Raw genomic sequence first — 54457 nt, forward strand, 5'->3', positions numbered from 1 at the left:
TCATTTTAAGGTCATCAATGATAGTTTGGGACCTGGGGTTGGTAATGAATTACTGAAAATCATCGCCGAGCGACTGAGCATCTGCGTACGCGGCAGCGATACCGTTGCCCGTTTGGGCGGCGATGAATTTGCCCTGATCCTGACTGAGCAAAGCGAAGAAGGCAGCAATATTGACGCGCCACTTGTGGGCAATAGCAACGATTTCTTTTATCCGCACCTGACAGAAATTTTGCAACGGATATTAATTGCTGTTTCAAGAATAATCCTGCTGGCAGACCAGGAATTGCAGGTTACTTGCAGCATAGGCGTTAGCCAATATCCTAAAGATGGCGACAATGCAGACTTGCTGCTGATGAATGCGAATGCCGCATTAAGCAGCGCCAAACAATTGGGCCGCAATAACTATCAGTTTTATACATCCGATCTGAGTACCCGGCTGAGCGAAAAGCTGACCATGCAAGGCAGGCTCAGACTGGCACTGGAAAGGGAAGAATTCATTTTGCATTATCAGCCACAGGTTGATTTGCGCACAGGCCGGGTGGTGGGTCTGGAAGCCCTGGTACGCTGGAACCAGCCAGAAATCGGCATGATTCCACCTGGCAGTTTCATCAGCCTGGCAGAAGAAACCGGCCTGATCATTCCTATCGGCGCATGGGTCATACGCACCGCCTGTATCCAGTGCAAGGCTTGGCAAGATGAAGGATGTGGCACCTACAGGATTGCTGTCAATCTGTCAGTACGCCAGTTCGGCCAGCCCGACCTGCTGACTTTTATTGCTGAAGTATTAGCAGAAACTGGCCTGGCCCCAGAATGCCTGGAGATAGAGTTGACTGAAAGCCTGGTCATGACCGATGTGGAACGCTCCATCGATATCTTGCGCGGACTCAAAGCCCTCGGCGTGCAGTTGTCGATTGATGATTTTGGAACTGGTTATTCCAGCCTGTCTTATTTGAAGCGCTTCCCTATTGACGTATTGAAGATAGACCAGACCTTTGTACGCGACATAGAAAAATCGGATGATGCGGCCATCGTCAAGGCCATCATTTCCATGGCGCATAGCCTGGGCATGCACGTTATCGCCGAAGGTGTGGAAACCGAAGCACAATGCGAATTTTTGCGCTTCCATCTGTGCGATGAAATTCAGGGCTATCTGTTTTCCAAAGGCTTGCCAAAGGATGAAATAGAACTGTTGTTGCGTGAAAAACGGCAACTTCCTGACCGGCTCTTGCATTTTTCCAGTCATGTCCGCACCCTTCTACTGGTCGACGATGATGAGAGCATCCTGGCGGCACTCAGGCGCGTGTTACGTAATGAACAATGCATCATCCTGACGGCAAGCAGCGGACAGGCCGGGCTAGATATACTCGCCGGACAAAAGGTTGACGTCATCATCTCGGACCACCGCATGCCAGGCATGACAGGTGTCGAATTTTTGTATAAAGTGACGCAAAAATATCCGGAAACGATCAGACTCATCCTGTCCGGCAATGCGGACTTGCAATCCATGATAAATGCCATCAATGAAGGCACAATTTACCGCTTCATGAACAAGCCATGGGATGATTTTCAGTTACGCTGGCATCTGAGCGAAGCATTCAGGCACAAGGAACTGCTGGACGAAAACAGACGTCTTAATCTGGAGATACAGACCAGCAACCTGGCTATCGCCAAAGAAAATCGTAAAGTTATAGACGCCGTACCAGTCAAAACGCAAACAAGCAGACCCTGATCCGGATGGCAGAGAAACAGGAGAACAGGGGACAGGGAAATAGAGGAATCGATGAAACTATCCACCACATTCATTTGCAGCTTACTTTTCACCTGGACAGGATTATGCGTTGCCGCACCAGCAGACGCTGCGCGCCCGATGATAGTCGTGAATGAAGAAGATGTAAAACGTGATGAACCACCACCCCACGGTGCCATAGGTATGTCTACTGCTTATCGCATCAGTGACGCGGCACCAGCGCCGCGCAGCATGGAATTCAGGAAACGCATCCTGCATCCCAAGGCAGAAATTGGCTTGCACCGCATAGACCACGACGAAGTTTATTACGTACTCTCTGGTGAAGGTATAGTCCATTCTGACGGCATGACCCAGACCCTGAAACCAGGCATGGCTGCGTATTTATACAAGGGTGCCACGGTTGGTATCAAACAAACCGGGACACAGCCACTGAGTTTGATCGTCAGTTATCCCACAGTTGCGCATTGATAATAACGTATTAATACAGGCAATCAATTGCGAAGGACGATGCTGTCGACATCACCATGGCACCGCCCTTCGTTCACGTATCAAGAAAAATTAACCAGATTCAAGATCGCCAGTGCGCCACCGGGGAATTGCAACTGCCGGCCTTCGTGCACGCCGCCCAGATCGATGGGCGCAAAGCCCAGACTTGTGGCCAAATCAGCAACGACCTTTTTTGCATCTGCATCTTGCCCCGCGAGGAACAATACGCGGCGACCGCCGTCAGCTTGCGGGTCTGCCTCCAGCACGTTGGCGATAAGATGATTGAAGGCCTTGACCACGCGGGCACCTGGAGCAAGGTCAGCCACCACTTCACTGGAAGCGCGACCTCCGAGGTCGACAGCCTGGTATGAAGGCACTTCAACAGCATTGTTGGCATCGATCAGGATGCGACCATTCCATGGCCCCACATCCTTCAGCGCTGCAGGCAGACGATCCCAATTGACTGCAACAAATACCACATCAGCCTGGGCCGCTTCTTTTACACTCACAGCCGTGATGTGCGGACCAAGTTCATTGGTCAGGGCGAGCAAGGATTGTGGTCCACGGCTATTAGCGATAGATGCAGGGATACCGTTACGGGCAAGTTTGCGAGCGATAGCTGAACCGATGGCACCTGCGCCGATGATTGCGATTTTCATGATGCTTCCTTTAAAGTAGTTAAAACTGAGTTAAACCTGAGTTGAATAAGTTGTCTTGCTGGGTAGTACTTTAAGCGCTTCCAGCTTTTAGCAGTAGTAGTAATCTGATAGAATCATTTTCAAGCATTCGTTGAAAGTGAATTCATGGAAACCCTGGCCAATCTGGAGTCTTTCGTACGCAGTGCCGAAACCGGCAGTTTTTCGGCAGCGGCGCGTAGGCTGGCTCTGACACCTGCGGCAATTAGCCGCAACGTCGCGCAACTGGAGCGCAATCTGGGCGTAAAATTGTTCCAGCGCAGTACACGTGGCCTGACCCTGAGTGAAGCGGGTGAGCGTTTCCTGCAATCAGTGCGTGGTAGTCTGGATGGAATACAAGGGGCTATTGCGGACATTACAGTGAATGCGGGACAGCCTGCAGGGGTACTCAAGTTGAATGCGGCACCGGGACTGGGGATGGATTATCTATTACCCTTGATGCCCGCTTTCCTTGAGCGCTATCCGGCAGTGACGCCTGACTGGTTCTTTGATAACCGCCCGCTGGACTTGATCTCAGGTGGATTTGATGTGGCCTTTGGCGGTGGTTTCGACCTGCCGCCTGGCATGGTGGCGCGCGAGTTGGCGCGAATACATTTAATTGCGGTAGCCTCACCTTCTTTCATGCAGGGGAAACGTCGTCCCAAAGACCCATCCGGGCTAATCGATCTGCCGGGCATAGTGATGCGTTCACCACTGAATAACCGCATACGCACAAGACTCATGCGCAACAGGGAAGGCACCGAACTGGCAGCGCTACAAAACCCTGTCATGCTGGTCAACGATCCGGAAGCACTTTGCCACGCTACCCTGCTAGGACTTGGCGTCAGTCTGGTAGCACTGCCACATGCCGCAGCCCATCTGGAAAGTGGCGCGCTGGAACGATTACTACCCGACTGGTATTGCGACGTTGGATCGATTTCGCTGTATTTCGCCAGTCAGAAACTGCTACCCGCCAAAACACGCGCATTCGTCGATTTCGTCACGCATGCTTTCCGCGCACAGCAAATGCCACAGATACTGCATGCGCACAACAAGTCGGGCAAACGCAAGGCCTGACCAAGAGCAAACACCAAGCAAACACTGACACCAGGTTGCTATCTTGCCGTGCTGTGCTCCGCTTCGTACGTTATGCAATACGATGTATTCCGGAACATATCGTCGCCGGCATCTTGATCAATCACCCAGATCAATCAAGCCCGCCAGCGGCACACCCTGAGGTACCTGGTACATGCTGATCACCCATGCCTGGCCAGGATGTTGGGCAAACTGATTGAGCATCTTCATTACAAAACTGATCGATGTCTTATCCAATGCGGCAAAAGGATCGTCAAGAAGATTGATGGTGGTGCCGGCAGCAAAGGCTGCCGCCAGCCAGACTTTGCGCTTGCTGCCGGTCGATAACATGAACAACTGCTTATTGACATGCGGGGTCAGTGCCAGGCCTTCGATGAGGTTTTCCAGCAAGGTCTCGTCAAACAGCGGGTACTGCTGATGCAGGTAAGAAAAATATTCCAGCACCGTCATCTGGTCGTAGGCCTCGGTCGCCGGATCTACCCAAAAGACCTGGCTACGGTAGGCATCAGGCTGCGCATGCAGGCTAATGCCCTGTATCTGCAATTGCCCCTTCTGTGCAGGTAAAACCCCGGCCAGTAATTGCAGCAGACTGCTCTTGCCACGGCCATCACCGCCATATATCAGGGTAAGGCCTGCAGTTATTTCGCCTGACCAGTTGCTGAACAAGGCTTTCCCAGGGTAGGCAAAACTCAGTTCCGTCACTTGTAAAAGAATAGGTTTTTTTATCATTATGTGGATGCGGGATAGTCGCCTATCCCTATGCATGAGTAATCACTGCATGATATTGAAAGCCGGGCATTTTTACTGTTACGCTTTGTGACGCGCCGGCCTGAGGTCAGGGCTTCAGCAGACTGGTTTTCGTGCATGCAGTCGTACCAGGCACATGACGCACAGTAGTGAAAACAGTGCTGCGCTCAAGAGGGTGAGTTGATAGTTATGGCCGGACAGATCCAGTGCCGGCCCCTGTATGCTGCTTCCCAGGATCACGGCGAGCGTGACCATGACGTCTTTGCTTGAGTTGTAGCGCACAAATTGTGCGCTGGGAAACAGCGCCATGGGCATCGATGCTGCCGCCGTGTAATAAGCACCAGAGACAACCACATGGGCGACATAAAAAATGCGGAAATTCTGTTCACCATCCATCCACAGATAACCGGTGGCCGCCACCATGAAATACAAACTCATCATGATGGCCGAAATCAGGATGGCACCGTAACGGTCAACCAGCCATCCTATGCCGAATGCAAGGAAGATCGACACCCCATACGAATAGGCAGTCAATGTCCCCAGAGTTGCCTTGGAAATGCCCAGCGTACTTGCATAAAACTGGTAAAAAGTATGAAAGGGGCTGAAGGTCATACTGGCCAGCATGAATGCAGCAACTGCCCACAAGAAAAAAGGATGAGAAAAACATTCCAGTATGTGCGCACGAGGCATGGCAAACGATACGCGTTTTGCATTGCTGTCCGACCCCGCTTCGTCCGGGTAGGAACCTTCTTTTACCATCACACACATCAGCAATACCGAGCCGCCGAAGACCAGGCCAACGGTGAGCAATATCTCACGTAAATAATTTTCAGTCAGGGCAAATACAAAGCTATTGAATGCGATACCTACACTCAGACCGACGATACGAAAACCTGCATAAAATCTGCCAAGAAAACGGTGTGGCATGACATCGTTCACCAAACCGGTGAACAGGGCGAAGGTGGTAATCGCCGTGCACTCGAAGATGGTCCAGAACACACAGAAATACGCCAGATTACAGATACGAACGCCGGGCGACAGGCTGGCAAGCTGCTCATGCGTCCATCGCCCCATCTCGGAAGACAATGCCAGTCCGATCACGGCAGCCGCACCAACCGGCGCGATAACCATCAGGAATGGACGCCGCCGGCCCCAGCGTGTGCGCAGACGGTCAGAATGGTAGCCTATCAACGGCAACAACAACAGGCTAAGCACCGCTGGCACTGTCGAGATCAGTAATGATGTGGTGGTGTCAGAGGCTGCGTTCAACCGCAGGAATTCCAGCCCGCTGGGCAGGGCAGAACGTTCACGCATCGCAATGCCCAGCTCTCCTACCAACAGCCACAAGATGGCGGCGAACAAGCCGAAAGTCGTATAGTGCAAAGTACCGACGCTATAACGCGGGCTGTTCTGGACGGTGGGTCTATCCACCGCGGTCAGATCCAGATGGGCACTGTCACGCATGCTGGTCTATGCTCATGTCTGTGCGCACTTAAGGCACCGACTGCGCTGATTTCTTCAGCGGCGCGGTGGAATTTCTGATGACGATGTCCACAGGAAACGCGATCTTTGCAGCTTTGATTTCCCTGCCCTGGATAATTTCCACCACCTCACTGACCGCACGGTTGGCCATCTCAATGAAGGGTTGACGCATAGTCGTCAAGGTCGGGAATACATAGCTTGCCGTTGGAATATCGTCAAAGCCGATCACTGACACATCATCCGGAACCTTCAGTCCCTTGCTGCTGATGGCATCAATGGCGCCAAATGCCATTTCATCATTCGCGCAAAATATGGCGGTCGGCGGAACCGCGAGTGACAGCAAGGTTTCGGTCGCCGAATACCCGCCGGATTGCATGAATTGCCCCTGCACGATCAACGCCGGATCGACAGACAGGCCGGCTGCCAGCATCGCATCCACATAGCCTTTTTCGCGCTCGGCGCTTTGACCGGTGCCTGCGGTCCCGGCGACGAAACCGATACGCCGGTGTCCCAAGCCCAGCAAATGCTCGACGGCCATGCGTGCACCGTTACGGTTCTCGGCAACCACGATAGGCATATTCATTTGCCTGGCATCGAAATTGACCAGCACACAGGGGAAGCCCTGTTTGTCTATCAGGTCCAGGTAGCCATCGCTGGCGTTTGGCAGCAGCAGCAAGAGACCATCGCATAACTTGCTCAGCATATTGCTGGTTTCAATGCGGCCAGGACGATCAAACCTTTCCGCATTAAACACGATCAAATCAAAACCCTTGCGGCGGGCCTCCTGGGTGATGGCCTTGATGATTTCATGCAGCACCAAAGAACCATAGTTGTTCACAAAGACGCCGATCAGGTTGCTTTTGTCACCGCGCATGCGACGCGCCAGCATGTCGGGCGTGTAATTAAGCTGTGCTGCGGCTTCCATGATACGTGCGCGGGCTTCTTCTGATACATAGCCAACACCGCGAATTGCTCGTGAAGCGGTGATCGGCGACACCCCGGCAATCTTGGCCACTTCACTTAACTTGCTTACTTTGCGCATTTATCTTCCAAAAATTATAGAGATCAATATCCCTTGCCGGTTTCACACCAGCAGAACGAACAGAATTGTCCCGCAAGCGGCAAAACCGGGCCAGCATTTTCGCGCACGACGCGATGAAAATTTCACTCTGCACAACTAAATAAACTAAAAACCCGCGATTTCCAACAACAATCAAATACTTGACTATTGTTGGTTTGATTTTCTGCATGTGGTAACGATACCACATCACTTCACCTTATTTTGAATATTTTTTATCATTTAAAATCAATGACTTACTATTCCTCTCCATTCAGCAGGCATTTAGTTTTGTGGATTGGCAATTGATGTGGTAACGTAACCATGTCGATCAACCCGGTGGCAATACTAGCCCGTTGATTGACTGCAAGCGATTACTGAAACACTTAAGGCAGTACGGAATACAAGTCGCCGAATAAGCGTCCCCGTGCTGTATTTACATCATGCAGCCTTTAAGAACCTGTTTACGATCTTACTGCGCGTGCGTGATCGGGGCTCATGCGCTGCTCAAAATGCTCATGTACTGGTGTACATTCCGCTTTTTGCGCTGCGTTTTTGTTACCCTGACCCCGCTGACGCACGCTCGCTACAGATCGTAAACACGTTCTAAGACTGTCTGTAATTCAACGGAGACCATTGTGAAAAAGAAAATTTTAGCCACCGTGCTACCACTCGCCCTGGCGGCATTTTATGGAGCTGAAGCTGCCGCGCAGGAAGCAGCTGCCGCCGATACCAAGGCCAACCAGGCAAAAAATGAGGTGCCAGCCCAGCCCACAGAAACGGAAACCGTGGTCGTGACCGGATTTCGCTCCAGCCTGCAAAAAGCACTCAACCTGAAAGCCAAGGCGATCGGCACGCGTGACTCCATCGTGGCCGAAGATATCGGCAAGTTCCCGGAAGCAAACGTGGCAGAATCGCTGCAACGCGTCCCCGGTGTCATCCTGAACCGCGACGAGAGTTCTGGCGAAGGTCAGCGTATCTCCATTCGCGGCTTGCCGACTGAATACTCCGTCACTACTCTCAACGGCGCGCCCGTCAACACTACGTCGACCAGCACCATAGGCACTGCCGCGCGCGGTTTCAATTACGATGTGTTTGCATCCGAACTGTTCGGGCGGGTTGATTTCTACAAATCGCCACTGGCGGAACTCACCGAAGGTGGTCTTGGCGGTGTGGTTGACCTGCAGACACCACGGCCTTTCGATAGCCCCAAGCAGACCATCCGTTATAGCGTATCGGGCTCCTATAACACCATGTCCAAGCATGTGGACCCGACCGGCTTTGGCCTGTATTCCAATACCTGGGGTAACTGGGGCTTCCTGATCGGCGGTTCACATTCTGCCGCTGTCAACAACCGTTCTGGTTTTGAAGCAACCGGTGGTTACAACAGTTCATTTTATGGCAGTCAATCACCTACCAAGGGTTTCTTCGCCATCGCGCTTGACTATGATGACCCGCGTGCCAATCTCAGCGGCTATTCACGTTCCGATGTCGACAATGCTTACCTGCCACGCATTTACCGCTTCTATGGTTCGCGCAATGAACGTACGCGTGATGGCCTGGTTTCATCACTCCAGTTCAAAAACGGCGGCCTGAACCTGAGCCTGGATACCATGTATTCGCAACTGAAAAACCAGCGTGATGAAATCACATTCGGTCTGCTGATACGCAACAGCCTTACCAACAACCGTTCTGCTGCCGCCGGCCAGACCGGTCATACCGGTCTGGTGCCAATGAATATCAAGATTGACCCGGCAACCAATCTGATGACCGGCACCTTTGGCAACACGGTACTCAGTAATGGCGTGACCTACAGCAATGACGAAACCACCTTTGGCTATACCGCATTGAATGGTTCGTGGGACGCCAGCAAAGACCTGGTGTTGAGCGGCCAGCTCAGTTTCAACGACAGCAAGGCCCTCAGTTATCAGGATACCTTGAGCGGTAATATGTATGGCATCGACTCTACTATCGGTTATGGGGCGGATCATGTGTATCCATCGATGTCTTCACCAAGCAGCTATGTCGACCCGAATAATTACGCCGGCTTCGGTATCGGCACCAGCCTGACCCGTGAAACCGACAAGGGTAAGCAGGCACGCGTCGCCGCAGACTGGGATTATGGTCTGCCGGGCGACTGGAAAGGCCATCTGAAGGCAGGGCTGACCCTTGTGGAAACCACAAAAGGCGTCAACAAACGCAACGGCACCGCAGCTGCCACCAGTCAGTTGAACGCGCTGGGTATTGCCAGCCTGCGCAGCGGCATGAGCCCTAACCTGCCGGTGGACAATCTCGACATCGGTGCGGGCTGGCCACAAGCCTGGTCCAGCTTCAGCCGTGCTTACACCTACGGTAACTTCAATCCGCTGGCCTATAACTCGGAAGCCAGCTTCACTCCGGCGCAAAGTTTCACGGCAAAGGAAAAAGTCTCGACTGCGTATGTTCAGTCCGACTTCAAAGGTCAGGTCATGGAGCATGAACTGCGTATCAATGCGGGTGTACGTTATTCAACCACCGACACCAACATCGATAATTTCAAGAAGACCGGCGCGGGGGGTGCGTATCTGCCAAATACCGAAAACGGTTCGTACAGCAATGTCCTGCCAGCCGTCAGCGCCGCTTTGGACCTGACCGACAGCCTGATGTGGCGTGCGTCCTACGGCAAAACCATCAGCCGCGCATCGCTGTCCATCATTGCCGCGCAGACTGTCATTCCTAACCCGTTCGACAATACGGCAACCGCCGGCAATCCTAACCTGCTGCCACAAAAATCGAATAACCTCGACACCAGTCTGGAATGGTATTTCCAGCCGGGTGGCCTGCTGTCGGTCGCCATGTTCAAGAAAGACCTGTCCGATGCAACGGTCGCCAGCACCACCAACACCACCTTCGGTGCCTTGGGCTTGCCGGATACTTCACTCGGCGCGATTTTCCAGAACTCCCAGGGTAAAGTCGATCCTAACCTGCCTATGGTATTGCGCAGTTACACCAACGCCGGCCAGCAAACACTCAAGGGTTTCGAAATCGCTTACCAGCAGGCATTCAACTTCCTGCCCGATCCTTACAAGGGCTTTGGCGCATTGGCCAGCTACACCCACATCAATCCGTTTAACAGCGCCAAGTGGATCACCAATGCCGGCAAGGAAATCGAAGTCAACTCCGTACCCAAATATGCCTACAGTGTCACTGGCTATTACGAAAGAGGGCCACTGGCATTGCGGCTGTCCTACAACTACAAGGGCAGATCACTGCATGGTGACAATCCGACCAATACGGGTAATGATCTGATCCGCTGGCGCGCTGCCCGTGGCTATATGGACGCCAACATCAGCTACAAGCTGAGCGAATCGTTCGAGCTGCGGATTGATGCACTCAATCTGTCCAATACACTGGCCTATGACTACTTCGAAGACGCCACTGGCCGCTACGGCGATGGACAGAAAACGCGCATGGATTATGCAAAGTACGATGGCCGTACCATCAAGATAGGCATACGCGGGAAAATATAAACATCCTGGCTTTTCGCTGACTTCATCGCTGACTTCATCGCTGATTTTTTTCGATGACATCAGCGAACCGTGGCGCAAGGCGGACAAGCCTGATTTCTGTCCGCCGCCACCTGCCAGCTTCACCAAAGATCACGACGAAAGATCACCACCCATGACGAGACGTTTATATTTGCAGGCAGCGATGATAGGTCTGGCGCTGATGGCCAGTGCCTGCAATACGGCCCCGGTCAGCCAGTCAATAAGTCAGCCACCCATGCAGCTTGGCACCACCAGGGCAGAGGTGATGACTGCCCTGAATCTGGCCAATAGCTACTGGCAGCGCACTAACCCACCTGCGCAATCGCCATTCTGGGATATCGCCACCTATCACACCGGCAACATGGAAGCCTATGCATTGACGGGTAATCCTGCCTACCATGCTTATTCGACCGCCTGGGCCGAGCATAACCGCTGGCGCTCTGCCAATTCAGATGTCAAGGCCAGTTGGAAATACAGCTATGGCGAAACTGATGAACATGTGATGTTTGGCGACTGGCAAGTCAGTTACCAGACTTACATAGACCTTTACAATCTGGACGCCAACAAAGATCCGCGCAAGATAGCCCGTGCACGCGAAGTCATGGAATACCAGATGAGTACGCCAAACAATGATTACTGGTGGTGGGTCGATGGCCTGTACATGGTCATGCCGGTCATGACCAAGCTGTATAAAGTCACAGGTGACCAGCGTTACCTGGACAAGCTCCATGAATATTTTCTGTTTGCCGACCAGTTGATGTTCGACCAGGAAAGCAATCTGTATTACCGCGACGCCAAATATCTCTACCCCAAACACAAAAGCGCCAATGGCGGCAAGGATTTCTGGGCACGGGGTGACGGCTGGGTATTTGCCGGCCTGGCCAAAGTGCTGACCGACCTGCCTGCCAGTCATCCCAGCCATGCCCTGTTCGTGCGACGCTTCCAGGGTATGGCCAAAGCCTTGAAATCCATACAGCAGGAAGAAGGTTACTGGACCCGCAGCCTGCTCGACCCTGGCCAGGCCCCGGGCCGGGAAACCAGTGGCACCGCATTCTTCACCTATGGATACCTGTGGGGCATGAACCATGGTTACCTTGATAAAGCAGAATACACGCCGGTGGTCACGAAGAGCTGGAACTACCTGAGCAAAATCGCACTGCAACCAAGCGGTAAGATAGGCTATGTGCAGCCCATCGGTGAACGTGCCATACCAGGACAGACCATAGATCAGAATTCATCCACATCCTTCGGAGTCGGCGCTTTCCTGTTGGCAGCGGCGGAAATGCTCAGGTTTATTGATCATTAGCGCCCATGCATGCCAATCCGGCCCCCTATGGCATGCCGTAGTGGTATCGTTTATGTCGTCCAGGTTTGTATCTCCTGTCCTGGACGTTTCACCAAAGGTGCTGTAATGGCTGCCTTTGTTTTTATCCAGAGGCGACGGCGTACCGACGCTGATCGTCTCCAAGTAACTTTACGCAAATCATGACCACATACCATCCGCGCAGACGTATCATCCAGGGTGCAGCAGCAGCCGTCGGCAGCATGCTCTTTCCACTTGCCGGCAAGGTGCAGGCGGCAGAATCATCGCGTTTCCAGATAGGCCAGAACGATTTTTTACTGGATGGCAAGCGTTTGCAGATTCGTTGTGGCGAACTGCATTTTGCCCGTGTGCCGCGAGAATACTGGCAACACCGTCTGCAAGCCATCAAAGCAATGGGTTTGAACACCGTGTGCGCCTATCTGTTCTGGAACTATCACGAATGGCGGGAAGGACAATACGACTGGAGCGCCCAGCGTGATGCCGTTGAGTTCTGCCGTATCGCCCAGCAGGAAGGCTTGTGGGTGATCTTGCGCCCCGGTCCCTATGCCTGTGCCGAATGGGAAATGGGTGGCTTGCCGTGGTGGCTGCTGAAGCACCCCAAAGACAATTTCCTGCGCACGCGTGACGATGCCTATGTACAACCGGCACGCCGCTGGATGCACGAAGTCGGCCGGGTGCTGGCACCGATGCAGATTACCCAGGGTGGTCCGATTTTGATGGTGCAGGTAGAAAACGAATATGGTTTCTTTGGGGAAGATCTGGAATACATGCGGGTGATGCGCCAGGCTTTGCTGGACGCCAAATTTGACGTGCCACTGTTCCAATGCAATCCGACCAATGCAGTCGCCAAATCACATATCCCCGAGTTGTTTTCAGTCGCCAACTTTGGCAGTCAACCTCTGGCTGGCTTCAAGGCGCTGGCTTCAGTACAGCAAGGTCCGCTGATGTGCGGGGAATTTTATTCCGGCTGGTTCGATACCTGGGGCGCGCCACACCGCCGTGGCGATGCCAGCAAAGCAGTCGCCGATATCCAGACCATGCTGAAAGCGAATGGCTCTTTCAGCCTGTATATGGCGCACGGTGGTACCACCTTTGGTTTATGGGGTGGTTGCGACCGCCCCTTCCGCCCGGATACCAGCAGCTATGACTATGATGCACCGATCGGCGAGGCAGGATGGACTGGCGACAAGTTCAAGGCCTATCGCGATGGCATCCTGCCCTTCCTGACAGAAGGCGAAAGCTTGCCGCCAGTACCGCCGCGCATGCCAGTGATCGAGATCGCCGCCTTTGCGCTAAAAGAATCGGCCAGCGTGTTTGCCAACCTGCCGCCACGCGTCATCCAGACGGCATCACCGCAACCGATAGAGCACTACGACATCAGCCGTGGCCTGGTGGCATACCGCGTGACACTGCCCGCCGGCCCGGCCGGAGTATTGGAGGCAGCCAAAGTACGTGATCTGGCCTGGGTCTATGTGGATGGCAAGCAGGTCGGTACCATGGATACCCGTCACAATCGTTTTCGGGTTGAACTGGCAGTACGCAGCAAGCCTGTCACAGTTGACATTTTGCTGTACACCATCGCCCGGGTAAATTTCGGCGTGGAAATCCACGACAGGAAAGGCTTGCACGGCCCGGTCAGTTTCAAACCCAAAAATGGCCAGCCACAGGCACTGGAAAATTGGGAAATCCGTGCTATCGATTTCGATGCCGATGGCAAACTGCCGCCACTGGCCTGGAAGCCGGGGCGTCCACAAGGACCAGCCAGCCCGGCATTCTGGCGCGGCAGTTTTGATATCAGTTCCAGCGGTGACACCTTCCTCGACATGTCGAGCTGGGGTCAGGGTGTGGTATGGATCAATGGCCGTTGCCTTGGTCGTTACTGGAGTATAGGGCCAACCCAGACCATGTACCTGCCAGGCCCCTGGATCAAACCTGGCCGCAACGAAGTGGTGGTACTCGACCTGACCGGACCACAAAGCGCACGCATGGCAGGGCTGAGCATGCCCATCCTCGACCAACTGCATCCGGAACGCGACCTGCCGCGCCCACCAAATAATGCAAGGCCCAAACTGGATGGCCTGACACCCGCGTATGAAGGGCAATTCCAACCCGGCAGCGCGACGCAAGACGTTCGTTTCGACAAGCCGGTACGCGGGCGTCAGTTGTGCCTGGAATCGCTGGACGCCTTCGACGGCAAACAGTTTGCATCGGTAGCAGAACTTGCCTTGCTGGGTGCTGATGGCAAAACAATTAACCAGTCAGGCTGGACCATCGCCTATGTCAGCAGCGAAGAAGCAAACAAGGAAGACGGCTCGGCCTTGAATGCCATCAATGGACAGATCACCGATCACTGGCATTCCGCCTACAGCGGCAAACCACCATTCGGTGCCCACCCGCACAGGCTGATTCTCGACCTGGGGAAACAAGTCGAGGTGGCGGGAATACGCTATACGCCACGCCAGGGTGCCGACGGTGTCACCGGGCGCATCAAGCGGTATCGCGTGTATGTCGCTGACAGCCTGGTCAGCCAGGAATAAACTGAATAAATTAAATAAGCAGAACCATTACAAGAGGAAGACATGGAGCGACGACATTTCATGCGGGCAGTGGTAGCAGGCACGACCGTTAGCGGTTTGCTGGGTGCCAGCGCGCAGGTGCAAGCAAGAGCTGCCACTTTACCGGACCATGGTAACGACCGTGCCTACATGACAGGGCTATTGCAGAAAATGGCAGAGCCAGTGTTGTCGGCCATGGCAAAAGGCGAATTGCAAAAGAAGTTTCAGTTAGAGCTTAGCCCGACCTGGGATGGCCGTGACAAGCAGGTCGCCTACCTGGAATGCTTTGGTCGCCTGGTTGCTGGCGCGGCCCCCTGGCTGGCCCTGCCAGAAGACAATACCCCAGAAGGGCTCACACGCAAGCGCCTGCAACAAATGGCCTTGCAAAGCTATACGCATTCAGTAGACCCGAAAAGCCCGGATTACCTTTTATGGAAAGGCCATGGGCAGGCACTGGTGGATTCAGCCTATTTCACCAATGCCCTGATGCGTGCGCCAAAAGCATTGTGGGAGCCGCTGGACAGCATCACCAAGCAGCGCATCATCAGCGAGATCAAAGGACTGCGCCGGATAGAGCCACCCTACATCAACTGGATGCTGTTTGCAGCGATGAACGAAGCCTGGCTGATGTCGATAGGTGAAGAATACGACCCCATGCGCATGAACGTCGCCATCCGTAAAATCAATGAATGGTATATAGGCGATGGCTGGATCAAAGATGGCGAAGCTTTTCACTTCGATTATTACAATTCATTTGTGATGTACCCCATGCTGTACGAAGTGCTGGAAGTATTGGTCAAGTTCAAAGGCCCGTTCTGGAACGCCAAGCCGGCAGACTTGCAGGCGCAAGCCCTGAAACGCATGCAGCGTTATAGCGAACACCTGGAACGTTTCATATCACCTGAAGGAACATACCCGCCCATAGGCCGTTCGCTGACCTACAGGACAGCCGCATTCCAGCCGCTGGGGCTATTGGCCTGGCGCAAGCAATTGCCAACCAGCCTGCCAGAGGGCCAGGTGCGCGCCGCCATGCAGGCCGTGCACAAGGCGATCTGGACCGAACCCAGCAATTTCACCAGCGACGGTTTCCTGACCATAGGCTTTGTCGGCCATCAGCCAGAACTGGGCGACTGGTATTCCAACAACGGTAGCATGTATCTGGCATCGGAGGGATTTCTTGCACTGGGCCTGCCAGAAAGCGATTCTTACTGGACCACCCCGCCGCTGGACTGGACGCAAAAGAAAGCCTTTGGTGGACACAAGTTTCCCAAGGATTACCCGGTCAGTTACTAGGGCGTGTTGACCTGGAGTCCATCAATAGAAAAAAAACAGCGCACCCTGAATTGACACCAACACAGGTGCGCTGTAAAAGCCAGAATATGCTCTGGCCGAAGGGAACTTTATTCGGCTTTCGCCATGTGGGTCTCCGAGCCACTACGCTTATCCCAGCCACCACCGACGGCACGTATCAGGCTGACTGCGGACTTGGCACGTGCACCGTCCAACTGAGCAGCGACACGCTGTTGCTGCAAGACGGTACGATCCGCATCGATCACGTTCAGGTAACTGACCGAGCCTTCGCGGTACTGCACATGTGATAGTTTGGCTGCCCGCTCTGCTGCCTGCACCGCATTGTCTTGCGCCTGGGTCTGGTCACGCAAGATGCGCAGGTCAGCCAGATTGTCTTCCACCTCTTTGAAGGCATTCAGCACGGTCTGACGATAGTTGGCGACATCTTCTTCATACACTGCCCCTGCCCTGTCCACACTTGCCTGACGGCGCCCACCGTCAAACAAGGGCATGGACAATAAAGGACCGAGCAGGAAGGTGCGGCTGCTCCAGTTCAACAAATCACCCAGGCTGGCAGATTCATAACCGGCTGAACCTGTGATATCCAGCCTTGGGAAGAAGGCAGAACGGGCCACGCCTATCCTGGCATTCGCCGCTGCCATGCTGCGTTCTGCAGCGGCAATATCTGGCCTGCGTTCCAACAAGGCCGATGGCAGACCTGCCGGAATGTTGACGGTGATACGCGACAACGGGCGCGGCAGAAAATTGAATTCTGCCGGTGTCTTGCCCAGCAAGACTGCCAGTGCATGTTCTGCCACCGCACGGCTGCGCGCCAGCCCCAGCGATTCAGACTGGGCCGTTGCCAGTTCTGCTTTGGCGCGTGCCAGATCGAGTTCGCTGATATCGCCTTCATTAAAACGGGTTTGTACCAGCTTCAGGGTTTTCGAGCGCAGTTCTACCGTGGCGGCATACAAAGCCTGCTCGGCATCCAGTTCCCGCAACAGGAAATAGGCTTGCGCCACATCGGCTTGCAGTGCCAGTTGCACGGACTGGAACAGGGCTTCATTCTTTTGCATATCCGCAGTTGCGGCATCGACGCTGGAAGCCACACGACCGAACAGATCCAGCTCATACGATGCACCAAGCTGGGCATTGTAAGTCGTGCTTGTCGGCATCCTGGCATTGTCAGGCAAACCCTGGGATGCCGGTGCAGCGCGCCCTCGATTGGCGCCAAAGCCGGCATTCACTTGCGGGAACAGACCAGCGCGCGCATCCTGTCTTAATGCGCGTGACTGCTTCAGGCGTGCGGCGGCGGCTTTAAGATTTTGATTGGCAGCCATGGCCTGGGTTTCCATTTCATTCAGACTGTCGTCCGCAAAAATTTTCCACCAGTCACCACGTGCGACTTCTTCCGAAGGTTGTGCTTCTTTCCAGTTGCTGCTGGCGGCCAGCATTTCTTTGTATGCCGCAGGGGTGGTGACTTCTGCCCTTTCATAAGTCGGTGCGACTGAGCAACCAGCCAGCACCAGCAATAACATCAACAAGGACGAAGCCGATTTCAAGGGTTTTATTGTATTCATCATGCTCTCTCAAACTTTAACAGTAGCGTGGTCATGGCCGTGTGCTATTGCCGGTGCTTCATGCACCACCGCAGAATGCAGCTTGCGGCCACCAGCGAAAGAACGCAGCAATACATAAAACACGGGTGTCAGGAACAGGCCAAACAGGGTCACACCCAGCATGCCAAAGAACACTGCCACACCCATGGCATGACGCATCTCGGAACCTGGTCCGCTGGAAATCACCAGCGGTACCACACCCATGATGAAGGCGATAGATGTCATCAGAATAGGACGCAGACGCAAACGGCTGGCATCAATCGCTGCCTGCAAAGGTGTGCTGCCCTGGAGTTCCAGCTCCCGTGCAAATTCCACGATCAGAATGGCGTTCTTGGCCGATAGTCCCACCAGCACCATCAAACCTATCTGGGTGAAGATGTTATTGTCACCACCCGTCAGCCAGACGCCAGTCAAAGCCGCCAGCAAACTCATGGGCACGATCATGATGACAGCCAATGGCAAGGTCAGGCTTTCATACTGCGCCGCCAATACCAGGAACACCAGCAACACACTGATAGGGAATACCCAGACACCGGCATTGCCAGCCAGGATTTGCTGGTAAGTCAGATCAGTCCATTCAAACTTGATGCCGGCAGGCAGTGTCTTTGCAGCGATACGTTCCGCCGCAGCTTGCGCCTGGTTGGATGAATAACCGGGTGCCGGACCACCATTAATATCGGCAGCAGTGTAGCCGTTATAACGTACCACCATTTCAGGGCCAAAACTCGGCGTGACCTTGACCAGTGAAGACAAAGGCACCATTTCACCGGCAGTGTTACGGGTTTTCAGTTGCAGGATGTCTTCCGGCTTGGCACGATAAGGCGCATCTGCCTGGGCCCGCACCTGATACACGCGACCAAAGCGGTTGAAGTCATTCACATACAGGGAACCAAGGTAGATTTGCATGGTGTCAAACACATCGGTCACCGGCACACCCAGTTGCTTGGCCTTGACGCGATCCAGGTTCACATCCAGTTGCGGCACATTGATCTGGTAGCTGGAAAACATAGGCCCCAGTTCTGGCGCTGTCCTGGCAGCCGCAATAAAGGCTTGTGCTGCAGCATTCAGCTCTGCATAGCCGAGTGCGCCCTTGTCTTCGATCTGCATCTTGAAGCCACCCACAGTGCCCAGACCCATCACAGGTGGTGGTGGAAACACAGCGATGAAAGCATCCTTGATGCCGAAATACTTTTGGTTCAGCTTGCCTGCAATGGCATCGGCTGCCAGTTCCTTGCTGCGACGTTCTTCAAACGGTTTCAGCGTCACGAAAACAATACCGGCGCTGGAACTATTGGTAAAGCCGTTGATGGACAAGCCGGGGAAGGCAACTGCACTTTCCACGCCCGGTTCTTTCAGCGCGATGGCAGACATGTCGCGGATGACTTTTTCAGTACGGTCCAGCGTGGCGCCATTGGGCAATTGCGTGAAGCTGATCAGGTATTGCTTGTCTTGCCCAGGTACAAAGCCACCCGGCACGATGTAAGAAATACCCACCGCTGCTGCCAGCAATACTACATATACCACCATGCTGGATGCCTTGCGCGAAATAACGCCAGCTACACCTTTGGAATATTTTTCAGAACCGCGATTAAACATGCGGTTGAAGGCATTGAAGAAGCGGCCAAACAGGCGGTTCATCACCTTGGTCAGCCAGTCCGGTTTTTCGTCATGACCTTTCAACAGGATAGCCGCCAGTGCTGGTGACAAGGTCAGCGAGTTGAAAGCCGAAATAACGGTAGAGATGGCGATCGTCATCGCAAACTGTTTGTAGAACTGCCCGGTCAGACCAGTCATGAAAGCCAGTGGCACGAATACGGCTACCAGTGTCAGGGCGATGGCGATAATAGGGCCGCTGACTTCACGCATGGCTCTATAGGTGGCTTCTTTCGGCGACAGGCCAGCCGAGATATTTCTCTCCACGTTTTCCACCACCACGATGGCATCATCCACCACAATGCCGATAGCCAGCACCATGCCGAAGAGTGACAAGGCATTGATGGAATACCCAAAACCCAGCATCAGCGAGAAAGTACCTACAATGGATACCGGCACCGCCAGCAAGGGGATCAGCGAAGCACGCCAGGTTTGCAAGAACACTATGACCACCAGCACCACCAGGGCAATCGCTTCCAGCAAAGTTTCAACGACCGCATGGATACTGGAACGCACGAATTGCGTAGGATCATAGACAATCTTGTATTGCACAGAACTTGGGAAGTCTGCCGACAATTCTTTCATTGCAGCACGCACCTGGTCAGATACGTCCAGCGCATTGGCACCAGGTGCCTGGAAGATAGGTATCGCCACCGCCGGTTTGTTGTCGAGCAAAGAACGCAAGCCATATTCAGAGGCGTCCAGTTCTATGCGCGCCACATCCGCCAGGCGGGTGACTGCACCATCGGCAGAAGTCTTGAGTATGATCTCGGCAAATTCTGCTTCTGATTTCAAGCGGCCTTGCGCATTCACATTGAATTGCAAAGGCGTGCCAGGCACGTTAGGTGATGCACCGATGACACCAGCCGCAACCTGCACGTTTTGTTCACGAATAGCATTCACCACATCGGATGCAGTCAGGCCACGCTGTGCCACTTTTTGCGGGTCCAGCCACACGCGCATGGCGTAATTGCCAGAACCAAACAAGCCCACTTCACCCACACCCTTGATACGTGCCAGGCGGTCTTTGACATTCAACACTGCATAATTGCGCAGGTAAGTCATGTCATAGCGGTCATCCGGTGAAATCAGATGCACCACCATGGTCAGCGCTGGTGAACTCTTGATCGTCGTGACACCGAGGCGCTGTACGTCCGCAGGCAGGCGTGGCAAGGCTTGCGAAACCCGGTTTTGCACCAGTTGCTGGGCCTTGTCAGGGTCTACGCCAAGCTTGAAGTTGACCGTCACCGTCAGGTTGCCGTCACTATTTGCTTGCGACTGCATATACAGCATGTTTTCCACGCCGTTGATGGATTCTTCGAGTGGTGAAGCCACCGTCTCTGCAATCACCTTGGGGTTGGCACCGGGATACTGCGCACGCACCACCACGGATGGCGGCACCACTTCAGGGTATTCCGAGATAGGTAACTGGAACATAGCCAGCGCACCGGCCAGCAGGATAATTACCGATAACACCCCGGCAAAAATGGGGCGATCGATAAAGAATTTTGAAATATTCATGATAGATTTCGTTGTCTATATATTTTTACGTGACGATCAAGATTTTTTAGCAGCAGTTTTTTCTGTTGCCGCAGTCGCCTCGGGCGGAACTGGAGCAACAGTTGCTGCAGGCACAGCCGCCACTTTGCTCATCGGTACCATGTTCGGCGCAATGGTGTCGCCGGGCCGTGTGCGTTGCAGACCGTTGACGACAATGCGTTCACCGGCTTTCAAACCAGATTCGACGATCAGCAAATCTTCCTGCCTGGTGCCCAGACGTACCTCGCGATATGCAGTGTGATTTTCCTTATCAACAGCCAGCACGAAACGCTTGCTTTGATCTGTACCCACAGCTTTTTCATCTATCATCAGGGCAGCATGTGGCGCACCGCCACCCAAACGAATACGGGCATACAGGCCGGGCAACAGCAAGCCATCCTGGTTATCAAACACCGCGCGCACGCGTATGGTTCCAGATGAGGTATCGACGCGGTTATCGATGGAAGTCACCTTACCCTGGCGGGAATAGCCTTCTTCATTGGCCAGGCCAAGAAAGACTGGCACCTGGGTATTTTTTGCCTGTGCCGGGTTGACGTATTTCAGGAAGCTTTGTTCATCCACGTCAAACGACGCATACACCTGCGAAACCGAAACCAGCGTGCTCAAAGGTGGCGAACTGGCACCGACTGCAATGACATTACCCACAGTGACTTCGGCACGCGAGATGCGGCCAGCGACAGGTGCAGTGATTTGCGTATATTCAAGATTCAGCCTGGCTGCCTTCAGTGCTGCCTGTGCCGCCAGCACATTGGCTGCAGCTTCACGCGACGCATTTTGTTTTTCTTCAAAATCGCGGCGGGCGATGGCGTTTTCACTTAGCAGTCTTTCGCCACGGGCGACATCGGAACCTGTATAAGCAGCGCGTGCCTCGGCGGCTGCCAGTTGCGCCTGGAACCTGGCGACTTCGGCGGCATACGGGCGTGGGTCTATGGTGAACAGCAAATCCCCTTTCCTGACCAGGCTGCCATCCTTGAAATGTACCGCGGTCAAGGTGCCGCCGACCAGGGGGCGTATCTCTACCCTGTCAACTGCTTCCAGCTTGCCAGAATAGTTTTGCCAGTCAACGATGTTGCGACTGACGACTTCGGCGACATCAACGGTAGTCGCTGGCGGTGCGCCTTTAGCGTCGGTATTGCTGGCCTGAACCCGGATTGCACCTACGGTGCCAGCCCCGGCGATCAACAAAACAATGGCCGCGCTGATGGCGATGGACAAAGGGCTGCGATTCGCAGGTGAAGTGACTGAATTGGCTGAATTGACTGAATTGGACATGATATTCCTCGTGGATAGTGGGTTCAGATTGCTGTGTTTTTCAAATTCTGCTGATGCGTCATGCATGATGTTGCTCGTCTATGGATTCAAAAACGGGCTGTTTCAATTCAGAGGGAGCCGCCAGACGACGGCGCAGGAATTCGGCCACTTCCACCAGCACCGGTGCATGTTCGCGCAGTGAGGCATGCTTGACGCCAGCAAAGCGCGCCACCTGGGTGGGTACGCCGACCGAGATCAGGGCGGTCGCATATTTTTCTGCTTCTACATGCAGCACGTCGTGTTCAGCGGTGGCGATAAAGGCTGGGGACAATCCACCCAGGCGGCGTGATTCCAGCGGTGCGGCATAGGGATGTAGCCTTTGCAAAGACATCGGCAGGTACTGACGATAGCAATTCGCGCATTCCTGCGGTGTCATGTCGGAATCCAGCCGTTCTGCATCCCCCAGGCGTGTCATGCTGGGATCGAGCATGGGGCCGATCAGGGCTTGTGCCAGTATGGGTGGAGCATTGCGGTCGCGGGCAATCAGGGTCAGGCAGGTGGCCAGATTGCCACCGGCATCATCGCCAGCGACAGCTAGGCGGCTGGCATCGGCATGGATGCTGGCGGCGTTCTTGCCAACCCAGACCATGGCGGCATAGGCGTCTTCCGGCGCAGCAGGAAAAGGTTTGGCCGGTGCCAAAGCATAATCAACCGACAAGACCAGCACATTGCTGTTTCTGGCAATAAAACGCGCCGGAACATCAGCGTCATGCAGCGACCCGCTGATGAAACCACCACCATGGAAATACAGCACCACAGGCAAGACCGCCTCCCCTTGCGGCCGGTACAGACGCACAGGAATATCACCCAGGGGACCAGGGATCAAAAAATTGCGGATATGCAAAGACGATTCTGCCGTCCTGGTGGTTTTACTTCTGGTTTTTCGGGCAATAGTGCTTGTTGCGTTCATCATGTCGTCGCGGATATCCGCTCCAAGGTTGAGATTGGAACGAATAGTAGGCGTTACGCGCTGCGGGATAAACACCGATAATCCAACATCACTATTCCATCAGGTCGACTAATCAGACCCCAAAATGCATTTATACTGACTACACTTAAGAATCACTCAACGCGCCAAAGCTTTATCAAATGTCATCTCAGGTGTCATGAAGGGAATCAATAATGGACCGCTTTCAAGCAATGCAGGTATTCACCCGCGTGGTGGATTCAAACAGTTTTACCAGGGCAGCCGATAGCCTGGGCTTGCCGCGTACGACCGTCACCACAACCATCCAGAATCTGGAGAGTCTGTTGCAGGTGCGTTTGCTGAACCGGACCACGCGCCGCCTGAGCCTGACGCCCGATGGTGCTGCCTACTATGAACGCTGCGTGCGCATCCTGGCCGATGTTGATGAAACCGAATCGTCGTTCCAGAATGTTGCGCGCGGACCGAAAGGCCAGTTGCGCATAGACGTGCCGGCTTCGATAGGCCGGCTGATCTTGCTGCCTCAGGTTTGCGAGTTTTGCGAACGTTATCCCGATATCAAACTGATCATGGGGATGGGCGACCGCATGGTGGACATGGTGCAGGAAGCAGTTGATTGCGTGATACGGATCGGCGAGCTACAAGATTCCAGCATGGTGGCAAGGCGCATCGGCACCTTCCAGAGCATCACCTGCGCTGCACCCGCCTACCTGGACTTGCATGGTGAACCCCAAACCATAGACGATTTGCAGCACCACCAGGCCGTGCATTATTTTTCCAGCCGCACTGGCCGGAATATGGACTGGGATTTCATCGTCGATGGCAATACCATCGATGTCACCGTCAATGGCAAAATTTCTGTCAATGATTCTGAAGCCTATATCGCGTGTGCACTCAAGGGTTTCGGACTGATACAAGCCCCGCGCTTCATGCTGATGCCGCATCTGCAATCGGGTGCATTGCGCGAGGTATTACCGCAATGGACACCTGCGCCCATGCCTATCTCGGTCGTTTATCTGGCCAACCGGCACTTGTCACCCAAGGTGCGCGCCTTTGTCGACTGGGTGGCAGAACTGTTCCCGCGCTGCCCATTGTTTAGCGGACGCGATGCAGAACTGTTGAACGGCCTGACTGAATGCACCTTCGCCGGCAAACCCGATCAGCGCACTGCAGGCAATACCCTGCGCGCAGTTCTGGAACAACAGAACATCGCTGAAACTGTGCTTTAAGATCACTATGGCCTTGATGTCGTTCTTGATCCCGCACTTGATCTCGCTCTGCATCTGTACAGCGATTAAGCCACGACGACTATTGAGCAAACAATCTGCCTGGCAGGCTGTGTCATATAAATTTTAAGCACCAGAGCGATTTCAAAATCGCCAGCAAAACTCCCCCCCTCCTTCGCAGACAAGCCACGGAAACACTGATGGCACGACCCTGCCCTACCACCATTCTTGTTACATAACTTTACAAGCAGCGTGGTATGAAAACATCGCCCTCCCAGTCAAAAAAATATTTCATCTGCAGCCCAGCCTGCTGGATATCACTTTCGACAGAAACAACACTTTTTCTTCCTTGACAAAGGGAAAAGAAATACCTATAACGTGAACTAACATTGGCTGGACCAATTTCAATTTGGCCCAACCAATGTTAGTTTTTTTCAAACAATTACAAAACCATAATATTTTGATAGGGGACTTTTATGACTGCAATTAATGCACTTCGTTGTTATGCCTTGACCACGACACTACTCGTATTTTCCGTATCTGCCGGGGCGCAAACTCTGGCCACTGGTGACAGCCGCACAGTAACCGAGCCGGTCTACCCTAATGTTTGCACCACGGTTACCGCACAGTTTGCAAGCTCGCAACGCGCCTCCCCACCGTCAACAGACGACACGAGTCGTTTGCAAGCAGCGTTAGACAGTTGCGCAGGATCAGGAAAAAGCGTTGTACTCGCTGCCTCAGGTTCGAAAAATGCTTTCTACAGTAACAGCCTGAACGTCAATGGTGCGGGCCTGGTGATTAATTCCGGTGTAACGCTGTATGGAAATAATAGCTACGCAAGCAATGCGCAATTCATCCTGTTCACTGGCAAAAATTCTTCTTTGATGGGCCCTGGTGTCGTTGATGGCCGCGGCGATATTCTCAGTGGCAGTTCTCGCCTGGTACAAGCAAAAAGCATCACTAATTTTACTGTCTACAACGTTACCATCAAGGAATCTGTTTTCCCGAATCTGTACGTCGAAGGCGGCAATGGTTTCACTGCATGGAAGCTGATAATACGCACACCATCTACCCGCGCCAATGCTGACGGTATTGATATTGACAGCCTCACCAACGCTACGGTAGCGAACTCTTCGATTGAGGCTGGTGACGATGGCATTGCAGTCAAAACCAATTCTGGAGATGCCACAAACATCACCGTAAGAAATAGCCAGCTTTACGGCACACATGGTCTTTCGATCGGCAGTATTTACAAAAATACCGTGTCAAATATCCTGTTCAAAAATAACTATGTCTACGGTGCAGACCTTTCTGGAACCACATCTGCCAACGCTAACGCAATCAATGTCAAAACTGGTCCCTGTGGTCTGACAGTCAGCAAGGTTAGTTATGTCAATACCTGTATTACTGGCGCAAAACATCTGATCGTCATGGATACCAACTATCATGCATGCCCAGTCTCCGGCGGCACACCGTCTTTGTCAAACATTGTCGTCAACGGTGCCTATGCAACTTCGTCCGTATCAGGAGCCTATACCCGGATAGATGGCCGCAACGCCAGCTTTCCGGTCAATGCCTACCTGGCACACGTCAATCTGGACGCGACTGCACAAAGTGGCGACCAGTATGCCAATGTCGGTCTCAATAGTTCGAATGATGTCCCATCCGGCACAGGCGTTACTACCAGTAACTTTACTATGAGCGGTGCAGTCCCTAGCTGCACATTCTGAGTTTGCATTCGCTTAACGTGATCTATCGCAATCGCGTGGGCGCACAGACATATAGCCCATAAACCAGATAAAGCTGTGGCCTGAGATCACAGCAATAGCCGGGACATGATCAGCGTGTCCCGGCATAAGGAGACAATATGAAACATAAAAATAGTGCATGGAAAATTGCGCTGACAGTCGCTTTGTTATTGAGCAGCGCTGCCAGCCATGCAATTACGAAATTAACGGTTGGTGGTACAAGTGCAGGTCATTACTCGTCCATTCAGGCCGCTGTCATCGCCTTGCCATCAATTGGGGGCGAGATTGACATAATGCCTGGAACCTACATCGAACAGGTGACGATCACCAAACCCAATGTTCGCCTGATAGGCCAGGGCGCGCATGCTACCTCCACCGTTATTACCCAAAGCTATTGGGCGCAGAAATCCAATGGCAGCGGCGGAACAGTAGGCGATAAAGGCTCATCAACTGTCATCGTCACAGGTGCAGGTTTTTTTGCAAACAATATCACCATCCAAAACACCTACACCCAGGATGGGCACACTGAAACACAGGCACTTGCACTGTTTCTTGCATCCGACAAATCTGTACTTCGCAATGTGCATCTGATTGGCCGACAAGATACTTTGTATGTCGGCAGCCTGGGTTGTTCTTCCACTACCTGTACTCCAGCCCGTTCCTACTTTTATGGTGTAACTATCGAAGGCAACGTCGATTTCATTTTTGGTGACGGTGCCGCCGTATTCGATAATTGCGTTATCGTTGCTGACCAGCATGGAAGCCTGAGCGGAGAAGTCACTATCACCGCACAAAACCGGCATTTTACAAATTATCTGAGTGGCTATGTTTTTTATAACAGCACCATTTCCAGCAATCCGCAGACAGGTTTAACCGCCGCTTACCTGGGGCGTCCGTGGGGTGCATTGGCTTCCAATATATTCATCAACACCAATATACAGGCACCCATCAATGCTGCAGGGATGATTGAATTTACCCCAGGCACCACCAACAATTTGCCCACATCGTATTTTGCAGAATATGGATCTTCCGGACCTGGTGCCGCGGGCTTCACTGCAAAAAAACGTGAGAAATATACTGTTTATCTAACGTCTTCCCAGACCACACAGTACCAGCCAAACAATTTTCTGGCTGGCTCTGATGCCTGGGTTCCAACGTCTGTCTTCTAAATCGATAGCGATTATTTTGCATAAGGCTTTTGTATAAAATTTTAACAGGACATGGAATGGATGCCGCATGCGGAATCCATTCCATAGCTCAGGTCCATCAAACCGGCAATTTATACACACTCGCATGTCCATTTCACTCAAAGCCAATCCAAAGAACCACTATGGAAGACAGGTTCCTGTCGCCATCATGTTGGTCATTGTTCTGCTGTTGATACACTATTTTTGGCAAGAAGAGCCTGAAGACATCACACCGATACGCGCAAAGGCAAACCTGTCCACCATGGTATTCGGTCCTGGCCAGAGCACGCCGCCAGCCAACACCGTAGATGTATCATTTTCTCCTGGCGACAGCCGCTTGTTACCTAACGGGCTGGCAACAGAAAATCAGCAACTTGTCGTCAATAGCGGTTTATTGGAAGTCATCCATTTTTTCTTGCTGGAGCAAGTGTCAGCAGACCGTGCAGGCGCATTGCGCAGTCACCTAAAAAGCATACTTCCACCTCCTGCCTATACAGAAGCAATGCTGATTGTCGAACACTACCAGGCTTACATGAAAGCGCATGATGAGTTACTTGCAGCGCATAATTTCGATGGCACCGGCAAAGACATCAACTTGCAAGATGTACGACGCATCAGTACCTGGCGTGACCAGCGGGATCGCCTGCGACTGGGCTTTCTGGGTGAGACAGTCGTGCGTGCATGGTATCAAAATGATGATGTGCAGTTGGCTCAGATATTAAACGAATTAACGCAACTGAAAGATAACTCAATACAAGAGCAAAACCCGAACGCGCCCTCGACTGACGAGCAGCCAGCCATACCCCGGCCACCAACCTGGTCCAACAAAAATGACGAATTGCGTCATGATCACTACATGCAGTGGGTACTTGGCAAGGCGATTCGCAGCTTCAGTAGCTGGGCAAATACGGGGCCGCAGCTGGCCAGCCGTCTTACAGGCTACCTGGACGCTGCCAGTCAGATCAATCAAAATCGCCAACTCAATTTTTCTGAACGCGTCATTCAAACTCAAGAACTCTTGATCAAATCTTTCCCTGTTGAAGCAGAGCGGCAACGCGCACGCGATTTAATGTTTCCATCGCATTGAGACTATTTTTTTCACAGACTATGCATAAAACAAACCAGGGGATGGGATATGTCAATGAAATCAACGGTCCACTAGTGGACTGTAACAGTTGAAAACAGAGTGCCTTCCGCTTGCGCGACGATCATGGCTGCGTTGCAAATGCTCGCGATAGTTCACTATCGCTGTGCTTTGCGTCTTGCCCTGATCGCCGGGCAAGCGTCTTTCACTTCTGTTTCAAAGTTACAGTCCACTGAATAATAAAACGAAAGCTGGCCATAATGGATCACCCTGCGATAACACCCATCTGCGCTTCCTCCAAAATTTCACTGAATTTGTCTCACAATGCATTCATCAAGAAATGTCATGTCTTACCTATATTGGCTTGTGTTTTTGTTTTGAACGGATGTGGTGGTGGTGGTCAGGCGTATAGCGATGGGGCTGCGACCACTACAACATCGACTACTGGCTCTGGAAGCAGCGGTGCAACATCGGGGACAGGCAATGCCATAGCAGGTACCAGCCTGACAACGTCCTGGGGTGTAGTTAATCAGCCATCTTTGCCGACATTGGTCTGTGCCAGCCTGACAGCCACGCTAACGCCAATCAATGGGTCAATCGATAATGTGGATGAATCCCCGTCCAACTCTCAACCTGACACCTTACGTATCCAAAATGCCATCAACACTTGCCCTGCGGGCCAGGCAATCAGATTAAGCAAGGGTGCAGCAGGGCAAGCAGGTTTTCTGAGTGCTCCTTTAAAATTGAATTCTGGTGTCACGCTTTGGATAGACCAGGGAGTGACATTATTCGCCTCACGCAATCCGGCCGATTACGATAATGGCCCTGGTACTTGCGGAACAGCCATACCTACCGATTTGCGCTCTTGCAATCCGTTTATTCTTGCAGACAGCACTAACGGCAGCGGAATTGTTGGCGATGGTGCCATTGATGGTCGTGGCGGTAGTTTGCTTACCAGCGGCCCCAATGCAAAATACCGCTCCTGGTGGGATGTCGCCTATCAAAACAAGTCTGACACCTTGTCTCAGCAAAATCCCATGATCATCAGAGTCAACAACAGCAGTAACTTTACGCTGTACAGAGTCGCCGTGATGAATTCACCAAATTTTCACATATCGACCAGCAATGTAGCTGGTGTAACGGCCTGGGGTATTAAAATTTTATCTCCAAGTGCAGTCTACACCAAGCCGCGCTACGCATGCCCGACTAACTCTACTCCAGACAAAATAACACCAGCGACCTGCTTTACACCTGATACCGTCAAGAACACAGATGGTTTTGACCCGGGCCAATCGAGTAAGGTTTTACTTGCCTATTCTTACATCAGCGTTGGGGATGATAACGTCGCCGTCAAATCCCACACCACATCCCCATCGACAAACCTGGCTTTTCTGCACAATCATTTTTACTATGGTCATGGCATGTCAATTGGTAGTGAAACCGATTCTGGCCTGAACAATATGCTGGTAAGCGATCTGACTATCGACGGCAATGACAGCTCGGTGAGTATCGGCCTGCGCATAAAATCGGATTCATCACGTGGCGGCCTGGTCACAGACGTGACGTACAGCCAGATTTGTATGCGGAACGTCCGGCAACCTCTCGTTTTTGATTCTTTTTACAGGGACGTCAATGCTGGCACCAAGTATCCCGCTTTTACCAATATCACCATACGTGACTTCCATAACCTGGGTAGTGCGAAATATGCTAGCGGAACGATGACTTTCGCAGGTTACAACGCCAATGCACAAAAAAATCCTATTGGCATCACGCTGGATAATGTCGTATTTGACGGCAAGCAGCCAGGCTTTGATGCGGGCCATAACGGCGGACCAAGTGTCTTGCCTGCAGCGACGCATTTTACTTTTGGCCCGGGGCAGGTCAGTTTCGCATCATCCATTATTTCATCCATTGCCAACGATGTCACAGTCAGTGGCAGTTCTGGTTCCTCCACACCACTAGACTGCGGTGCAGCGTTTGTACCATTCAACTCTGTTCTGGCTGATTCGCCTATTTGATCTATTTGATGGCGGCGTTGAATACATCACTTCCCTTCGCCCAGGCTCTCTGGACCCGCAGCTCAGAAAATTATTGAATTTTCAACGCGGGTTGAACACGCGTCGAATGACTGCTTAAGGCATTAGAAAATTCATCAAACGCGCCTGTCAGTGATTGCTCATTCATCGTGTATAGTAATCCGTAAACTGACGGGCTTTAATGATGCACCTGCTCAGCCAGAAATTCTTTGTACAGACTGTTATTCAAACAAAACGCGGAAATACGAATGGCCCAATCAAAGAGCGGCAATACCGGATCACGTAGCGATGATTCGCAATTATCCATACAACAAGAAATGGATACATTGACTACGACCATCACCCGGCGCAGCTTCCTGTACGGCCTGGGTGCACTGGCACTGACTGCTTGCGGCGGCAGTGCCAAGCAACAGCTGGAATCGACACAGGTGCCGTCAACGAGCAAAATTGGGAGCGCCGTCAACGGCTTCGTCCACCCTGGCCTGTTGCACACGCAAACGGATTTCGAGCGTATGGCCTTGAAGTTCAATACCGAACCCTGGAAGTCAAGCTGGGACCTGCTGATCGCCAATTCGCACGCCAGCCTGAACTACACACCTGGACCCGTGCCGGTGGTTTATCGCGGTGCAGATGGTACAAATGCTGAAAATTATTCGCGGCTGTTTAATGATATCGCAGCGACTTACGCCTGCGCGCTACGCTGGAAGATTACGGGTAACAGCACCTACGCCGATAAAGCAGTGCAGATCATGAACGCATGGTCATCCACGCTGACCGGCATCAGCGGTACTTCGGACATGAACTTGGCAGCCGGCATCTATGGCTATGAGTTCGCCAACGCCGGCGAAATCATGCGCAGTTATAACGGCTGGGCAGCGGCCGATTTCGCTCGCTTCCAGAATATGATGCGTAACATTTTCTACCCGATGAACCATGGCTTTCTGGAAGGCCATCTGAATACCGAGATTACCCACTATTGGTCCAATTGGGATCTGTGCAATATGGCTTCGGTGCTGGCGATAGGCGTACTGTGTGATGAGCGTGCGCTATTTGACGAAGCCGTCACCTATTTCAAGAGTGGTGCCGGCAACGGTGCTGTAGCACAGGCGATCTATTATGTGCATCCCGGCTATCTGGGCCAGTGGCAAGAAACCGGGCGCGACCAGGGTCACAATACCCTGGGCATTGCACTGATGGGCTCGCTCTGCGAAATGGCCTGGAACCAGGGCGTGGACCTGTACGGTTATGACAACAACCGCTTTTTGATGGGTGCCGAATACGTCGCCAAGGCCAATCTCATCGAATCTGGCAGCAATTATTACAGCGTGCCTTACGTAACCTACACCAATGTGGACAAGGTCAACCAGACTGTGCTGTCGACCGCAGGGCAAGGCACGGCGCGGCCTTGTTGGGCGCTGGTCTACAACCACTACGTCAACCGCATGGGGATTGCAGCACCGTACACGCAAAAATTCACGCAGTTGGTACAGCCCGAAGGCGGTGGCGGCAATTACGGCCCCAACAGCGGCGGCTTCGATCAACTGGGCTATGGCACGCTCACCTGCACACTCGATACTACGGCCAGCCGCGCCGGGCCGACCGGCCTCAGCGCTTACGTCAGTGCAGGCCAGACAATCCTGTCATGGTGGGGTATGAGCAACGCCAGCAGCTACACGGTAAAACGCGCCGCAAACGCAGCAGGCCCCTACACCACCATCGCAAGTGGCATCACTGATCTACTCAGCTACACCGACACCGGATTGGCGGATGGCGAATGGTATTACGTCGTGACCGCAAGCACATCCAAGGGCGAGAGCGCGGCTTCGAATGTGGCCAGCGCAATCACTGGCCTGCGACTGCACACTCGCCTCAGCTTCGATGAAAGCAGCGGTGCCGTGGCTGCCGACATCAGCGGTAACGGTCACACCGGCACACTGGTCGGGGAAACTGGCTGGGTCACTGGCAAGACATCCAACGCCATCTCGCTGGATGGCAGCAGCGGCTACGTCAGCCTGCCACCAGACATCATGACAGATGTCGGTGATTTCAGCATTTGTACCTGGGTTTACTGGAATGCAGCCCGCACCTGGGACCGAGTGTTCGACTTCGGCTCCGGCACTGGTCACTACATGATGCTGACAGCGCGTGGCGCGAACGGCCTCGCGCGTTTCGCCATGACCGTCAATGGCCGCGATGGTGAGTTGTTTGTTGACAGCCCGGCTGCACTGCCAACTGGTGCATGGACACATATCGCGGTGACCTTGTCAGGCCGGACCTGCAAGCTGTATGTAAACGGCGCAGTAGTCGGCAGTAATACTGACATGTTCCAGGCACCATTCCGGCTACAAAGTACCAGTCAGAACTGGATAGGCCGTTCACAAAACACCGCCCAGCCCACCTTCAATGGCAAAATTGACGACTTCCGCATCTATCGCGGCGCACTCACTGCGACTCAGGTGCTGGCACTGATGAACAACCAAACTATCTAGTGGACTGTAACAGTTGAAAACAGAGTGCGCTACTTGCACTGCCGCACTGCCGCCCTGCCTGGATTGTCTGCATCGGCCTTCGTCATTGCGACCAGAGTCCTGTCAGGCGCTTGCAATACCCGGCAACATGTTCCGTAGGCAGATTGGTCACGCCCAACAGTAATCCGTCGTAGCCAGGCTTGGGTTGTGCGTACCACCACGACAGCGCAGATGGCGATAAACCCACCGTACGGGCTTGCACCGCAATGTCAGTATCACGCACACCTTCAGGTAGACGTATCAACACGGCTAACCCGGCCTCTATGTAGGGAATCGACAACTCGCCCAAACAAACTCCCAGCGTAGTGCGACGGTCGGCGTAGACACGTTTCATGCGACGCAAATGACGCAGATAATGACCCCTGTGCATAAACTCCGCCACCGCCAACTGTACCGATGGCGCAGGTGCCGATGCATAGGTGGTCACAGCATTTTCCATACGCGCTACCAGCTCGTTTGGTACCACAAGGAAGCCTATACGCAAGCTGGGAGCGATCGTCTTACTAAAGGTCCCGATGTGTAACACCCGGCCGTTGCGATCAAGCGAGGCAAGTGCTGGCGCGGCGCGGCCCTGGAGTTGCAGTTCGCCGAGATAATCATCTTCAATAATCCAGGAATCAGACCGTTCGGCCCAATCAAGTAAGGCATGTCGTCGCCGCAACGACAGTGTGACACCTAGCGGGGCTTGTTGACCCGCCGTGACGATCGCCAGTTTAGCTTGCGGCGCCGTCGTCCATCCCGACGTTACGTCCAGTCCTTCCGCATCAACTGCCACTGGTACCGGTGTAACACCTGATTGTATCAATGTCTCGCGGGTCGTTGAAAACCCTGGTTCTTCCATCCAGGCACACTTGCCTTCCATCTGCAATGCACGCAGTGCCACTCCTAGGGCTCCGGCAAAACCGCTAGTGATAAAGACCTGCGCAGGTGTACAGTCAATACCGCGGGCAATAGCCAGGTAAGCAGAAATCTCTGAACGTAATTCCAGTTCTCCACGAGGGTCTGGATAGCCTAACTGCCTGGCAGCAGCCGTGCGTGCTGCACGCCCCATGATGCGGGACCAGGTTTTGAACGGGAACACATCTTGGGCTGGCACTCCCACCTGGAAGACGCCAGGCTTGACAGGCCAACCGGGATAAACCTCTTCCAATGGCTTGTCCCCGATACGCTCTGCGTTGTGGTCGCCGTCGTGGTACCCGTTGTGCTCTCCCTTATGCAGTGTTGCTAAAGTGTGCGATGCGACGTGAGTACCCGCTGCACCATGGGCGGTAATCAGTTGCTGATCGCACAAAATATCATAAGCCATCCGCACCGTTCCGCGTGAAACGCCTAGTTGAACGGCCAGGTCATGCCATGAAGGTAGTCGTGCCCCTGGTGACAGTCGGCCGGCACGAATGGCTGTACTGATGGCAGAGCTGATCTGTTTGGTCAACGATACTCTGGTGTCGCGATCAATACGAATATCGAGATCTGTTTCCATGAAACTCCTTCTGCTCTCAGCCAGGGGGATGCCAGGTATGGTCACGTCAATGGTACATACATTTAAGTCACTCTTGCATCTTTTTTCTGACCTGAGTCATACCTATCATGGACACATATCAAAACATCCGGAGAAAAAAATGAAGAATAGAGATATTACTTGCCTATTCACATTAGCGGCTTTGTGGGGGGCATCTTATTTGTTCATGCGTATAGGTGCAGGTGAATTTGGTGCTTTGACGATGGCGGGTGCCAGGGCAGCAGGGGCATCGCTGTTGCTGCTTCCTTTATTGGCTGCACGTCAGGATGGTGGCTTGCGTGCCTTGCGCCACTATTGGAAACCCATTGCACTGGTTGGCATTACAAATTCCGCCCTGCCTTTCGTTTTGTTTGGATTTGCCGCGTTGAGCATCAATGCGAGCCTGTCTGCGATTTTCAATGCGGCGACACCTCTGTATGCAGCAATTATTGGCCTGCTGTGGTTACGGGAAGATATCAGCGCGAAGCGGGCCACCGGCCTGGCATTGGGGTTCGCCGGGGTGCTGTGGTTGGCCTGGGATAATGCAAGTTTCAAAGATGGTGCCAATACCTTCGCCACCTGCTGGGCTATAGCCGCCTGCATGGCAGCCACTGTCTTGTATGCATTCTCCGCCCACTACACCAGGCAATATCTGGCCAATGTACCGCCGTTAGCTGTCGCTACTGGAAGTCAGTTGATCTCGGCGTTGGTGCTTGCCGCACCCGCAGTCATCTGGCGACCTGTTGCAATGCCATCGGCGCATGCCTGGTTGGCCTTACTGGCATTGACCGTGATCTGCACTGCATTGGCTTATGTGCTGTTCTTTCGCCTGATCGCTGCAGTTGGGGCATCCAGTACGATGACTGTGCCTTTCCTGGTACCCGCCTTCGGTGTGTTGTGGGGGCTGCTCTTTTTAGATGAAATTTTTACTTTGAAGATGGCAGCAGGCAGCAGCCTGATCGTATTGGGAACAGCCTTGACAACTGGCTTGATCAGATACAACTCGCGTACCTCTGCCATTTCAACTTCAACTTTAACTACAACTAAACTTTAACCACATCGACGGATTGGAACTACCATGCCTATGTATATATGCAATACCTGTGGGACGCAACATGCGGAGACTTCCCTTGTTCCGGCACATTGCGTGATCTGCGAAGATGAGCGTCAATATGTAGGTTGGGATGGTCAGATCTGGACCACGCACGAAGCACTGCGCATTAAATACGATCTTCGGATAGAGGAAGAAGAGGGCCTGCTGGCGATAGGTTTTTCGTCAGGCTTTGCCATCCCCCAAAGAATGCTGTTATTGCCCACTGACGCCGGCAACATCCTCTGGGAAAGTATCAGTCTTGTTACTGACAAGGCGCTTGCAGCACTAAAAGCACGTGGGGGCGTAGACAAAATCGTGATATCGCACCCGCATTTTTACGCGGCGATGGTAGAGTGGAGTGAGGCCCTGGGTGGCGTGCCCATATTGCTTCATGCAGCGGACAAGCCTTGGGTATTAAGATCTTCTTCGCATATTCAGTTTTGGGAAGGCGACGAAAAAACACTCTCCCCTAACGTCACGCTCATCAGGTGTGGTGGTCATTTCCCGGGTAGCACGGCATTGCACTGGAAGCATGGGCCACGTGCAGGCGGAGCCCTTTTTCCAGGAGACGCTATGCAAGTTGCCTCTGATCGACGCCATGTTTCTTTTATGTACAGCTACCCCAATTACATCCCCATGAAGCCGGGTGATGTACTGGCCATGCGCGCGCGGCTGGAAGCTTATCAATACGAAGATATTTTCGGCTTCACCTGGAAACGCAACATCATCGGAGAGGCTCGTGCCGCCACCGATGCTTCTTTCACGCGCTATTTGCAGGCGGTATCGGTGGATACTATTTGATGTCAATTTAATGTCAGCATGACTGGCGAACTTTGCTTCGCCAGCCCACTGGCAAGTGCGCCGATAAACATGCAAACAACTTCGGCACAAGAATGAGCCTTAGCGCTTGCTCCCTGCGGCAGCATTCTCGTCGGAAGCGTTCACCAGGTTGGCGCGCAAGTTGACGATAGCCTTCTGCAATACACGGAATTCCTCCGGTGCCAGGCCGGATGCCCTGGCTGTTACCTCGCGGAAGGCGAATGCCTTTTCCCTCAGTTCCCGCCCCGTATCAGTGAGTGACACGCGCACGCTGCGCTCGTCCTCGCTGTCACGCTCACGGCGCACATAGCCCATCGTTTCCAGACGTTTCAACATGGGCGTCATCGTGCTCGGTTCCAGAAACAGCTTCTCGCTCAAGCCTTTGACGGTCTGGTTGTCCTCCTCCCAAAGACAAATGATGGTGACGTATTGTGGGTAAGTGAGTCCCAACTGTTCCAGCACGGGTTTATAGACGCGCGAGTAAGCGAGGTTGGTCGAATAGATGGCAAAACACATAAAGTCGCCGAGCCTGGCCACGTCCTTGTTGGCATTGGATTTATTGCCCATTACACATCTCCGTGAAAGTATTTATCGAAATAATGATTATCGTACTTGAAAACAGTCGCGAACCTGTATATATTTATCGTCATATTAATTATCACAATAATTAATTTATTGCCATTAACCGACCTATATCAATTGCAACAAGCATCTGAAAACCACACCATCATCACCGGAGAAAGCAAATGCACCAATACATCAACCACATCGGCAACATCTATAACAAGCGCCGCCTCGTCCTTGTCACCACCGCGCTTGCCCAGGCCCTTGTCCTTACTGGTGCGCAATTCGCCATGTCAGGCGTAGCCCAGGCACAATCCACAAGCACTGCACCGGGCCTGACAGCAACAACAAGCCAGGGGCTGGCCAGCTTCAAGTCCATCAAGCAGATTAACGCTGGTGACCTCAACGTTGGTTATGTTGAAGAAGGCCCGGCCGACGGCCCGGTCGTTATCCTGCTGCACGGCTGGCCGTATGACATCAACAGTTTCGTCGATGTCGTACCCATGCTGACCAAGTTTGGCTATCGCGTGTTCGTGCCGCACCTGCGCGGCTACGGTACGACACGCTTCCTTGACGCCAATGCCCTGCGCAATGGCGAACCTGCGGCGCTGGCTTCGGATGTCGTGGCACTGATGGATGCGCTGAAGATAGACAAGGCAATCCTTGCCGGTTATGACTGGGGTGCCCGCACAGCCGGTATCGTTGCTGCGCTGTGGCCGCAACGTGTCAAAGGTCTGGTTTCGGTCAGTGGCTATCTGATCGGTAGCCAGGAAGCCGGCAAGCAAGCCTTGCCGCCAAAAGCCGAACTGCAATGGTGGTATCAGTTTTACTTCGCTACCGAGCGCGGACGTGTTGGCTACGAAAAGAACCGCCACGATTTCGCCAAACTGATCTGGCAAACTGCATCGCCGCAATGGCACTTCGACGATGCCACTTTCGACCGCAGTGCCGTGGCACTGGAAAATCCGGACCATGTCGCCATCACCGTCCATAACTATCGCTGGCGTCTCGGCCTGGCAAATGGCGAAGCGAAATACGAAGCACTGGAAGCACAATTGGCAAAGTTCCCCTCCATTACCGTGCCGACCATCACCATGGAAGGTGATGCCAACGGTGCGCCACACCCCGACCCCGCCACCTACGCCAAGCGGTTCACCGGCAAGTACAAACATGAGCTCATCACTGGTGGTATCGGTCACAACTTGCCACAAGAAGCACCGCGCGCCTTCGCCGATGCCGTGATCGAAGTCGGCCATTTTTGATGACGACTTGAGCGGGAATCCGTCTGTGCGCGCCCCTTCACATTACCGTTCATTGGTTTTTCAGCAGCATGTCATTGCACTTTTACGTTCTTCAATCACCGATCACCGATTACCTTAAAGGAAACAGCATGAACCAGATCGAAACAGTACTCTATACCGGTAAAACCCACACCACCGGCGGCCGCGAGGGTGTCGCGCATAGCGACGACGGCCGTCTTGACATCACATTGTCGCCTCCTGGCAGCCCTGGCACGGGCACCAACCCGGAACAGCTTTTTGCCGCTGGCTGGTCGGCCTGCTTCATCGGTGCCCTGGGACGGGCGGCCAAGGACAAAAATTTGTCCCTGCCTGCGGGCACTGCCGTTGATGCCGAAGTCGATCTCGGTACAGGAAACGGCGGCTTCCTGTTACAGGCGCGCCTCAAGGTGAGCCTACCCGGCCTGCCACGCGATCTGGGGCAAGACCTGATAGCTGCCGCACATCAGATCTGCCCTTACTCGAAGATGAGTCGCGGCAACATCGAAGTGAGCGTCACCCTGGCCTGATGCAACGAAAAACAAATCCCGCACGCAGCGCAGATCGGCTGCAACATCGCGTTAGCCTGCGTGCGGACTTACACAGCCATCGTTGTAAAATGCATTAAAAGGAATTTCTCATGCTGCGTTTCATCCTCTCCCTGTTTCACACACGCTTATATCACTTATATCGCTGGTTCGCCAGCGGTGCGCTCATCGCACTTGGCATAGCTGTTGCGATGGTCACCAACATGTCCGCCGCCGACGAGGCAAGAGATAAAGCAATGAAATCGAACGGCAGCGCACACACCAGCGATTTGCCGGTCCTTGGGCATCTTCCGCCTCTAGTCGGTGCATCGGCGTGGCTGAATTCAACCCCGATCGATTCTGCACAGCTAAGCGGCAAGGTGGTGCTGATCGATTTCTGGACCTATTCCTGCATCAACTGCATCCGCACCTTACCGCATGTGCGCGCCTGGGCAGAGAAATACCGCGCTCAGGGTCTGGTCGTGATCGGTGTGCACACCCCTGAATTTGACTTCGAAAAAGACACCTCGAATATCAAGAAAGCGATTGCACGCTTCAAGATCGATTACCCGATCGCAGTCGATAGCGAGCATCATATCTGGAACGCTTTTCGTAACAACGCGTGGCCAGTCTTCTACTTTGCCGACGCGCAGGGCCGAATCAGGGCGCGCCTTGCTGGCGAAGGCAACTACGATAAGGCAGAGACTATCATCCAGTCCTTATTGGCCGAAGCCGGCCAGTCTGGCGCTGGGGCCGCACTGACAACACCAAAAGCCAGCGCCGAACAGGCAGCGCCCGATATCGCGCATCTGCGCTCTGGCGAAACGTATGTCGGGTACCAGCAAGCATCGAATTTTTCCTCGAACAGTGGACTGAAAAGAGATACAGCCCACGATTACCTTATGATTGCGCCGCGTTTGAACGAATGGAGTCTGGCAGGTAACTGGACCGTTGGTGCAGAACGCGCGAATCTGAACCGGGCGGACGGCAGTATTGTGTACCGCTTTAATGCACGCGATTTGCATCTGGTCCTTGGGCCACGCGCCGACGGCATGCCGGTGCGTTTTCAAGTCCGGATCGATGGTCATGCACCTGGCGCAGATCACGGCTCAGATACCGATGCAGAAGGCAATGGCACCGTCACCGAGGCCCGCCTTTACCAGCTAGTGCGCCAGTCCGGTAAGGTGAAAGAGTGCAGCTTCGAAATTCGTTTTCTTGATGCTGGCGTTGGCGCATTTGCCTTCACTTTTGGCTAAGCACGGGAATGTTTTCGATCTGCCGAGTATGGCAGACAATTGACGATGAATGCAAAGCGGCGAATTTTTCGCAAACCCTGTTTTGCATAAACCCAGCATAAGCACTGCTGAACAGAGCATCTGTTCAGCAGTGCTTATCATGTAAAACTATGCAATCAAAGCGATTTCAGGAAAGCCAGTACAGCCTCACGGTCAGTTTTTGACAAGTTCTGGAAACGCTGGCGAGCACGATCCGCCTCGCCACCATGCCACATGATGGCTTCAGTCAGATTGCGGGCGCGACCATCATGCAGGTAACCGACTTTACTGCTGTTACCCATGACTTTGTCGGTATACCCGATACCCCACAAAGGCGAAGTGCGCCACATATTGCCCTGTGCCTGGCCTTCAACCAATTTGTCAGCCAGACCTGCGCCCATATCATGCAGCAGCAAATCGGTATAAGGCCGTATGGTCTGGTTGCGCAGTTCGGCAAACAGATGGCCTGAGCCTGTCTTCATCTCTGCTGTGTGGCAAGCCGCACAACGCATACCCTGGAACAGCTTGGCACCAGCACTGACCTGTTGCGCATCGACACGGTGTTCATCCAGCGGTGCTACACCTTTAGGGAAACCACTGGCTATGCTGCGTTGCGCAGGCACACCCACCAATGCAAGATAGCGCGAGATCGATTGCAGATCAGCTTCCGAAATACCTGGTTGAGGTGCGGCAGCAGCGCAGCCGGCAGGGTCGGTGGTACAACTGCGGTTAGGGTAAGGCGCAGACGTTACCCCCATATCCGCCAACAGTGCAGCAGCCGTCTGGTGACGCAGGGTTGCCTTGGATGCCTTCCAGCCAAAGCGGCCCAGGCGGACAGCACCTGTTTCAGGTTCAAAGACAAAGTTGGCCACACCCATGACACCATCCGCATCCGGCGCGGTACGGGCACGGGCGAGGATGTCTGCCTCTGGTATCGCTTCGAGCAAGCCCATGCCTATCATGGGCTGGGCAGCGCGTAGCGAATAAACGGCTGGCACTGCACCTTCGAAGGCCAGGGTTGGCTTGCGCAATTCAACCACCGTGCCATCTGCCAGCTTGCTGGTATTGGTTTCAAACCCGGCCACGTTGACATTGGTACCCCAGTTTTGCGGCACCCCAGACGTCGAAAAGGCATTCATCTGAACCACGCTGCCATACTGCGGATGCGGCAACTGCTGCCCCGCTGCATTTAGCATCGCCACCCGTACCGACATGCTGTCCAGACGCTGGTTGGTAGCAGTTGGTGCCACGCTGCGGCCATTGTTGACGTGGCAGGCGATACAGGCAGACTGGTTGAAACGCGGCCCCTGCAAGCCAACCGCCTGCAAGTAACGGTCATTGCCCGGCTCGTTATGGTCACCCGTGGTGAAGTTGGTGTGCACCAGGCGACGGCCTTCCACAAAGCGCTGAATGTTTTGCATACCCGCATTGTTGTGCGGCTGCTGGAACATGAACAGCCCATTGTCTGAATAGTTATAAGACACCGAACCCTGGCCACCCGACAAAGTCTCTTCCGGCAAGGGCACAGAATTCAGACGTGGTTGCACGCCATACCAGGGCTTCAATCCCGAACCCACCACATAAATCCATTCGGCTGAGTAATAACGCACACCGCCGCTATCCCCCTTGGCGGCCATGCCGTCAGGCGTCGAAAACATCGACGGCGATACTTCAATCACATCGCCGACGACCAGTGGACGGGCCGGAATATTTTTGCCATTCGGGAAGCCATTCGCATCCAGATCGTCATGCCCTGGATAATCCTTGACGCGCAAGGTACAGGCACCGTTGACACCATCGGCACTCGCCAGCTTACCATTCGCCGGATAAGGTACCGGTTTGCAGATGGCGACATTGCGGTCAACCAGTTCACCAGGGTTCATCCAGCCATAACCCGTCACACCCACACGATCAAAACCACGGAAGAAGGCTACGCCACCAGGCAAGAAATCCACGGTATTGTATTGGTTGACGGTAAGCGTCGGCTTGGTCACACCCGCCACGCGACTATTATCAAGTATCTCAAAACCCCAGGTGCGATTCTTGAAATATTGGGCGACGAAAGTCAGGTAATTGCCCGGCCCTTTATCCACCGGCAAGCCCGTCACTGCATCGACGGTTTCATTTGGACCATAGCCAATTTCATTCCACTCTTCGCCACGTTCACGACCATGGCGTGCCAGGCCACGTGCACCAAAGCGTGTCACCAGCGTGCCATCGGGCAGCGTAAATTGCAGGGTTTCAAGCGGCTCGGCGGCGGCAGGCAATGCTGCCAAACCGCTGCCACTAGCCGGGAACTTCAATGCTGATGTGGTGGCGTCAGCCAATGTATTGTCACTGCCCGGTGTCTTGAATTCAACCTCAAACAGTGAATACCCATATTGCGTAGCACGGGCCACGCCCTGCAGGCGGATGTAACGGGCATTGGCACCAAGATTAAAGAACTCTTCCGTGCCACCCTTGCCAGCGCTGACATAGCGCAGTTGTGACCAGGTCTGGCCATCATCCGACACGCGCAGCGCGTATTCTTTGCCATAGGCGTTTTCCCAGACCAGCTTCATGTAGCCAACCGGGGTCTTGGCACCAAAATCAAACTGTATCCAGGCCCCGTCTTCAGACGTACTACCCCAGCGCGTATTCAGCTTACCGTCTATCGCCATCGCTGCCGACATACCCTGATTTTCTACTGCTGACGACGTTGCCGTAACCGGCTTGACGGCAACGCCAGGCTTGCTCAAATCAACCTGCACCGGTTGTTGAGGATCTGTGCCCGGTTGTGGTGCCGCTGGCGGACCCGAAAATGCCTGGATTTCGATGATGGAATAACCGTACTGCGTCGAACGTTTGATACCCTTCATGCGCAGATAGCGCCCTTGCCCGCTCAGCCCGCTCAAGTCTTCGGTACCACCCTGGCTATTATCAACGGACTTGATCGTGACCCAATCCGCATTGTTGTCAGAGACTTGCAGCAGGTATTGCGTGGCATGGGCGTTTTCCCATTCTATGTGTACCCGCGTGATGGTTTCGGATTTACCAAAATCCAGTGTCAGGTACTGGTCATCGGTGAAACCGCTACCCCAGCGTGTGCTTTCATTGTGATCTATGGCTGCCGCGGCAGACAGGTCACCTCGTTCCATGGAACTGGCACTGGCGCTCACCGGAGTCAGCGCGGTTTCTGTAGTTGCAGCTTGCGGTGGTGCTGCCATGGGTGTATTGCTTGCGCCATTCTGGGCAGCAGAATCAGCAGTGCTGGAACCACCGCAGCCAGCCAGTTGCAGACAGAGTAGAGATGACGCCAGACAGATAGTCGTCATGCGGGCAGATATTTTTTTCACGTAAGAACTCCTGGTTGGTACGTTGCACATTTTTGATGTCGCCTGTAAACGGCATCTTTTGAAACCCATGGCGCATGTTTTTGCGCATGTTTTTGGATGCGCGAATAGAATATTCAACTGCTTGAATTGCTTGAGCTGCCTGGGATGCGATGAATTCAAAAAGGAAAATGATTAACGGGGGGTGTCTTTGTTTGTCGAAGCGCCACAGTACCCAGTCGCTGTGTGACTTGCAAGCCAGCGAACGCCTGTGACAAGGCACCAGGAGTGAAATAATTTCTCCCTGAAATGAAGCGTGGCTTATCTCATTTTTTGTCAGTGCACTGACAGATTTGGGCAGTGCCAACATCGGTCAATGACGATGTCGAATGCCAATCGGTGAGATGGAATGGAATCTTTTCCACTTTACAGACTTTATTGTGGAATGACGGTGCCTATTTAAGTACCAAGGCACAAGCAGCTCGTCCTTCAAAGAAGCGACTGAAATGGCGATGGATTTTTGACGTCAATTTATTTGCCATCATAGCAAGCATGAAGAGAATGCGCATTTTGGATTGCCCGCAAATAAAATGCGAGATGATAGAACTCGCGTACTACCTATGATCCAAATATGATGCCAGTGATGCAGCGCCCATACCACTCATTATTCCCGGCAAATCCTGTGACAAAAAATGGCCGTGCGATGTGCACAAACGTCCAGGGTCAGGCAAGTTTTTGCACAAAAACGAAAGTGGTATTACCGCTCTGGCTATTTATGACAAACTTGTCAGAAACAAATTGATTTTCTTGTTACATAAAACTTACAAAGTATCGAACTCTAATGCGATGCAAACGGAGCCTGTAAAAAAACCTGTACAAGTTTTCCCAGAATTACTGGTGAGCGTTGATACGCTCACCAAATTCCATCTCAAAGCAGTTTAGCGTCTGTCGCCAGTGCTGTATCGCCAGGTACACCAGCTTCATGGCAGAGGCATCATCAGGAAACAGTTTTCTGCCGTTGATGGCAGATCGAATGACACTATGGAGTGTCATCACTCACAAGCTTAGCTGGAGGTAGCCGCTTTGCTGCGCGCCACATGTAATTTCTTGTAGCTGTCGATCAGGCGCTGGTGCCTGTCCAGCCCTTCCAGTTTCATGCTGGTTGGTGTCAAGCCATAAAAGCGCACGCTGCCATCGACTGATCCCAATACCGCATCCATGCGCGCATCACCAAACATGCGGCGGAAATTAACCAGGTAATCTTCCAGTTCCAGCTCATCATCCAGCGTCACTTCCAGCACCACATTCAAGGCTTGATAAAACAAGCCGCGATCGACCGTGTTGTCGTTGTACTGCAAGAAGGTTTCGACCAGCTCTTTCGCCTCTTCAAACTGCTGCAAGGCGAGATTGATCAACAGCTTCAACTCCACAACGGTGAGCTGGCCCCAGACCGTGTTCTCGTCAAACTCTATGCCTATCAGGGTGGCGATATCGCTGTACTCGTCCAGCTCATTACTCTCAAGACGATCAAGCAGATCTTCCAGTTGCTCATCGTCCAGCGTATGCAAATTCAAGATATCAGCACGGAACAACAAGGCCTTGTTGGTGTTATCCCAGATCAGGTCTTCAACCGGATAAACTTCAGAATATCCCGGCACCAGAATACGGCAGGCAGTAGCACCCAGATGGTCATACACTGCCATGTAAACTTCTTTGCCCATTTCCTTGAGTATGCCGAACAAGGTCGCGGCTTCATCCGCATTGGAGCTGGCATTGTCACCTTCGCCCTGACCAGAAAAATCCCACTCAACAAAATCGTATTCAGCCTTGGCACTAAAAAAGCGCCACGACACCACGCCGCTGGAATCGATGAAGTGTTCAACAAAGTTATTTGGCTCAGTCACCGCATTGCTGACAAAGGTAGGCTGCGGTAAATCATTCAGGCCTTCAAAACTACGGCCTTGCAGCAATTCTGTCAGGCTGCGTTCCAATGCCACCTCCAGGCTCGGGTGCGCGCCGAAAGAGGCAAACACACCGCCTGTGCGCGGGTTCATCAAGGTCACGCACATCACCGGGTACACGCCACCCAGCGACGCATCCTTCACCAACACCGGAAAGCCCTGCTCTTCCAGCCCCTGTATACCAGCCAAAATGCCAGGATATTTCGCCAGTACTTCTTGCGGCACATCCGGCAAGGCAATTTCACCTTCCAGAATTTCGCGCTTGACGGCGCGTTCAAAAATTTCAGACAGACATTGCACCTGCGCTTCGGCCAGCGTATTACCGGCACTCATGCCATTGCTGGCGTACAGGTTTTCGATGAGGTTGGACGGGAAATAAACGACCTCGCCATCCGACTGCCGCACATAAGGCAGCGAACAGATACCGCGCTCTGCATTGCCAGAATTGGTATCGACCAGATGCGCACCACGCAGCTCGCCATCGGGGTTGTATATGTCCAGACTATACTCATCCAGTATGTCCTTGGGCAGTGCATCTTTTTTGCCAGGCTTGAACCAACGCTCTTCGGGGTAATGCACAAAGGCCGCGTTGGCGATGTCTTCACCCCAGAACGAACCCGCATAAAAATGGTTGCAACTCAGGCGCTCGATATACTCACCCAGGGCCGACGCCAGCGCGCTTTCCTTGGTCGCGCCCTTGCCATTGGTAAAACACATGGGCGAATGCGCATCGCGGATATGCAGCGACCACACATTCGGAATAATATTGCGCCACGAAGCAATCTCAATCTTGATACCCAGCCCCGCCAGCAAGCCAGACATATTGGCAATAGTCTGCTCCAGCGGCAAATCCTTGCCCAGGATGTAGGTAGATGTAGAGGTAGCCGCATCCGCAGAAGGGTTCAAGGTCAGCAGGGCCTGCGCATCTGCATCCAGGTTCTCGACCTCTTCAATCACAAACTCCGGCCCGGCCTGCACTACTTTTTTGACCGTGCAACGGTCGATGGAACGCAAAATACCTTCACGGTCCCTGGCAGAAATATCCGCAGGCAACTCCACCTGTATCTTGAAAATCTGCGCGTAACGGTTTTCCGGATCAACAATATTATTCTGCGACAGCCGGATATTTTCAGTAGGAATATTGCGGGTATTGCAATACAGCTTCACAAAATAAGCCGCACACAAGGCCGACGAAGCCAAAAAATAATCAAAAGGACCAGGCGCAGAACCATCCCCCTTGTAACGGATAGGCTGATCAGCCACCACCGTAAAATCATCGAACTTGGCTTCAAGACGAAGCTTATCGAGAAAGTTAACCTTAATTTCCATGGGGAGTTCCAGAATAGTGTTCAAAAGCGTGTGGGCGGTATTATCCGTCTTTTCTGGGATGGGCAGGGGAGCTTGTTGATTTGATCTGCAATCTACTATTAGCGTTAACTCGGATTAAAAATGTCATGACAATAACAATTCCTTTGCTGTGGATATGAAAAAGTGCTGGATCCTTCAGGTGCCAAGTAGCATCGACATGATACTCTTATCAATATATCATCGTGTCATTACGCGGCGTGGGATCACCGCGGATTTCGCCAACGCAACTTGCTACTTGGAGACGCTAATGTCGCAGCCAGTAAACCTTCCACAGGTCAACGAATCCCAAAGGATCTGCAGGTTAGCGGAAAAATGCTTTGCCGCTAATATGCCAAATGATTGGGTCTCTACGAATTTGGGTGGTGCGGAAGATTTCGGATTCGACTTTCAGATCCAAGATCTCAGTGAAGGCTATGCGCGTAATGTTTTCAGAGTTCAGCTCAAAGGCACGCTGCATCCAAGCCTTAATACAACTGGAGAGTTCTACTCCATCTCGTTGAATACCAGCACGGTCAACTACTATCGACAAACCAACGAGCCCGTGCTTTTGGTTCTCGCGGATCTCACTGCCGATCCGGACGTCCCCAAAAATTGTCTGCTTTATTACGCTTGGATTCACGAGGAACTGCGGCGGGTAAGTTTGGACAAGGACAGCGTAGCGCTGCGCATCCCTGTCGCAAATCAACTCACAAATTCGAGCAACTTGTCCGGCGAAGTGGAGCGCATCCTCAAACTCGGGCGGGTGGGGCAGCGCTGGACCTCTCGATGGAAGAACGGCGTCCAGATTTGAGCGACGAAGATCGCGCCATCATGATTGAGAACATTCCGGCAAACTTCGCGGAGCGCAGCAGTAGTTTTTTTGACGTAATGACTGAAAACCCGGAGGAGTCTTGGCCGAGCCCCAAAGCTGGAACCATGCCATGGCATTTCAAAGAAGCGGACCATCACCTCAAAGACGGAGATGCGGCTGGCGCAGCGACGGCCCTGGACGAGGCCGAGAAAATGTTACCCAACGCACTGCCCTTGGAGCGATCGGACTACTGGCATTTGCGTGGTCGTCTCTTCCAACTAGTGGGTGACGAGGCAGCCTCTCGCGACTCTTACGCCGCATCGGCCGCGGTGCCAAACAGTCCACCGAAAAATATAGTGTCTTGGGCAGAGAGCGAAATTCGGCTGAGTTACAGAGAGGATTCCACTGTCCCAGCAGACTTTTCGCACGTCTTCGCCAGGTTGACGGACACAAGCCCGATGACCTTGGGCATGCGAGCTCGCGTTCTTGCTGCGGAGGGTAAGTTCAGTGAAGCGCTTGAGTGCACGAACTCCTTCGATGGCGTCGAAAGCCTGATGGCAAAGGCAATAATCCATTGTATGCAAAGCGAATTTGAGCAGACTCTGGATGTATGCGAACAAGGTTTGCAGCAGGGTGTGTCCATTAAATATGGCAAACAACTTTTTCTAATGCTGCGCGCTAGGGCCCGATTCAGCTTGGCTCTCATGCTGGTGTCCAGCGACTACGACGTGCATCTACCTCCCTCTGGACCGACCAGGACTGATGTTGGTCTACTCATGCAGGTCTGGGATGACGTCCAAGCAGCAGTCAAAGAATTTCAACGTGTCGGCTGGCCCCCTAACATCGATTACCTGGCAGATATTTGGAGCGCATCTTCCATCATGCTAGGGAAGCAAAAAGAGGCGCTGCCGCTCATTAGAAACGCAGGCAACGCGAGACCTCACTTAACCAATCTCCAAAGAGCTCTTGAGTCGATCGCAGTCCATTGTGGTGACCTAAAACTTGCGCTCGAAGCCAACATGCGACTACCATTCGATGACCTCGTCGCAAGCCATCGCATAATGTTGCTCCACAACTTGAAACGCGATGACGAGTGTGTAGAACTTTTCAATCAATCGCTACCTCGGATGAACACCGATCTGCAGTCATTTGGCGAAGCCGCGATGATGGCTTCACTTTCGGCGCACCGCATCGTCAGAACCAGCCAACGGGAAGAATGGCTTTCGATGTTAAACACGCACGAGCATTTGAAGCCATGCGCAGCACTTGCTGAATATTTTGCGACCATCGAGGATAACAGTTTGGCAAGCGACGCGGCAGCAGCCAAACTATGGGAGAGCTATGAGGCACTTGGACAGCCGATAGCCATAGCTCAGCAGCTTATATGCATTCTCGATCCATCCTCTCAAGCAGCGGCGCAGAAATGTAAAGATGTGGCGAACCGGCTGACATCCACATCGCTGCTGAATCTCCGAGCCGCCTTGGTGCTCGCACAGTCGCTGGCGAATTTGTGCGAGTGGCAGGCACTTCTTGATCTTTGCGTAGATGTCCAGAGGCGCTTTTCAGACAGTTCACGTCTGGCAGCATACCGAGCTTTGGCGCTTGAAAAGCTGGGACATACGTCCGAGGCATTGAATGCCCTAAAGGCATTGATCGCCCAAGGTGTTTCCGACCCATTGGCAATAAACACCTACATCAACATCGTCGTCCGTTGCGGGTTTGGGGATGAGGCTATCACCACCGTCGCTTCCATTCTCTCGACGGCGGAAACCAAGGATAAGAAGCTCAACTGCTTGCGGTTGCTGTTCAACCTCGTCCACATGGCAGATTCCTCCAATCCCCGTGTCTTTGATTTCGCTCTCAGATATGGCGAGCTCTGCGACCAAACGGATGAAATCGAAGAAGGCATGTTTTTGTCCATGATTCTTCGAGCTAGATTTTCGATGGCAGCAGCGCCAGAAAAAATAGAAAACGTCAAGTTAAACAAAAGATATGATCTCTTCTTTGAGAGATTCCCGGAGTCAAATTTCATTCGCAGAAGCGAGGTGCATGAGAACGCCGACGCAAAAGAATTCACGCAATCAATTAAAAAAATTGTGGGGCATGATATATTCGATCAAGAGCGTATCAACCACAACACCAAGCTCGTGCACGAACTGCAGCGTGGCGAGATACCGTTTCCTTATGCATGGCGTCCTCGAAGCATCTTGATGAATGTGGGAGACCTACCATCGCTTTGGGAAATTGGAAAGCGATCGAAGTATGGGGAGCGCCAATATCAACTCACCATGATGCAGTCCGAACGAGAAGCCGTTCCAATATCGTACATGCAAAAAAGGATTCCGCTGCTTGATCTTACCGCCCTGCTCGTCACTTACGATTTGGAACTCTTCGAGCTCTTATTTGATATTTTTCCAAAAATTGCGATTTCACAAGCCACAATCTCCGAACTGGCCAATTTGGCGACACCATTTTTAGGTGGCGCCATGAGTAACAAGTGCGCTGCATTACTGAAAGTCCTTCGCGAAAATTTCGAGAAGATTCAGCAGCCGCACGCGATAAAACCTGTAGAAAAAAACTATCTTCATTGGGCATCCGAGGAAATAAAGATCATTATTGCAAGGAATGAATTCCTACTCTATTCAGACGACTTCTGTTTCCGTATTTACTGCGGTGAAGACCGGCTTGATGCAACAGGGTTTTGCACCCTAGACGTCATCAGCGCGTTAGTCGATTCGGGGGTACTTGCAATAAGCAATGCAGCTCAAAAAATTGCTAAGCTGTGCGCATGGAATGTCGGAATCTCCATAGAGCCTAGATATATCTCAAACGTCATCCCCGCATCAATCGATCAGGCAGAGTCGCCGACCGAGGCAATTAAATTCCTACGCGCAGAGACCAGCGCGATGAACGTGATCAACAAAATTTGGGACCCGGCCATATTGTTTCAAGAAAGTTTGATGAGCGCCAGTATATTGTTGTCACATTTCATTCAAGACCTCAACACTTCGCTAAACAAAATGGCATCGATGATGGGCATATGGTGTGAGAAGACAAAGTTTCTGGCTGATGCGAAAGAGCCCATCGAAAGCATCGCCCTATTGGTAGCTTGGACCGCAATACACTTGACCAAAACCAATACAGATTTTTCCAAGCAACTTCGATCCATCTACCTTGCGCTAATCGAGATGGAATATGGAGACCAGATGGACGAGAACAAAGAAAAAGATGCCATTATCACACTTGGATACGTAAGCTCGAACGTGGATGTGCTGAATGAATTGCAAGAGGATAAACGGATGTGCATAAAAATAGGTGCCGCATTTACGCCCGGCACCAGCGAAGAGGAGGCATTCGTTCGTGGCTACTCCAAAGCCGCGCAAGACACCGCGTTGATGGCAACAGGTAAGCGTGATCAAATTCGCTAGTGGCTTGCAGATCTAACCGTTCAGCGCTTCATCTGAATGGAGGTAGTCATATGATTAATAATTCTAAGCTCAGCCCTAAAGAACTAGATGGACTTTACTGTCTCGATTCACCTGATTGTATCGAATTAAGTTGGTCGAGGCAGGCCGAACGACCGATATCGACCCGAAGCAGAACTATATTAGCTTGAACTCACCGCCCCGAAGCGGACATTTCATGAGCTAGCAGAATGGACAGCAACACTCCAATCTCACGACTCTGGATCAAACCCAAATACCCGAAGCTCCTGATCACAGCGGCATGCTTTGGCGAGACGTGCGGCCCAGGCGATGGCGTCCTGTCTTGAAGAAAGCTCAAGTATAGTGAAGCCACCATTGAGTGGAGGTGCCCACGGATAGCCGCCCTCAGCGACTGTGCCATCGGCCGATACCAGAACGGGCGGTGCTGTATCATCAATGCCACCGGCGAAAACGTAGACGCCTGCTTCTTTTGTCTCCTGTATCACGGCATGGGCGTCTCGCCCGACAATCTCCATCTCACTGTCGGGTACTTTCATTGCAGCACTGGGAAATGAAATGAGATACTTTGCCATGATTTGCTTTCTCCAAGAATTTTGCAGTTAGTGATAAAGGCCGCGTTTGGGGTATGCAGGCTGATTGCTTCTACTGCAAAATTATTCACTGTATTCAGATGACTGACTACAGTGAATAAAGTTAGTTACCGCAGCATATCGAGCAAGTTGGCTAAGGGATCGCTCATCTGTGCAACAGGAGCGGCACACGACTAGCTGGGCAAGAAAATACTGAAAATGACGAGTATCCAAATTAGCAGACCTAGGACGATCCATGCGTAATTCGCGTTTGTGAGGCGGCTATTGCTTTCGCCATCGGGCTCTCCACAGCTAGCATTGATCATTTGCTGTGCACTAAGGAATTGGGCGAGCAATGGCGCTAGAATCAGGAGTGACAAGACGTCCGTGTACGGCGAGCCGATGGAACGATAACTCAAACGATCAAGCACGTGCGATACGATCATGGTCAACACCAGCTTTGTTGCTTGCGATTCGTTATTCCATTCGGCCACCGTCGATTTATCGTGGCCATAGGCTTTGACTTCGCGGAACAAAACATGTGTGAAAAAGATTGCAAATATCGCACGTGGCACCGGCCAGATCGAGCGGTCGTCATCGAAGTTGTCCGATATGCGGTTCTTATAGTTGCTCCAATTCTTATAGAACCAATAGACTGCATACATACCAAGCGTCGCTATATACAGTATCGCCAGCTTTTTGCGGGAGACTATGTAAAAGGTGGGGACGACAAGCGCGACTTCGTCGTCGCTTTGGCTTTCGGCCATCGGCTGGCTGCTATCAATCATTGAGGAATTCCAATCCTGTTTTCAATCTGAACAAGCGTTCAGCGTATTAAGATTTTAACATTTTTCAAATATGCCGCCCCGGCAAGACAATCCCACCAGCACTGCAAACTGTCCAGGTGCCCGGTTCAGAACATATTCTGAGCATTTGCCGCTTACCGAAAGCGGCTGATTGAAAGAACGTAAGCACCTCATCAGCGCCGTCTGTACACCAGCATAAAAAACCTTCAAAGTAGTTCCCGTTAGATTTTAGCGGGAGCTACCTTGGTGTTACTAGACACCCCCGTCCACAGGAAGCGGCGACCCAACTATTCACCGGAATTCAGGAAACAACTTGCGCAGAGCGCATCCGAACCTGGCGTTTCGGTCTCGCGGCTGGCGCAAGAGAACGATATCAACGTGAACATGCTGTTCAAGTGGCGTCGGGAATTACGGGAAGGTCGATTGGACGGAGTGATGCACCGGCAGGCCATGTTGCCGGTAACGATCGTCGACGAGAGTCCAGATAATTTACCATTGGCAAATTCAATTGACCTACCTGATGCGGCTGCCGGTCAGGAACCTGCAGTCACCCGGCCAAGTGTAATTGAAATCCAGATGGCCGGTGCAGTGATGCGTTTTGATGGCAAGGCCGACCTGAGCATGGTCCGCGCCGTATTGGGAATGTTACGTACATGATGGGCCTGCCGGCGGGAACGCGCATCTGGCTGGCAGCAGGCGTAACTGATATGCGTTCTGGTATGAATGGTCTGGCGGCCAAGGTACAAATGACGCTTCTTGAAGATCCTTTGGCTGGCCATGTGTTTGTATTTCGGGGAAAGCGTGGCAACGTGGTTAAAGTGCTTTGGGCCACCAGCGATGGAGTGTGCCTGTTGATCAAGCGATTAGAACGTGGTCGGTTCGTCTGGCCCCAGGCGAGCAGTGGCAAAGTCCATCTGACCCAGGCACAGTTATCCATGCTTCTCGAAGGAATTAACTGGAAACAGCCGGAACGCACCTGGCCACCGCTATCGCTCTTGTAAACGTTCCAGAACATGCGTAAACTCCATGCATGCCTACCACCCCCTCACTTCCAGACGATATCGATGCCCTAAAAGCATTGCTGCTCCAGCGAGATGGCGAATTGCAGTCCCTGCGCCAAACGGTATCAACTCTGGAACTGGCCCTGAGTGTACGCACGCTCGAGATCGAACAACTGACACTCCAGATTGCCAAGTTAAAACGCATGGTGTTTGGTCGCAAATCCGAGAAGATCGACCAGAAGCTGGAGCAACTGGAAACCCGTCTGGAAGATTTGATTGCCGAAGAAGGTGCAGCAGAGCAAACCGCAGACACCCCGGCGCAGCCACGCCAGAAATCAATCCACAAGCCCTTCCCGGAGAGCTTGCTGCGCGAAGAACACATGATTGAACCGAAGGAAGATGCTTGCCCACAATGCGGTGGCAATCTAAAACCTCTGGGCGAAGATGTCTCTGAGCAGTTAGAAGTGATCGAAGCAGCGTTCAAGGTCATTCGTCATGTGAGAAAAAAGAAAGCCTGCGCTTGCTGTGATTGCATTGTTCAAGCACCGGCACCGAGTCGTCCGATCCAGCGGGGATTTGCTGGTCCAGGGTTATTGGCGAATATCGCCGTAAGCAAGTTCGCTGATCATCAGCCACTTTACCGGCAAGCCCTCATTCATGCCCGGCGCGGGGTGGAGCTCGATCCAGCGACCACGGGGCGCTGGATGGGCGCATGTGGTGTCTTGATCACTCCGCTGGTAGAAGCCTTGCGTCGCTATGTGGTCGCTCCCGGCAAGGTCCATACCGACGACACACCGATGCCGGTATTGGCACCGGGCAACGGTAAAACAAAAACCGGCCGGCTCTGGGTGTACGTGCGCGATGACCGCAATTGCGCCTCTCAGGCCGCTCCGGCGGTATGGTTTGCCTACTCCGCGAATCGGCAGGGTCTGCATCCGCAGACGCATCTGTCCGGATTCACTGGGGTGTTGCAAGCCTATGCCTATGGAGGCTATGACAAGATCTTTACTGATGGCCACGTGACCGAAGCAGCCTGTTGGGCGCATGCCAGACGCAAGGTCTATGACTTACACGCAAAAAAGGCCACGCCAACGACCACCGAGATTCTGCGCCGGATTGGTGAACTGTATGCTATTGAAGCGCAAATCCGGGGAAAGTCACCGGACTGTTCGTGCTGATTGAATATTGACCCACCCTGCTGATTGAATATTGACCCAGGGCCGGGCGCCGCATTTTCAGATGTCGGCTGTGGATAACTATACCAAACAGCGGGGTTGGAAGTTGTTCTTTTC

At 52.9% G+C, this 54457-nt stretch carries 39 protein-coding genes and 1 pseudogene (1 of these 40 running past the window's edge); 23 read left to right on the forward strand and 17 right to left on the reverse strand.

Annotated features, from left to right (window positions below):
- Positions 1 to 1729: the 3' portion of an EAL domain-containing protein gene (locus ACO0LM_RS15665; protein ID WP_423038204.1), read on the forward strand. 359 nt of this gene lie to the left of the window's left edge; 1729 of the gene's 2088 nt are visible here — the last part of the coding sequence; the start codon falls outside the window, past its left edge; its stop codon occupies positions 1727 to 1729.
- Between the two features lie 51 nt (positions 1730 to 1780).
- Positions 1781 to 2215 (forward strand): cupin domain-containing protein, encoded by a 435-nt coding sequence (locus tag ACO0LM_RS15670; RefSeq protein WP_423038205.1) that lies wholly within the window; start codon positions 1781 to 1783, stop codon positions 2213 to 2215.
- Positions 2216 to 2295: 80 nt separating this feature from the next.
- On the opposite strand, the gene ACO0LM_RS15675 is transcribed toward ACO0LM_RS15670, so the two are convergent.
- A complete protein-coding gene (locus ACO0LM_RS15675) occupies positions 2296 to 2892 on the reverse strand; it encodes an NADPH-dependent F420 reductase (RefSeq protein WP_423038206.1) in 597 nt (198 codons plus the stop codon).
- Positions 2893 to 3036: 144 nt separating this feature from the next.
- Between ACO0LM_RS15675 and ACO0LM_RS15680 the strand changes: the two genes are divergently transcribed.
- A complete protein-coding gene (locus ACO0LM_RS15680) occupies positions 3037 to 3984 on the forward strand; it encodes a LysR substrate-binding domain-containing protein (RefSeq protein ID WP_423038207.1) in 948 nt (315 codons plus the stop codon).
- A 117-nt stretch (positions 3985 to 4101) separates the two neighbouring features.
- Here ACO0LM_RS15680 and ACO0LM_RS15685 read toward each other — a convergent pair whose 3' ends face one another.
- The 4 genes from ACO0LM_RS15685 to ACO0LM_RS15700 form a co-directional block, all read right to left on the reverse strand.
- On the reverse strand, positions 4102 to 4731 hold the full coding sequence (locus ACO0LM_RS15685) for an ABC transporter ATP-binding protein (RefSeq protein ID WP_423038208.1): 630 nt from the start codon (positions 4729 to 4731) through the stop codon (positions 4102 to 4104).
- Positions 4732 to 4845: 114 nt separating this feature from the next.
- The gene (locus ACO0LM_RS15690) at positions 4846 to 6213 is read right to left on the reverse strand and encodes an MFS transporter (protein ID WP_423038209.1); all 1368 of its coding nucleotides are present in this window, start codon (positions 6211 to 6213) and stop codon (positions 4846 to 4848) included.
- 28 nt (positions 6214 to 6241) lie between these two features.
- Positions 6242 to 7273 carry a LacI family DNA-binding transcriptional regulator gene (locus ACO0LM_RS15695; protein ID WP_423038210.1) on the reverse strand — a complete coding sequence of 344 codons (1032 nt, stop codon included), beginning with the start codon at positions 7271 to 7273 and terminating at the stop codon, positions 6242 to 6244.
- Positions 7248 to 7499: a hypothetical protein gene (locus ACO0LM_RS15700; protein ID WP_423038211.1), complete on the reverse strand. Its 252-nt coding sequence runs from the start codon at positions 7497 to 7499 to the stop codon at positions 7248 to 7250. The genes ACO0LM_RS15695 and ACO0LM_RS15700 overlap by 26 nt, the downstream gene beginning before the upstream one ends.
- Positions 7500 to 7926: 427 nt before the next feature.
- Here ACO0LM_RS15700 and ACO0LM_RS15705 point away from each other — a divergent pair, with 427 nt between their 5' ends.
- The 4 genes from ACO0LM_RS15705 to ACO0LM_RS15720 all read left to right on the forward strand — a co-directional run bounded on the left by ACO0LM_RS15705 (position 7927) and on the right by ACO0LM_RS15720 (position 15987).
- The gene (locus ACO0LM_RS15705) at positions 7927 to 10797 is read left to right on the forward strand and encodes a TonB-dependent receptor (protein ID WP_423038212.1); all 2871 of its coding nucleotides are present in this window, start codon (positions 7927 to 7929) and stop codon (positions 10795 to 10797) included.
- 151 nt (positions 10798 to 10948) lie between these two features.
- Positions 10949 to 12121 (forward strand): glycoside hydrolase family 88 protein, encoded by a 1173-nt coding sequence (locus ACO0LM_RS15710; RefSeq protein ID WP_423038213.1) that lies wholly within the window; start codon positions 10949 to 10951, stop codon positions 12119 to 12121.
- A gap of 179 nt (positions 12122 to 12300) precedes the next feature.
- The gene (locus ACO0LM_RS15715; RefSeq protein WP_423038214.1) at positions 12301 to 14676 is read left to right on the forward strand and encodes a beta-galactosidase; all 2376 of its coding nucleotides are present in this window, start codon (positions 12301 to 12303) and stop codon (positions 14674 to 14676) included.
- A gap of 42 nt (positions 14677 to 14718) precedes the next feature.
- Positions 14719 to 15987, forward strand: a complete 1269-nt coding sequence (locus ACO0LM_RS15720; RefSeq protein WP_423038215.1) for a DUF2264 domain-containing protein — start codon at positions 14719 to 14721, stop codon at positions 15985 to 15987.
- Positions 15988 to 16094: 107 nt separating this feature from the next.
- On the opposite strand, the gene ACO0LM_RS15725 is transcribed toward ACO0LM_RS15720, so the two are convergent.
- From ACO0LM_RS15725 to ACO0LM_RS15740, 4 genes are read right to left on the reverse strand one after another with little or no spacing between them, the layout of a single operon-like run.
- Entirely contained in the window at positions 16095 to 17567 is a 1473-nt protein-coding gene (locus ACO0LM_RS15725; RefSeq protein WP_423038216.1) for an efflux transporter outer membrane subunit, read from the reverse strand.
- Positions 17568 to 17573: 6 nt separating this feature from the next.
- Complete coding sequence (locus tag ACO0LM_RS15730) at positions 17574 to 20777, reverse strand: efflux RND transporter permease subunit (RefSeq protein WP_423038217.1); 3204 nt, start codon at positions 20775 to 20777, stop codon at positions 17574 to 17576.
- Between the two features lie 36 nt (positions 20778 to 20813).
- Entirely contained in the window at positions 20814 to 22088 is a 1275-nt protein-coding gene (locus ACO0LM_RS15735) for an efflux RND transporter periplasmic adaptor subunit (protein ID WP_423038218.1), read from the reverse strand.
- Positions 22089 to 22146: 58 nt separating this feature from the next.
- Entirely contained in the window at positions 22147 to 23040 is an 894-nt protein-coding gene (locus ACO0LM_RS15740; protein ID WP_423038219.1) for an alpha/beta hydrolase, read from the reverse strand.
- A 209-nt stretch (positions 23041 to 23249) separates the two neighbouring features.
- On the opposite strand from ACO0LM_RS15740, the gene ACO0LM_RS15745 reads away from it, so the two are divergent.
- The 6 genes from ACO0LM_RS15745 (at position 23250) to ACO0LM_RS15770 (ending at position 32822) form a co-directional block, all read left to right on the forward strand.
- Positions 23250 to 24281: a LysR family transcriptional regulator gene (locus tag ACO0LM_RS15745; protein ID WP_423038220.1), complete on the forward strand. Its 1032-nt coding sequence runs from the start codon at positions 23250 to 23252 to the stop codon at positions 24279 to 24281.
- A gap of 473 nt (positions 24282 to 24754) precedes the next feature.
- A complete protein-coding gene (locus ACO0LM_RS15750) occupies positions 24755 to 26008 on the forward strand; it encodes a glycosyl hydrolase family 28 protein (protein ID WP_423038221.1) in 1254 nt (417 codons plus the stop codon).
- A gap of 137 nt (positions 26009 to 26145) precedes the next feature.
- Positions 26146 to 27195: a pectinesterase family protein gene (locus tag ACO0LM_RS15755; RefSeq protein WP_423038222.1), complete on the forward strand. Its 1050-nt coding sequence runs from the start codon at positions 26146 to 26148 to the stop codon at positions 27193 to 27195.
- 124 nt (positions 27196 to 27319) lie between these two features.
- Entirely contained in the window at positions 27320 to 28300 is a 981-nt protein-coding gene (locus tag ACO0LM_RS15760; RefSeq protein WP_423038223.1) for a hypothetical protein, read from the forward strand.
- A gap of 374 nt (positions 28301 to 28674) precedes the next feature.
- On the forward strand, positions 28675 to 30315 hold the full coding sequence (locus tag ACO0LM_RS15765; RefSeq protein ID WP_423038224.1) for a glycoside hydrolase family 28 protein: 1641 nt from the start codon (positions 28675 to 28677) through the stop codon (positions 30313 to 30315).
- A 335-nt stretch (positions 30316 to 30650) separates the two neighbouring features.
- The gene (locus ACO0LM_RS15770) at positions 30651 to 32822 is read left to right on the forward strand and encodes a LamG-like jellyroll fold domain-containing protein (RefSeq protein ID WP_423038241.1); all 2172 of its coding nucleotides are present in this window, start codon (positions 30651 to 30653) and stop codon (positions 32820 to 32822) included.
- An 82-nt stretch (positions 32823 to 32904) separates the two neighbouring features.
- Here the strand turns inward: ACO0LM_RS15770 and ACO0LM_RS15775 are convergent, their stop codons facing one another.
- A complete protein-coding gene (locus ACO0LM_RS15775) occupies positions 32905 to 34341 on the reverse strand; it encodes a PLP-dependent aminotransferase family protein (protein ID WP_423038225.1) in 1437 nt (478 codons plus the stop codon).
- 139 nt (positions 34342 to 34480) lie between these two features.
- Here ACO0LM_RS15775 and ACO0LM_RS15780 point away from each other — a divergent pair, with 139 nt between their 5' ends.
- Positions 34481 to 35413, forward strand: a complete 933-nt coding sequence (locus ACO0LM_RS15780) for a DMT family transporter (RefSeq protein ID WP_423038226.1) — start codon at positions 34481 to 34483, stop codon at positions 35411 to 35413.
- Between the two features lie 24 nt (positions 35414 to 35437).
- Positions 35438 to 36253 (forward strand): MBL fold metallo-hydrolase, encoded by an 816-nt coding sequence (locus ACO0LM_RS15785; protein ID WP_423038227.1) that lies wholly within the window; start codon positions 35438 to 35440, stop codon positions 36251 to 36253.
- 99 nt (positions 36254 to 36352) lie between these two features.
- Here the strand turns inward: ACO0LM_RS15785 and ACO0LM_RS15790 are convergent, their stop codons facing one another.
- A complete protein-coding gene (locus ACO0LM_RS15790; protein WP_423038228.1) occupies positions 36353 to 36838 on the reverse strand; it encodes a MarR family winged helix-turn-helix transcriptional regulator in 486 nt (161 codons plus the stop codon).
- Positions 36839 to 37017: 179 nt separating this feature from the next.
- Between ACO0LM_RS15790 and ACO0LM_RS15795 the strand changes: the two genes are divergently transcribed.
- The 3 genes from ACO0LM_RS15795 (at position 37018) to ACO0LM_RS15805 (ending at position 39895) form a co-directional block, all read left to right on the forward strand.
- On the forward strand, positions 37018 to 38097 hold the full coding sequence (locus tag ACO0LM_RS15795; RefSeq protein WP_423038229.1) for an alpha/beta fold hydrolase: 1080 nt from the start codon (positions 37018 to 37020) through the stop codon (positions 38095 to 38097).
- Positions 38098 to 38225: 128 nt separating this feature from the next.
- The gene (locus tag ACO0LM_RS15800; protein ID WP_423038230.1) at positions 38226 to 38642 is read left to right on the forward strand and encodes an organic hydroperoxide resistance protein; all 417 of its coding nucleotides are present in this window, start codon (positions 38226 to 38228) and stop codon (positions 38640 to 38642) included.
- Positions 38643 to 38752: 110 nt separating this feature from the next.
- Complete coding sequence (locus tag ACO0LM_RS15805) at positions 38753 to 39895, forward strand: redoxin domain-containing protein (protein ID WP_423038231.1); 1143 nt, start codon at positions 38753 to 38755, stop codon at positions 39893 to 39895.
- A 155-nt stretch (positions 39896 to 40050) separates the two neighbouring features.
- Here ACO0LM_RS15805 and ACO0LM_RS15810 read toward each other — a convergent pair whose 3' ends face one another.
- The 4 genes from ACO0LM_RS15810 to ACO0LM_RS15825 form a co-directional block, all read right to left on the reverse strand.
- Entirely contained in the window at positions 40051 to 43119 is a 3069-nt protein-coding gene (locus ACO0LM_RS15810; RefSeq protein ID WP_423038242.1) for a di-heme oxidoredictase family protein, read from the reverse strand.
- Between the two features lie 34 nt (positions 43120 to 43153).
- Entirely contained in the window at positions 43154 to 43594 is a 441-nt protein-coding gene (locus tag ACO0LM_RS15815) for a hypothetical protein (RefSeq protein ID WP_423038232.1), read from the reverse strand.
- Between the two features lie 521 nt (positions 43595 to 44115).
- Positions 44116 to 44277 carry a hypothetical protein gene (locus ACO0LM_RS15820; protein WP_423038233.1) on the reverse strand — a complete coding sequence of 54 codons (162 nt, stop codon included), beginning with the start codon at positions 44275 to 44277 and terminating at the stop codon, positions 44116 to 44118.
- Positions 44278 to 44288: 11 nt separating this feature from the next.
- A complete protein-coding gene (locus tag ACO0LM_RS15825) occupies positions 44289 to 46514 on the reverse strand; it encodes an OsmC domain/YcaO domain-containing protein (protein ID WP_423038234.1) in 2226 nt (741 codons plus the stop codon).
- A gap of 286 nt (positions 46515 to 46800) precedes the next feature.
- On the opposite strand from ACO0LM_RS15825, the gene ACO0LM_RS15830 reads away from it, so the two are divergent.
- Both ACO0LM_RS15830 and ACO0LM_RS15835 read left to right on the forward strand, forming a co-directional pair.
- Positions 46801 to 47343 carry a DUF4365 domain-containing protein gene (locus ACO0LM_RS15830; RefSeq protein ID WP_423038235.1) on the forward strand — a complete coding sequence of 181 codons (543 nt, stop codon included), beginning with the start codon at positions 46801 to 46803 and terminating at the stop codon, positions 47341 to 47343.
- Positions 47319 to 50771 carry a hypothetical protein gene (locus tag ACO0LM_RS15835; RefSeq protein ID WP_423038236.1) on the forward strand — a complete coding sequence of 1151 codons (3453 nt, stop codon included), beginning with the start codon at positions 47319 to 47321 and terminating at the stop codon, positions 50769 to 50771. The genes ACO0LM_RS15830 and ACO0LM_RS15835 overlap by 25 nt, the downstream gene beginning before the upstream one ends.
- Before the next feature lie 248 nt (positions 50772 to 51019).
- On the opposite strand, the gene ACO0LM_RS15840 is transcribed toward ACO0LM_RS15835, so the two are convergent.
- The gene (locus ACO0LM_RS15840) at positions 51020 to 51361 is read right to left on the reverse strand and encodes a YciI family protein (protein ID WP_423038237.1); all 342 of its coding nucleotides are present in this window, start codon (positions 51359 to 51361) and stop codon (positions 51020 to 51022) included.
- A gap of 191 nt (positions 51362 to 51552) precedes the next feature.
- Positions 51553 to 52146: a hypothetical protein gene (locus ACO0LM_RS15845; RefSeq protein ID WP_423038238.1), complete on the reverse strand. Its 594-nt coding sequence runs from the start codon at positions 52144 to 52146 to the stop codon at positions 51553 to 51555.
- A gap of 264 nt (positions 52147 to 52410) precedes the next feature.
- On the opposite strand from ACO0LM_RS15845, the gene tnpA reads away from it, so the two are divergent.
- From tnpA to tnpC, 3 genes and pseudogenes are all read left to right on the forward strand, one after another.
- Positions 52411 to 52821 (forward strand): IS66-like element accessory protein TnpA, encoded by a 411-nt coding sequence (tnpA, locus tag ACO0LM_RS15850; protein ID WP_423038243.1) that lies wholly within the window; start codon positions 52411 to 52413, stop codon positions 52819 to 52821.
- Positions 52818 to 53165 (forward strand): IS66 family insertion sequence element accessory protein TnpB, encoded by a 348-nt coding sequence (tnpB, locus tag ACO0LM_RS15855; protein WP_422990807.1) that lies wholly within the window; start codon positions 52818 to 52820, stop codon positions 53163 to 53165. Before tnpA ends, tnpB begins: the two co-directional genes overlap by 4 nt.
- A 29-nt stretch (positions 53166 to 53194) precedes the next feature.
- Positions 53195 to 54331, forward strand: a pseudogene (gene tnpC, locus ACO0LM_RS15860) (IS66 family transposase); the annotation flags it as partial.
- Positions 54332 to 54457 lie beyond the last annotated feature (126 nt).

The sequence above is a fragment of the Undibacterium sp. Di26W genome (genome assembly GCF_049340265.1).
GTDB lineage: Bacteria > Pseudomonadota > Gammaproteobacteria > Burkholderiales > Burkholderiaceae_D > Undibacterium.

Bases quoted from the DNA above. Each gene is read 5' to 3' on its own strand.
- ACO0LM_RS15670 (WP_423038205.1), top strand. From the start codon at position 1,781: ATGAAACTATCCACCACATTCATTTGCAGCTTACTTTTCACCTGGACA.
- ACO0LM_RS15675 (WP_423038206.1), bottom strand. From the start codon at position 2,892: ATGAAAATCGCAATCATCGGCGCAGGTGCCATCGGTTCAGCTATCGCT.
- ACO0LM_RS15680 (WP_423038207.1), top strand. From the start codon at position 3,037: ATGGAAACCCTGGCCAATCTGGAGTCTTTCGTACGCAGTGCCGAAACC.
- ACO0LM_RS15685 (WP_423038208.1), bottom strand. From the start codon at position 4,731: ATGATAAAAAAACCTATTCTTTTACAAGTGACGGAACTGAGTTTTGCC.
- ACO0LM_RS15690 (WP_423038209.1), bottom strand. From the start codon at position 6,213: ATGCGTGACAGTGCCCATCTGGATCTGACCGCGGTGGATAGACCCACC.
- ACO0LM_RS15695 (WP_423038210.1), bottom strand. From the start codon at position 7,273: ATGCGCAAAGTAAGCAAGTTAAGTGAAGTGGCCAAGATTGCCGGGGTG.
- ACO0LM_RS15700 (WP_423038211.1), bottom strand. From the start codon at position 7,499: ATGTGGTATCGTTACCACATGCAGAAAATCAAACCAACAATAGTCAAG.
- ACO0LM_RS15710 (WP_423038213.1), top strand. From the start codon at position 10,949: ATGACGAGACGTTTATATTTGCAGGCAGCGATGATAGGTCTGGCGCTG.
- ACO0LM_RS15715 (WP_423038214.1), top strand. From the start codon at position 12,301: ATGACCACATACCATCCGCGCAGACGTATCATCCAGGGTGCAGCAGCA.
- ACO0LM_RS15720 (WP_423038215.1), top strand. From the start codon at position 14,719: ATGGAGCGACGACATTTCATGCGGGCAGTGGTAGCAGGCACGACCGTT.
- ACO0LM_RS15725 (WP_423038216.1), bottom strand. From the start codon at position 17,567: ATGATGAATACAATAAAACCCTTGAAATCGGCTTCGTCCTTGTTGATG.
- ACO0LM_RS15730 (WP_423038217.1), bottom strand. From the start codon at position 20,777: ATGAATATTTCAAAATTCTTTATCGATCGCCCCATTTTTGCCGGGGTG.
- ACO0LM_RS15735 (WP_423038218.1), bottom strand. From the start codon at position 22,088: ATGTCCAATTCAGTCAATTCAGCCAATTCAGTCACTTCACCTGCGAAT.
- ACO0LM_RS15740 (WP_423038219.1), bottom strand. From the start codon at position 23,040: ATGATGAACGCAACAAGCACTATTGCCCGAAAAACCAGAAGTAAAACC.
- ACO0LM_RS15745 (WP_423038220.1), top strand. From the start codon at position 23,250: ATGGACCGCTTTCAAGCAATGCAGGTATTCACCCGCGTGGTGGATTCA.
- ACO0LM_RS15750 (WP_423038221.1), top strand. From the start codon at position 24,755: ATGACTGCAATTAATGCACTTCGTTGTTATGCCTTGACCACGACACTA.
- ACO0LM_RS15755 (WP_423038222.1), top strand. From the start codon at position 26,146: ATGAAACATAAAAATAGTGCATGGAAAATTGCGCTGACAGTCGCTTTG.
- ACO0LM_RS15760 (WP_423038223.1), top strand. From the start codon at position 27,320: ATGTCCATTTCACTCAAAGCCAATCCAAAGAACCACTATGGAAGACAG.
- ACO0LM_RS15770 (WP_423038241.1), top strand. From the start codon at position 30,651: ATGGATACATTGACTACGACCATCACCCGGCGCAGCTTCCTGTACGGC.
- ACO0LM_RS15775 (WP_423038225.1), bottom strand. From the start codon at position 34,341: ATGGAAACAGATCTCGATATTCGTATTGATCGCGACACCAGAGTATCG.
- ACO0LM_RS15780 (WP_423038226.1), top strand. From the start codon at position 34,481: ATGAAGAATAGAGATATTACTTGCCTATTCACATTAGCGGCTTTGTGG.
- ACO0LM_RS15785 (WP_423038227.1), top strand. From the start codon at position 35,438: ATGCCTATGTATATATGCAATACCTGTGGGACGCAACATGCGGAGACT.
- ACO0LM_RS15790 (WP_423038228.1), bottom strand. From the start codon at position 36,838: ATGGGCAATAAATCCAATGCCAACAAGGACGTGGCCAGGCTCGGCGAC.
- ACO0LM_RS15795 (WP_423038229.1), top strand. From the start codon at position 37,018: ATGCACCAATACATCAACCACATCGGCAACATCTATAACAAGCGCCGC.
- ACO0LM_RS15800 (WP_423038230.1), top strand. From the start codon at position 38,226: ATGAACCAGATCGAAACAGTACTCTATACCGGTAAAACCCACACCACC.
- ACO0LM_RS15805 (WP_423038231.1), top strand. From the start codon at position 38,753: ATGCTGCGTTTCATCCTCTCCCTGTTTCACACACGCTTATATCACTTA.
- ACO0LM_RS15810 (WP_423038242.1), bottom strand. From the start codon at position 43,119: ATGGCAGCACCACCGCAAGCTGCAACTACAGAAACCGCGCTGACTCCG.
- ACO0LM_RS15815 (WP_423038232.1), bottom strand. From the start codon at position 43,594: ATGTTGGCACTGCCCAAATCTGTCAGTGCACTGACAAAAAATGAGATA.
- ACO0LM_RS15820 (WP_423038233.1), bottom strand. From the start codon at position 44,277: ATGACACTCCATAGTGTCATTCGATCTGCCATCAACGGCAGAAAACTG.
- ACO0LM_RS15825 (WP_423038234.1), bottom strand. From the start codon at position 46,514: ATGGAAATTAAGGTTAACTTTCTCGATAAGCTTCGTCTTGAAGCCAAG.
- ACO0LM_RS15830 (WP_423038235.1), top strand. From the start codon at position 46,801: ATGTCGCAGCCAGTAAACCTTCCACAGGTCAACGAATCCCAAAGGATC.
- ACO0LM_RS15835 (WP_423038236.1), top strand. From the start codon at position 47,319: ATGGAAGAACGGCGTCCAGATTTGAGCGACGAAGATCGCGCCATCATG.
- ACO0LM_RS15840 (WP_423038237.1), bottom strand. From the start codon at position 51,361: ATGGCAAAGTATCTCATTTCATTTCCCAGTGCTGCAATGAAAGTACCC.
- ACO0LM_RS15845 (WP_423038238.1), bottom strand. From the start codon at position 52,146: ATGATTGATAGCAGCCAGCCGATGGCCGAAAGCCAAAGCGACGACGAA.
- tnpB (WP_422990807.1), top strand. From the start codon at position 52,818: ATGATGGGCCTGCCGGCGGGAACGCGCATCTGGCTGGCAGCAGGCGTA.